Genomic DNA, 57671 nt, shown 5'->3' with positions numbered 1-57671 from the left:
TGATGGTCGTCAATCTCTCCGGCCGCGGCGACAAGGACGTCCCGCAGGTCGGCGACATCCTGAGGGGCAAGAGCAAGTGACCACGCGTATCGACACCCGTTTCGCCGAGCTGAAGAAAGCGGGCCGCTCGGCCTTCGTCACCTATGTGATGGCCGGCGATCCCGATCTCTCGACGTCGCTCGATATCGTCAAGGCGCTGCCCAAGGCAGGCGCCGACGTCATCGAACTCGGCATTCCCTTCACCGATCCGATGGCGGATGGTCCCTCGATTCAGGCTGCAGGTCTGCGCGCGCTCAAGAACGGCATGACCTTGAAGAAGACGCTGGAACTGGTGGGCGACTTCCGCAAGGACGACAACGTCACGCCGCTGGTGCTGATGGGCTATTACAATCCGATCTACATTTACGGCGTCGACAAGTTTTTGGCCGATGCCAAGACGGCCGGCGTTGACGGCCTGATCATCGTCGATTTACCGCCGGAGGAAGACGACGAGCTCTGCATTCCCGCGCTGAAGGCGGGCCTGAACTTCATTCGCCTCGCGACCCCGACCACCGACGACAAGCGCCTGCCCGCGGTGCTCGCGAATACATCAGGCTTTGTCTACTACGTCTCTATCGCCGGCATCACCGGAGCCGCGGCGGCGGACGCGAATGCCGTCGGTGAAGCTGTCGCGCGCATCAAGCGGCATACCAAGCTGCCGATCTGCGTTGGTTTTGGCATCCGCACGCCAGAGGCGGCGCGCGCCATTGCCGAGAAGGCCGATGGTTCGGTGGTTGGCACCGCGCTGGTCGACGCGCTCAAGAACAGCCTCGACGCCGAGGGCCGGGCGACCGCCAAAACCGTTAACGCCGTAGCCGAGCTGACGGCGGCCCTGGCCCAGGGTGTCAAGGGCGCGAAAGCTGCGGCCGAATAGGCCATAATTCCGCTTCTGGGGCGGGCGAACACGGCGGCTTGCCGGGCAGAGGCCCGGCCGCCATATATCCTTCAGGCGGTCCCTCCGCGGGGCTCGCACATCGGAGCAAACCATGAACTGGCTTACCAATGTGGTCCGGCCGAAGATCCGCAACATGCTGCGGCGGGAGACGCCGGAGAATCTGTGGATCAAGTGCCCGGATTCCGGACAGCTCGTGTTCTACAAGGACGTCGAGGCCAACCAGTTCGTCATCCCCGGCTCGAACTACCACATGCGCATGGGCGCGGTGGCGCGTCTGAAGTCGATCTTCGACAACGAGACCTGGTACGACGTCGCGTTGCCCGACGTCACGCCCGATCCACTCAAGTTCCGTGACGAGAAAAAGTACGTCGACCGTATCAAGGATGCCCGTGCGCGCACCAATCTGAACGATGCGATCAAGGTCGGCTATGGCAAGCTCGAAGGCGCCGCCGTCGTCGTCGCCGTGCAGGATTTCGATTTCATGGGCGGCTCGCTCGGCATGGCCGCAGGCGAAGCGATCGTGCGCGGGCTGGAGCTCGCCGTCGAGAAGAAGTCGCCGTTCATCGTGTTCGCCGCATCGGGCGGCGCGCGCATGCAGGAAGGCATCCTGTCGCTGATGCAGATGCCGCGCACCACGGTCGCGGTGCAGATGCTGCGCGAAGCAAAACAGCCCTACATCGTCGTGCTGACCAACCCGACCACCGGCGGCGTCACAGCGTCCTACGCGATGCTGGGCGACGTCCAGATCGCCGAGCCCGGTGCGCTGATCGGCTTCGCCGGCGCGCGCGTGATCGAGCAGACCATCCGCGAGAAATTGCCGGAAGGCTTCCAGCGCGCCGAATATCTGAAGGATCACGGCATGGTCGACATGGTCGTGCACCGTCACGAACTGCGCCCGACCCTGGCGCGGCTCTGCCGCCTGCTGACCAGGGCGCCGGCGCAGGAAGGCGCATCGAAATCGGTGCAGCCGGTCGTCAGTCCGGCGCAGATCGTCTCGGCCGCCGAGACGGCGCCGGCCGCGCCGCACGCGTGAACGCGTCCTCTGACAGCGCAAAGCCGCCGCTCGGTGAATTGATCGGGCGGCTGTCGGCCCTGCATCAGAAGCGCATCGATCTCGGGCTGGAGCGGATGCACCGCCTGCTCGAGCGGCTCGACCACCCTGAACGCAAGCTACCGCCGGTGATCCACATCGCCGGCACCAACGGCAAGGGCTCGACGCTCGCTTATCTGCGCGCGACGCTGGAGGCCGCGGGCCTGCGGGTCCATGCCTACACCTCGCCCTATCTCGTCCGCATCAACGAATGTTTTCGTCTGGGCCGTGTCGGCGGCGGGGTGCTGGTCGGCGACGATGAATTGCGCGCGGTTCTGGAAGAGGTCGAGCGGGTCAATGCCGGCGAAGCCGCGACCGTGTTCGAGCTGAAGACCGCGGCTGCCTTCCATCTGTTCGCGCAGAACCCTGCCGATGTCGTGCTGCTTGAGGTCGGCCTCGGCGGTCGGCTCGATTCGACCAATGTGGTCGACACACCGGCAGCCTGCGTGATTACGCCCATCAGCATGGACCACATGGATTTCCTCGGCGATACGCTGACCTCCATCGCCGGCGAGAAGGCGGCGATCATCAAGCGCGGCGTGCCCGTGATTTGCGCCGAGCAGACGGGCGAGGCGATGGCCGTGATCGAGGCGCAGGCGAGGCACATGCGCGCGCCGCTGTTTGCCGCGGGCGAGAGCTGGCACGTCAATGTCGAGCACGGGCGTCTGGTCTATTCCGACGATCGCGGCCTGATGGATCTGGCGGCGCCGCGCCTGTTCGGCCGCCACCAGTTCGACAATGCCGGTCTTGCGATCGCGACGCTGCGCGCGATTCCGGCTTTCAAAGTCAACCAGGCGGCCTTCGAGGCGGGCATCGTCGGCGCCGAATGGCCGGCGCGGATGCAGCGCATCACCTCGGGCGAGCTGCTCGCGCTCGGACCGCAGGGCTCGGAGATCTGGCTCGACGGCGGCCACAATGCCGAAGGCGGGCGCGTCGCGGCGGCCGCGCTCGGCGATCTCGAAGAGCGGGTGTCGCGTCCGCTGGTCGTGATCGCGGGCATGATGGCCAACAAGGACGCGCAAGGTTTTCTCGCCAATTTCGCCGGCCTGACCCGTCACATCATCGCGGTGCCGATCCCCGACACCGAGAATGCGATGGCGGTCGACCGCCTCGCGGATGCCGCGCGCAGCCTCGGCATGCGCGTCGAGACCGCGCCCGGCATCGAAGCCGCGCTACGCGGCTTGGCGAAGCTCGCCTACGAGGTGCCACCGCGCATCCTGATCACCGGCTCGCTTTATCTTGCCGGCCACGTGCTGGGCATCAACGGCACGCCTCCTGCATAGAGGGGCGTAGCCCGGATGGAGCGAAGCGCAATCCGGGATCACGCCGCAAGCGATCAAGGCCCCGGATTACGCTTCGCTCCATCCGGGCTACAGGAATCTCAATGCGTTTCGCCGCGATCGCCGACGTTCACGGGAACCATCTCGCGCTGGAGGCGGTGCTTGCCGACATCCGCGCGCAGGGCATCGCCGACATCGTCAATCTCGGCGACATGCTGAGCGGCCCGCTCGATGCGCGCCGGACCATCGAGATCCTGATGCAGCTCGACGCCGTGCACGTGCTCGGCAATCACGACCGCTACCTGCTCGATCGCCCGCCGGAACAGATGGGATCGTGGGACCGTCCAGCCTACGAAGCGCTCAATGCCGCGCAACTCGACTGGCTGCGCGCGCAGCCGATGACGCGGGTGTTTCGCGAGCAGGTTTTCCTCTGTCATGCGACGCCCGATGACGATGAGGTCTATTGGCTCGATACCGTGCATCCCGACGGCACGGTGGCGCTCTCGCCGCTCGACCGCATCGAGCAGTTCGCGCAGGGCGTCACGCAAACGCTGATCCTTTGCGCGCACACCCATCTTGCCCGCGCGGTGCGGTTGCGCGACGGCCGGTTGATCGTCAATCCCGGCAGCGTCGGCAGCCCCGGCTATCGCGACGTGCATCCATTCCCGCATGTCGTCGAAGCCGGCACGCCGCACGCGCGCTATGCGATCCTTGAGCTCGTTGACGGTGTTTGGCAGGTGACGTTCCGGCACGTCGCATATGACCACGAGGCGATGGCCGTACTCGCGCGCCGCAATGGCCAGCCGGAGCTGGCGAATGCATTGGCGACGGGGTGGGTTGGATAGAGGCGCTTCGTCCCGGTTGCCTCGACTCCTCAATAAGCGCGCTTATGATGAGCGTACATATTAAGGAGGGCAGCGTGCGATGAACGACGACAATGTCTGGCGGGGCGAATACGCGGTCGAGACATCGGCAGCCCCGGAGACGGTCTGGAGCATCTTCCGCGATGTGCCGGGTTGGAAAACCTGGAACGCAGGTATCGAGCAGATCGACATTGACGGGCCATTTGCGGCAGGGACCTGGTTCACGATGAAGCCTCCCGGCGAGGAGGCGCTGCGCTCGCAGTTGATCGAGGTCCGCGAGAACGCGTGCTTCATCGACGAAACGCGAGTCGGCGATCTCGTCATTAAGGTCGCCCATCGCATCGAATCCCTTGGGGCAGGGCGCACACGGATCGTTTACGCCGTCGACGCGCGAGGGCCGCAGGCGTCCGAGATCGGTCCGGCTGTCGCGTCGGACTTTCCCGATGTTCTCGCCAGTCTCGCCAAACTCGCCGAAACGAGATCGGCATGATTGACGTCGAGCAAAAATAAAACGGCCGGCGTGTTGCCGGCCGTTGAAGAATTCTCAGTTACACGTGCCGCGGATCAAACCGCGGACGTGATCCACTGCTGAAGCTTCGCCTTCGGCGCGGCGCCGACCTGACGGGAGGCCATCTCGCCGCCCTTGAAGATCATCAGCGTCGGGATCGACATCACGCCATACTTGGACGCGGTCTTCGGGCTCTCGTCGACGTTGAGCTTGACGATCTTGACCTTGTCGCCCATCGCGCCGGCGATCTCGTCGAGGGCGGGTGCGATCATGCGGCAGGGGCCGCACCATTCGGCCCAGAAATCGACGACCACAGGGCCGTTCGCCTTGAGCACTTCGGCTTCGAAATCGGTATCGGAAACCTTGCCAACGGCCATTGGAGCACCTCGTACGGTTGAAAGAGAATCGGCGCGACGTGGAATCGCGCCCGGGATCATGGCGTCAACCTATGAACGGCTCCTTGCCGGGTCAAGGACGCTCACGCCGACATGAAGGGATGCCAGCGCCGCGTCCAGCGCGGGGGCTGAAATCTCCATATATTCAAGGGCCTCGGTCCAGAGCAGGACGGCCCGGATCGGCTTTTGGGGATAAAGCCGGGCCAGCACCGCCCGGTACAGCGCGAGCTGCCGGACATAGGCGGCGGGCGCCTCCGCGGCGCTTTTGGGCGCCGCCTGGTTGGTCTTGAAATCGACGATCAGAACCTCGTCCGGACGGACGACCAGCCGGTCAATCTGCCCCGACACCAGCGCTGGCGGCCGCCCCGGCCGGTCCACTCGGCCGACGATCGAGACCTCGGCACGGCTGCCGGCGGTAAACACCGGGGCAAAGCGCGGTTCGGCGATCAGGGCGAGAACCTTGTCGGCCAGCGCGGTCCGGTCGGCCTCCGTCCAGTCGGGCGCGTTGCGCGCCATGAAGCCAAGCGCGGCCTCGCGCCGGCGCTCGGGGGCGATGTCGGGGAGGGATTGCAGCAGCCGGTGCACCAGCGTGCCGCGCTGCAGCGCCACCGCGCGCGACTGCACCGATTCGCCTGGCCGCACGCTTCGGCCGTCCTCGGCCGACTGGCCGGAGGGGCGCACTGGATCGTCATCGACGCTCTCGTGCGGTAACGGCGTCCGCAGCCAGTCCGGCAATGCGATCGATTGGTCCACCGACATCGCAGGCGTGCCGAGCGCCCCGACATCCTCCGGCCGGGCGAATCGGGTCACCTTACCGAGCGGCGTCTCGATCGTCTGCTTGTCCAGGCCCGAGCCGGTGAGCCCGGTGTCGATGAGGTCATACCAGCTCAGCTTGCGGACCGTCTTCATGTTACCGGGCATGCAGCCGCCGACGATCAGCCGATCGGCCGCGCGCGTCATCGCGACATAGAGCAGGCGGCGATACTCGTCCTCGGTCTCCTCGATCATGGCCTTGCGTGCGTCGGCGACGGGCTTGGGATCGTCGGCCTTGCGCCCGGCCCAGACCACGACCTCGCCGCCATTGCCGCGCGGCACGTGGATCAGCCGGACCCGCTGCGAATCCGCGGGCGATGATGTCGTGTCGACCATGAACACGACGGAGGCTTCGAGGCCCTTGGCGCCGTGCACCGTCATCACCCGCACCTCGTCGCGCGAGATCTCCATGTCGCGCTTCACCTCGGTGTCGGCCGAGCGCAGCCAGGCCATGAAACCCTGCAGGGAGGCCGGTGCCTTGCGCTCGTAATTCAGCGCCAGCTCCAGGAACTCGTCGAGCGCGTCGTTGGCCTCATGGCCGAGCCGGCGCAGGATCCGCGCACGTCCGCCGTCGCCGCCGAGCAGCCAAGCGTAGAAGGCGAACGGAGTCTCGTCGCGCGACCGCGCCTCGCAGGCTTCAAGCCGCCGCAGTGCCGTGGCGAACGTCTCGCTTGTGGCGGCATGTTCGGCAAGCGCGCGGCGCAGCGACCCCTTGCGGCCCCAGGCGAGCTGAAACAGGTCGTCGTCATCGAGCCCGAACAGAGGGCTCTTCAGCGCAACCGCGAGCGCGAGATCGTCCTGCGGCAGCAGCAGCGCGTCCGCGAGATTCATCAGGTCGATGATCGCGATGTGCTCGGTCAGCTTCAGCCGGTCGGCGCCGGCGACCGGAACATTGGCGTGCTTCAGCGCCTGGATCACGGCGTCGAACGCATTGCCGCGCCGGCGCACCAGGATCAGCATGTCGCCGTAACGTAAGGGGCGGCGCTCGCCTTCGTGTCCCGTCAGCGTGCCGCTCTCGACCAGTTGCTTGATCTCGGTCTGGATGCGGCGGGCGAGCTTCACCTCGGGGCTGGTGGCGGCGACGCCATCGAACGGCGCGCGCCAGCCCTCGATCTCCTGCCTGTCATCGGGCTCGGCGAGATCCCACAGCTCGATCACGCTCGGGCCCGCATCGGCGAGCGCATTGTGCAGGGGATGGCCGATCTCTGCCGAATGGATGCTCTTGTAGATCTGGGGCTCGCGGAAGACGTGGTCGACCGAGTGCAGGATCGCCGCGCCCGAACGGAACGAATAGGTGAAGGCGACCGGATCGAACTTCAGCCCGGCGGCGGTGAACTTGCTGCGCAGCTCGCGCCGGCGCGCGTCGAATTCTCGGGGTTGGGCGCCCTGAAAGGAGAAGATCGACTGCTTCTCGTCGCCGACGGCAAAGACGGTGCGGTTCAACCCTTCGCGCGCGCCTTCGCCCGCGGTGAACTCGGAAATGATGTGCGCGACGATGTCCCACTGCCGCGGGCTCGTGTCCTGGGCTTCGTCGATCAGGACGTGATCGACGCCGCGGTCGAGCTTGTAATGCACCCAGCCTGAAGAGACGCGGTTCAGCATCGCCAGCGTCTTGTCGATGAGGTCGTCGTAGTCGAGCAGCCCGCGCTCCTGCTTCTCACGGCGGTAGTTTGCGGCGGCCGCGGTCGCGATGTGCAGCAGGGCCGCGGTGCGGTCACGCATGGTCACCGCGCGGCGCTTCTCGATCAATCCGCCGAGGCGCTGCCCCTCGTTCTCGAACAGGCGGGCGACGGATGGGTTGTGATCGCCAAACTTCTTCGTCAGCACCGCCTTGCGCGGCAGCTTTTCGTCGGTGAGGAAGACGCCGAGATAGGCATCGACCTGTGCGGCACCGGAGAAGACCTTCGCCTCGCGGAGGCGACTCGCCTGGTCGTTGTCGGACTTGCTGCCGTCTTCCAGCGCGAAGGCAATGTCGTCCCAACGCGACCGCGGCAGGAAGGGACCGTCGAGAATTTCCGTCTCGACGTCCTCGATCCGATCGCTCGCCTCCACGCCCAGCACCGCCGCCATCTGCTCAGCAGCTGCCCCGGCGTTGCCGGCCTCGTCGGTCCAGGCCATGAAATGATCGCGGCTGAGACAGGCTTCGCGCACGACCTCCTTGAAAGTGACGTCGGCCGCACTCGCCATCGCGGTGAGCAGCGCGCGGCCGGTGACGGTCTCCGGATCGCGCGCGGCTTCCAGCAGCACCTTCAGATTGGCGCGCTCCATCATGTCGGTCTGGTCGCGCTCGTCGATCACGGCGAAGCGCGCGGGAACATTGGCCTCGAACGGAAACTGCTGGAGCAGCCGGGTGCACAACGCGTGGATGGTCTGCACCTTCAATCCGCCCGGCGTCTCCAGCGCGCAGGCGAACAGCTTTCGTGCTTCGCGGCGCAGTTTTCGGTCCGGATGGGGAATGCCGACGTCGCGGATCGCTGCATCAAGCTCCGCATCGTCCAGCGTCACCCAATGGCCAAGCGTGGTGAAAACGCGTTCAGCCATGTTGGCGGCCGCCGCCTTGGTGAAGGTGATGCAGAGGATCTTTTCCGGCGGCACACCTGACAACAGCAGCCGGATCACGCGCTGCACCAGCACATGCGTTTTGCCTGAGCCAGCGTTGGCCGACACGAAGGCCGACGCGGTCGGGTCCGACGCGCGCCTCTGTGTGTCGCGCACAGCATTCGGGATGGGGCGTAGCGCTTTTACCATTCTTCGATCCCCAGGCCGCCGGCCGCCGACCATTCCTTGATGCGGGCGAGGTCGTCATAGGTGCCGTAGCGGTTGGTCCACATCGGCAGGTTCAGCGAGGTGTACGCCTGGTTCTCGTCCTCGAAGGCACGGATCAGCGCCTCCAGCTTGGCCCGTGCTTCGGCGGCGGCCGTGTCCGGCGGCTGCGGCTCGTCGCCTTGCCTATATTTGAGCTCGAGGATGCGCTCTTCACCGGGGGGATTGTTGCCGCTCAGGCGCACATAGACGAGCTGGCTGACGGACGAACCCGCGTCGATGTCAGGGAAGCCGCCCTCGCGCAGGATCGCCGCTTCCAGCGTGAGCTGCGGTGACAGGCCCATGCGGACCTGCTTGCCGGTCGGCGGCTGCCCGGTCTTGTAGTCGAGGATAGCATAGCTGCCGCCCTGGCGCCGCTCGATGCGGTCGGCGCGGGCGGAGAGCTGGAAGCTGCGCTCGTGGTCGAGCCGGATCGAAATCTCGCCACGCGTCTCCGCCGTGATGACCTCGATCACGTCGCGACGCGCCGTCTCCCATTCGCCAAACCAGCGCGCGATGCGCTGGAAACGCGGCCACCACAGCGCGCGCGCTTCGGGGCGCTCCATCAGCGGCTCAAAATACTTCTTACCGATCGCGTGCAGCACGCGGGCGGGATCGTCGGGCAGGCGCGCGGCGTAGCTTTCCGTGAACTCGCCGAGCGCATCGTGAATCGCCGAGCCGCGGTCGGCGGCCGACAGAGGCATGTCGACGGGGTCGAGCGCGTCGAGCCGCAAAATGTGCTTTGCGTAGATCGTGTAGGGATCACGCAGCCAGTCCTCGATCGCGGTGACCGACATCTTGAGCGGCCGCGTCGCGCGCGGCGGCCGCGGCTCGGGCTGCTTGACCGGCCTGACCTCGTCGGGCTGGTCCAGCGCGCCCGCAAACTGCACGTATTTTTCGCCCGCGCGGATGGCCGTCTTCCAGAACTCGCCGCCCGCGACCGCCTCTAACCGGTGCAGGAAGCGCGAGGCGACCGCTGGTGCGCCGCCGGCCTTCGCGGAATGGGTCAGGATCACCTCGCCGCCGCCGAGCAGTTGCGCGAAATCGTGTGCGGAGAGGCCGATACGGCGCTCCGGCAGATCGAGGCCAAGCTCGTGCCGCATCGGCCGGCTGAGCCAGGGATCGATGCGCGGCGCCGGCGGCCAGACGCCTTCGATCAAGCCGCCGATGATGATCCGGTCGGCCTGCATCAGGCGCGATTCCAGCGGGCCGTAGATCTGCAGCCGCGCGCCGGGTCTGTCCCGCCGCCGCACGGCCCGGTCGCTGAACGCGGTCTGGAAAACGTCGGCATAGTCAGACAGCGTCACCATCAACCCGCTGGTGGTGCCGCCGCGCAGGAGGTCGTCGAAGGCGGCTGCGAGCGCCAGGCCCTCGCGCTCCTCGAAAGCGAGCGGGATGCCCTGCTCGTCGCGCGACAGTTCGATCATGATCTCGCGATGCCGGTGCGCGAGCTCGGCGAAGTCGTACGGTTTCGATGACGCGAGACTCTCGATCGGCGCCAACGCTTGTCGCAGGGCATCGATCAGCGCCTGGATGCGATCGAGGTCCTCTGCCTTCAGACGCGCACGTGGCTCCGCGTGGTGGAGCGCAGAGACCTCCTTGCGCCACAGCTTTGCCAGCTCCTCGCGGAAACGATTGAATTCGCGCAGCAGGCCTGCGGTGCCCGCAGGCGGCCGCGTGCCGCGCAGGACTGCAAGCTCGAGGCCCTCGATTGCCGCCTTCCATGCGCCAGGCAGCCGGCCAAGCCGGCACAGCGGATGCTTCAGCATCGCCAATAGCGTCGGCGGCTCCAATCCCTTGGTCGCAGCCTCGGCCGCGAGGCGCGCAAAAACGCCGGCGGACGTTTCCATCAGCACGTCGCCGCCGGAATCGTCGAAGGCGAGATCCCATCGCGTCAGCGCGGCCATCACCCGCCGCGCCAGCGCGCGGTCCGGCGTCACCAGCGCCGCTGATTTGTCGAGATGGCGCGCCTCGCGCATCGCAATGGCGATCGCGAGGGCCTCCATTTCGGGATTGGGCGCCTCGACCACCGCGAGGTTTGACATGCCGCCGGCGATCTTCGCTGCGACATCCGGTTGCTTCAGCCGGTCGTGCCAGACTTCCGTCTTGGCAGATGGCCGCATCGATTCGGAGGCGAGCAGATCGCGGCCACCGTCCGCTGCCGGTTGAAGCAGCTCGACATCGCCGCGCTTGATGCCGAAGCGATCCAGCAGCGCGTGCATAGCATATTGCGGATGGTTCGACGCCGGATGCTCGGCGAACTTGCCGAGCGAATCGCGCACGCCGCCGATGCTGCGCCAGGCGTCGTCGTCGAGGTCGGTGTCGAGGCCGGGCAGCACCACGGCACCATGCGGCAGCGATGCGACCGCATGCAGGAATTTTGCGGTGGCCGGCATCGAGCCGGTCGAGCCCGCCGCGATCACGGGGCCATGGGGATGCGCGGTCAACCGCCTGGCTTCCGCCGCGATCAGGAGGTCGCGCCGCGCCGCGGGCTCGATCCGGTTGATCTCGGCGAGATGGCCGGGCCACGCGATGCGCGCGATCCGCAAAAATTCGAGCGAGTGCTGCCAGTAGCGGTCGAGCATGTCGGGCACGAGGCCGTCGAGCGCGCTCCAGTCGACGCCGCGCGTCACCATGTCGTCGATCAGGCGCGCGAGGTCGCCGGCCAGCGCCAGCGTCGAGGCGGGGCCGCCGACCACCAGCGGGGACAGCACCGGGCCCTTGGCCCAGGCGGCGACGAGCTGCGCCAGCGTCAGCCGCCGTTCCAGCTCGCCAAGCCGCGGCGGAATGTCGAGCGGCGCTGCGCCGGAGAACTGCTCGCCCTCGTCGGCGAAAGCGAGCTCGTCCTCGTCGATGTCGCCGAGCGCGACGATGCGGGGCAGGACCACCGCATCGGCGGCCATCTCGTCGAGAAAGATCTCGCGCACGACGCGCATGGCGCGCCTTGTCGGCAGGTACAGCGTGGCATCCGCAAGCCGCGCCGGTTCCTTGCGCGCCTCGAATCCGTCGACCAGCCGGCCGTCGAGCAGGCTCGAGACGACCGTGCGCAGGAACGGAACTGAGATGGGAACGCTGAAAACGCGCATGGGCTGCCTGATTCGGGAATCAGGCGCCAATATAGGGAGGCGGATTCAAATGGATATGGGTGGAGGGGAGATAGTCCCCGCTGTTCGCCTGACTAGGATCAGGTGTCGTAGGGTGGGCAAAGGCGCACTCGCGCCGTGCCCACCATGTATCCCCGATCTCTAAGCAGAGAGATGGTGGGCACGCTTCGCTTTGCCCACCCTACGGTACTCGCGTCCGGGACACGAGAGCAGCTTACGCCACGCTCTCCAGAAACGCCTCTTCCGCCGCATGCACGGCATCGGGCGTGCCGACATGCATCCAGACGCCGTCGAGGCGGAGGCCGAACAGCCGTTCCTGCTCGTTGGCGCGGTCGAACATCTTGGTCAGCGAGAACTCGCCCGTCGGCGCGTCGGCGAAGATCGAGGGCGACAGGATCGCCGCGCCGGCATAGACGAACGGAACGACCTCTTTTTCCTTGCGCTTGCGCAGGGCGCCGTCGGGCAGCATGCCGTAATCGCCACGGCCGCTATAGCCGATGCTGGTCGCGGTCGGCGCCATCAAGAGCAGGATGTCCATGCGCTCAGGGTCGAAGTTTTCCGCAAGCCGCGCCAGGTTCGAGCGCACGCCGTCGATCCACAGCGTGTCGGAATTGACATGGAAGAACGGCGCGTCGCCGAGCAGCGGCAGCGCCTTGACCACGCCACCGCCGGTGCCGAGCACCTGGTCGCGCTCGTCCGAGATGGTCACGCGCGGATGCTGGCGGGATGCGGTGTGGTTGATGATCTGGTCCGGCAGATAGTGCACATTGACGATCGCCTCGGTCACGCCGGCGTCGCCGAGCTTGTCGAGCACATGGTCCAGCAGCGGCTGGCCGGCCACCGGCACGAGCGGCTTCGGCATCTTCTCCGTCAACGGACGCATGCGCAGCCCGAACCCCGCAGCGAGCACCATGGCTTTGGTCGGTTTGACGGACATCGTGCGCTTTCTCAGACTCGTCTTTCCCGGAATCGAGAACTTTTGAAGTTCGCGTACGCAGCAATCCTAACACGGACCGCAATTGGCCGCACCGCGTCTTAACCGCCTTAACCACCTGCCGTGACGGTTGTACGACGGGTGTGGCCGTCACGCCCCAACGGATGTGGAACGCGCCTTCTTCTTCTTGTCGCCGAGCTTGAGAAAATTGACGCCGATCTGGTCGCCATTGACCCACGCCAGCTCACAGCGCCGGTACGCAAGTCCGGTAGACGACAGCAGGAGAAAAAATTCCTTCAGATGCAGGCCCTCGACCGAGCCGTCGATGGTCAGCTTGGCGCCGCTCTCGGAGACGTCCTCCATGGTGCACTCGCGCCGCCAGGTGCCGTCGATCCCCATCATCTGGGCCGGTATCCCGCGCTCGAAAACAACCCGGCTGTTGCCACGATGGTCCGTCTTGACCGCCATCTGCCCTTGCTCCAGCCCCGTCTTTGTCCGGCTGCCTGCGGGCGATGATACCGATGCGATGGCTAACAGGCGGTAAATCGGGCCGCGAATCAGGCTTGGGGCTGCTCTTGAGGCTGCTCTTCGGACGGCTCTTGGGACGCCCCCCGGGGCGGCGGGACGTTGGCGAGATACCAGTCGCGCAGGCGAGCCAGCGCGGGATGTGCCAGCGAGCGCTGGAGGTAGGTCCAGATCCGCGGCTGGTGGCGAAGATAATGCGGCTTACCGTCGCGGCGGTTGAGGCGGGCGAAGGTGCCGAGCAGGCGCGTGTTCCGCTGCGCCGACATGATGGCGTAGAGTTCGGCGAAGCCGGCCGGATCGAAGCTCGCATCGGCCGTGCGCCGCGCCTTGATGTAGCGCGACAGCAGTGTCAGCTCGAGGGTCTCAGGGACGTCGATACGCGCGTCCTGCAGCAGCGACACTACGTCATAGGAGTGCGGCCCGAGCACGGTGTCTTGGAAGTCGATCACGCCGACGCGCGCCATGCCAGTACGATCGGCGAGCCAGATCAGATTGGGCGAGTGGTAGTCGCGGATGATCCAGGTTCTTGGCGCGGCCAGCGGCTTCTTCAGCAGCTCGCGCCACATCGCGAAGAATTCCGCGCGCTTCTCGTCGCTCAGTGGCGCGTTGCGATCGGGCAGATACCATTCCGGCATCAACCCGATCTCGATCAGCAGCGCCTCGGTGTCGAAGGCAGGAATGGTGTAGGTCTGATCCGCCAGCCGCAGCGTCTCCGGCAATGTCTTGCCGTGCAGCACGGCCAGCACGTCGGTCGCAGCTTCGTAACGTTCGGCGATCGGGCGCGGCGGATCGCCTTCGATCACGCCGTCGCTGCCGAAATCCTCGGAGATCAGGAAGCCGTGGTCGAGATCGTAATGGTGGATCGCGGGCGCTGAGACTCCCGCCACGCGCAGGCCTTCGTCGACGGCAACGAACGGCTTGATGTTCTCGGCAAGATGCACTGCCGCGCTGTAGGATTTTCCGTTGTACATCGCAGCGCCGTCGGGCCGCTGCGGAAAGTTCATGAGGATGACGATCTCGTCGTTACGCTGCAGCCGCGCATAGGAGCGGGTCGAGGCATCGCCGGCCATGTGCTTGCGCGTTGCATCCATGTAGCCGGATGCCTCGAGGAATTCCCGTAGCGCCTTCAGCCGCGCGACTTGCGCGGCGGCCTTGCCGTAACCGGTGATGTCGGCGGCGCGCGCATTCGAGCCCAGCGCCGGCCGGTGCGTCAGCGCGATGTCGATGCGGTCTTGCGGCATCGCCGACGGTGCGCGCTCCGGCCATTCGATCAGGACGAGCGTGGCATCGGGAAGCGGCGACAGGCCGATCTCCTCGAGCTCGCTCTCGTCCTCGACGCGGTAGAGATCGGCATGCATCACCGGAAACGGCGGCAGCTCGTAACCCTGCACCAGCGTGAAGGTTGGGCTCGGAACTTCCAGCGTCTCGTCGCCGGCGAGATAGCGGATCATGGCTCGCGCAGCCGCAGTCTTGCCGGCGCCGAGATCGCCGGTGAGGGTGATGACGTCGCCGGGGCCGACCAGCAGCGCAAGGTCGGCCATCAATTGCGCAGTGGCCGTCTCGTTGACAAGCGCGACGGAGAATGTGGTCGGTTCAGTCATTCGGCGGCGTCGCGATGCGCCGCCTGGTCGGTCGGGAAGTCGCAGATCACGACCGTGCCCCTGCCCACGATCGAATCCACCCGCACCTTGCCGCCATGCAGCTCGACGAAGGAGCGCACCAGCGACAGGCCGAGCCCGGCGCCGCGGTGACGCGACCCCTGCGAGCGGCTTTCGAACCAGTTGAACACCTTGTCCTTCATGTCGGCAGGTATTCCAGGCCCGGAATCTGTCACAGTGAAGACCACGCTGCGTTCGGTGCGGCGTGCGCTGATGCCGACGGTGGAATCCTGTGGAGAAAACCCGACGGCGTTGGCGAGGAGGTTATAGAGCACCTGCACCACGCGCTTCTCGTCGCCGACGAAGCTGCCGATATCGGGCGCGATCTCGACCTTGAGACGGATGCGGTCGGTGGCGAGGCGGTCCTGGATGCCCTCGGCGGCGAGCTCGATGGCCTTGCTGACGTCGACCGGGCCGAGTTCCAGCTTCATGGCGCCGGCGTCGATCGTGGCGAGATCCAGGATGTTGTTGGTCAGCGCCAGCAGGGCGTTGGTCGATTTGGTGACGTAGTCGAGATATTCGGCCTGTTTCGGCGTCAGCGGCCCGGTCGAGGGATCGCTGAGGAAATGCGCGAAGCCGATGATGGTGGTGAGCGGCGAGCGCAGCTCGTAGGAGACGTGGTGGACGAAATCCACCTTCATCTGGTCGGCGGCCTCCAGCGCCTCGTTGCGCTCGCGCAGCGCACGCTCGACATTCTCGGTGTCGGTGATGTCCTGGAACGTCAGCATGGTCGCGCCGTCATGCAGCGGACGGATCATGCCGTCGAGCACGCTGCCGTCCTTGCGCTCCAGCTTCAGCGGCACGTCGGCGCGGCTCTCGATCGAGGTGACGGCCTCGCGGATCTGGCGCCAGACTTGCGGGTCGTCGAACAGCTGATGGCACCAGCCTTCGACCGTCTGGATGTGCGGCTCGTCGCGCATGGCGTCGCTCGACAGCTTCCACATCCGGACGAAGGCCGGGTTGAACAGCTGCGCCCTGCCGTTGCTGCCGAACACCGCGACGCCCTCGGCGAGGCTGTCCAGCGTCTCGCGCTGGACGCGAATCATGCCGTCGAAGCGGCGGGCGAGCTCGAGGCTTTCGGTGACGTCGTCGAACAGATAGGTGACGCCGCCTTCCGGATTCGGGGTGGTGACGACGGAGAGCGCGCGGCCATCGGGCAGGTACCAGGTGTCCTTGGCGGCCTCGACCGCGCGATAGGCCTCGTGCAGCTTGGCCTTCCAGGCGCGGAAGTCCGGCTGCTCCGGCAGCTTGCGCGCTGCGCGGAGCTGGTCGAGCACGCTGGAATCGTCGGGATTGGCGTCGAGGAAGATGCGGTCGAGGTCCCACAGCCGGCGGTAGGAATCGTTGTAGAAGGCGAGCCGGCGCTGGCCGTCGAACACGGCAACGCCCGAGGAGAGCTGGTCGAGCGTGCGCCGATGCGCCTCCGCCATCCGCACCAGCGCCGAGCTCAGCGCATCCGCCTCGCTGGCATCGATGGCGACGCCGACATTGCCGCTGCCGACATTGACCGCGCGGACGTCGTAGATGCGCCGCTCACCGCCGATCACGATCGGCAGCCGCGAGGTGAAACTGGCCGCGTCCTTCAGGCCCCGCTCCATCGCGGTCCGGTCGGCACTGTCGAGCAGCTCGAGCTTGCGCTGCTGGGCGTCGGTGACGCTGCTTGCCTCGGTCGCGCGCACATAGGCCGGATTGGCGTAGCTCAGCGCGCCGTTCTCGGCCTTGGCCCAGATCGGCCAGGGCGCGGCGGCGGCAAAGCCGCGCAGCATCTCGGTCTCGTCGGCGAGGGCCTTGTAACGCAAATTGGTCTCGGCCAGATCGCGCCGGAGTCCGGAGAGTTCGCGAATCCTGACAATGGCCTGGCCGCCGATGGCACGGCCGATGGCCTCCAGCGTGTGGCCGTGCGCGGTGGTCAGCGTCAGCTGGAACCCGTCGCCGCGATCACGCAGCGCATCGACCGCGTGATCCATTTGGAGCGCGGGCTCCGGCGGCAGCCATGTTCCGAACGCGAGGACGCGCTGGGGGGAGGAATCGCGCGGCAGCACCATGGAGATGTCGCCGGAAATCTGCGCGCGATTGTCGCCGGCCGGCCAGGAGATCAGGATCTGCGGCTCGGCGAACAGCAACGCGCCGAAGCGATCGGACTGGAGTTGCAGTTCCCCGATCCGCGCGCGCAGCCGCGCCTCGTTGTTCGCCGTGCGCACGCGCGTGCGCATCAACAGGATCGCGGCCACGACCGAGAAGCCGAGCAGCGCGAGCGCGGTGGCCAGCACCGCGAGTTCCTGCCGGTTGAAGTCCAGCATTATGGAAAGTGTGTCGACGAGGTCGGCAGCCTCAGCCGGCGCAGCCGGCAGCAGCGCCGCGAGAGCGCCTCCCAACAAGCCGTTGCGCGCCAACGATGTGCACGACAGCAGCGTCCGACGCATCGACACGATCACGCCTGACATAGTTGCCCCAGATCGCACGAATTTGCGCGCGGCGACCCCCGTCGCGCGCGAATCAAACGACAATACCCCCACCGTGACTCCAGCGGTAAGAGTCCAGATCGTGAACGCAAAGGCGGTCCCACAAAAATGCCGGGCGCGCGGTTCCAATCCACGTCGTTCTTCGGGATGATTCGGCTGGAGTTGCCGTGTGTTAGCGGCCGGTCGAGCCGAAGCCGCCGGCGCCGCGATTGGTCGCGGACAATGTCGCCACGGGAACCAGCGCTGCCTGCACCACCGGCGCGATCACCATCTGCGCGATGCGCTCGCCGCGCTTGACCACGAAGGGCGCCGCGCCGTGGTTGATCAGGATCACCTTGATCTCGCCGCGATAGTCCGCATCGATCGTGCCGGGCGAGTTCAACACGGTGACGCCGTGCTTGGCCGCAAGGCCCGAGCGCGGCCGCACCTGCGCCTCGTGGCCGGGCGGCAGCGCGATCGCGAGGCCCGTCGGCACCAGCGCATATTGGCCGGGGGCGAGCGTCATCGGCTCGCTGTCGGGAACTGCGGCCATCAGGTCGAGGCCGGCGGCTTCGGAGGTCTGATAGGCCGGCAGCGGAAGGCCTTCGGCGTGGGCCAGTTGCTGCAGTTCGACCGTGACTTTCGTGCTCAAGATGCCGGCTCCCGGGATTTGTCGGTCACGCTCTTGACGACATGCGCGACCAGCTCGATGGCGACCTGTTCCTTGGTCATCACCGGCCAGGAATCAACTGCGATCTCGCCGTCCTCCTCACCATTCTTGCGACTGATCAGATGCACGGTGTTGCGGTCGCCGCCCATCACGCCGGTGGCCGGCGAGACGTCGTTGGCGACGATCCAGTCGCAGCCCTTGCGGGCCAGCTTGGACTTGGCGTTGTCGATGAGGTGCTCGGTCTCGGCGGCAAAGCCGATCACCAGCGGCGGGCGCCGGTCGGTCAGCTTCGAGATCGTGGCGAGGATGTCGGGATTCTCGACCAGCTGAAGCGGCGGCATGCCGGCCGAGGTCTTCTTCAGCTTCTGCTCGCCCTCACTGGCAACCCGCCAGTCCGCGACCGCGGCCGCGAAGATCGCGATGTCGGCGGGAAGCGCCGCCTGCACCTGCTCCAGCATCTGCCGCGCCGATTCCACGCGCTTCACCGTCACGCCCGGGGGATCGCCGAGATCGACCGGGCCGCTGACCAAAATCACCTCGGCACCCGCAGCTTGCGCGGCGGCGGCGATGGCAAAGCCCTGCTTGCCGGAGGAGCGGTTGGCGATGTAGCGCACCGGGTCGATCGGCTCGTGGGTGGGACCTGCGGTGATCAGCACGCGCTTGCCGGCGAGCGGGCGCGGCACCGGCGGCCGCAGCAGGCGCTCGGCGGCGGTGGCGATCTCGATCGCCTCGGACATGCGGCCGATTCCGGCTTCGCCCGCCTCGGCCATCTCGCCTGAATTCGGGCCGATCAGCACCATGCCGTCACGCTGAAGCTGCGTGACGTTGCGGCGGGTCGCGGCATTGTTCCACATCAGCGGATTCATCGCCGGCGCCAGCAGCACCTTGCGGTTGGTTGCGAGCAGGATGGCGCTGGCGAGATCATCGGCGTGGCCATTGGCCATCTTCGCCAGGAGATCGGCGGTCGCGGGCGCGACGACGATCAGGTCGCACTCGCGCGCCAGGCGAATGTGCCCGGCGTCGAACTCGCTCTGCGGGTCGAACAGGTCGGTGTAGACGCGTTCATGCGACAGCGCGCTCACGGCCAGCGGCGTGACGAATTGCTGAGCCGCCTTGGTCAGGACGCAACGGACCTCGATCCGGCGCTCCTTGAGCCGGCGGATCAGGTCGAGCGACTTATAGGCCGCGATGCCACCGCCGATGATCAGGGTGACGCTGGCCTCGGGAAGGGCGCCGGTCCGTTGCGGCGTGGGGGCGGTAGATTGGGCCGGCGGCAGCGCAAACGGCGTCAGCGGCTCCTCGCGGCCCTCGATCAGCTCCCCGAGGATGACCCGGACCTCTTCCTCGACCGACCTGCGGTTCCTGGCCGAGCGCAGGCGCAAATAGGTTTTGACGCCCTCGTCGAGCTTGCGGATGGTCAGGCTTGCCATGACGCCCCTCCAGCACGGAATGATAGCGATGCTATCGTTTTCGTGATTGCAGTGCAATCACAGATTCCGAACGGCGATCAGGATTCCGATGAAGGTGGCGGCGATGATCCAGAGCGCCACGGTGCGCCAGCGATTCTTGCGGCCTTCGCTGCGGCCCATCGCGGCGATGCTCTCCGGCGACAGCCGGATGCCTTCCCGCGTCATGGTCTCGAGCTGCTCGAGCACCGCGACCGAGCGCTGCGCGATGTCGGGCAGGCGCATCAGCACGCGGGCGAGGTCGCTGCCGCCGGAGAGCGCGCCCTGCACGCGGCCGATCGGGCCGAGATTGCGCTCGATCCATTCGCGCACCACGGGGTCGGCGACCTTCCAGATGTCGAGCTTGGGATCGAAGGCGCGCGCCACGCCCTCGACCACCACCATGGTCTTCTGCAGCAGGATCAGCTCGGGCCGCGTCGTCATGTCGAACAGGCCGGTTACCTCGAGCAGCAGCGTCAGCAGCCGCGCCATCGAGATCTCTTCCGCCGTGCGGTTGTGAATGGGCTCACCGATGGCGCGGATCGCTTGCGCGAAATTCTCGACCGAGTGATGCGCCGGCACATAGCCCGCCTCGAAATGCACCTCGGCGACGCGGCGATAATCGCGCGTGATGAAGCCGAGCAGGATCTCGGCGAGGAAGCGCCGCTCCTTCATCCCGAGCCGGCCCATGATGCCGAAATCGACCGCGACCAGACGGCCGGCGTCATCGAGGAACAGATTGCCCGGATGCATGTCGGCGTGGAAGAAGCCGTCGCGGAGCGCGTGGCGCAGAAAACTCTGGATCACCTTGCGGCCGAGATCGGGCAGGTCGACCTGCGCCTCTGCAAGGCGCTTGTGATCGTTCAGCGCGATGCCGTCGATCCACTCCATCGTCAGCACGTTGTGCGTGGTGCGGTCCCAATCGACGGTTGGCACGCGAAAATCAGGATCGTCGCCCGTGTTCTCCGCCATCTCCGACATTGCAGCCGCTTCCAGCCGCAGGTCCATCTCCATCGCGACCGAGCGCGACATGGTGTTGATGACTTCGATCAGGCGCAAACGCCGCGCCTCGCTCGAATAGGTCTCGGCCTTGTGCGCGACGTAGAAGAAATCGGAGAGGTCGCGGCGGAATCGCGAGGCCACGTTCGGCCGCAGCACCTTCACCGCGACAGGCTTGCGGACACCGTCGCGCGACACCTCGCCGCGATGCACCTGCGCGATCGAGGCGGCGGCGACCGGCGGGCCGAGGCTCGTGAACACGTCCTTGAGCGCACGCTCCAGCGAGCTCGCGATCGCGGCTTCCGCTTCGGCTTGCGAAAACGGCGGCAAGCGATCCTGGAGGCTTTCCAGATCACGCGCCATGACGACGCCGACGACGTCGGGACGCGTGGCCAGAAACTGCCCGAGCTTGAGATAGGCTGGGCCCATCCGGGTCAGCGCGCGCGTCAGCCGTGGTCCGTGCTTTGGACCGCGCCGTTCGACGAGGCGCGCAAGCTTCAGCGCGAGTTGCCCTGGCGGCGGCACCAGGGTCGGATCGACGGAACCGAACACGCCCTCGCGCGCAAACACGAACGCGGCGCGGATCAGGCGCGAAATGTGGGTAATGGAAGAAATCACAAACGCCAGCCCGAATGCAGTGCGACGATGCCGCCGGACAATGTCTGCCAGCCGACGCGGGCGAAGCCGGCGTCGCGGATCATGTCGGCGAAGGCGTTGGGTTTCGGAAACTTGCGGATCGATTCGACGAGATACTGGTAGGACTCGGCGTCGCCCGTGACCATGCGGCCGAGCGGCGGGATCACCTTGAACGAGAACAGGTCATAGATCCGGTCGAGCCCGGGCATCTCGACGGTGGAGAATTCCAGGCACAGGAAGCGGCTGCCGGGCTTCAGCACGCGATAGGCCTCGCGCAGCGCCAGGTCGATCCGCGGCACATTGCGAATGCCGAAAGCGATCGTATATGCGTCAAAGCTGCGGTCGGCGAAGGCGAGCGCTTCGGCATTGCCCTCGACGAAATCGACCTGGGTCTCGAGATGCCGCTTCGCGGCGCGCTCGCGGCCCACGGCCAGCATCTCGGCGTTGATGTCGCAGACCGTGGCATGGAAGCCGGGACCTGCCGCCTTGGCAGCGCGGAACGAGATGTCGCCGGTGCCGCCGGCAACATCGAGCAGCGCGAACGGCCGGTCACCCCTCGGCGGGTTGAGCGCGTTGATCATGATGTCCTTCCAGACCCGGTGCAGGCCACCGGACATCAGGTCGTTCATCAAGTCATAGCGCGACGCCACGCTGTGAAACACATCGTTCACCAGCGTCTGCTTGTCCCCCAGGGGAACGTCCCTGAAGCCAAAATGCGTGGTTTCGCCCGGCCGATCCATTACTCTACTCCACTGGGCGGACCATAGCGCGGCCGCCGCAATGGCGCTATCACACCGCCCTCATAAGGTGAATGCCTGACCATGCCTGAATTGCCCGAAGTCGAGACCGTCCGCCGCGGCCTTCAGCCCGTCATGGAGGGTGCGAAAATCCTCGTCGCGGAGGCCCGCAGGCCGGATCTGCGCTTTCCGTTCCAGCCCGATTTCGTGGCCCGGCTCCAGGGGCAGGTCGTCACGGGGCTTGGCCGCCGTGCAAAATATCTCATGGCCGATCTCGCCTCCGGCGACGTGCTGCTGATGCATCTGGGCATGTCGGGCTCGTTCCGCGTCATCAAGCCGGACAACGAGGCCGCGCCGGGCGAGTTTCACTACCCACGGGCTAAGGACTCCACGCACGACCACGTGCTGTTTCGGATGTCCTCCGGCGCCGACATCGTGTTCAACGACCCGCGCCGCTTCGGTTACATGAAAGTCATCGCGCGCAACGCGCTTGAAGACGAGCCACTGCTGCGCGATCTCGGTCCCGAGCCGCTCGGCAACGAATTCGACGCCGCGATGCTGGCGCGGTCGTGCGAGGGCAAGACGACGAGCCTGAAAGCCGCGCTGCTCGACCAGCGCGTGGTCGCCGGGCTCGGCAACATCTATGTCTGCGAAGCGCTGCATCGCTCGCATCTGTCACCGCGCCGCATTGCTGCGACGCTCGCGACCAAGGGTCGCAAGGGTGTTGGCGGCGGCGAGCCGACCGATCACGCGAAGCGGTTGGTGAGTGCCATTCACACCGTGCTGAACGACGCGATCAAGGCCGGCGGCTCCAGCTTGCGCGACCATCGCCAGACCTCGGGCGAACTCGGCTATTTCCAGCACTCCTTCAAGGTCTATGACCGCGAGGGCGAGACCTGCAAGACGCCAGGGTGCGGCGGCACCGTGAAGCGATTCACCCAGAACGGGCGCTCCACCTTCTGGTGTCAGAAATGTCAGAAGTGAAGATCGGGCCTGCCGCCGATAGGCCGTGAGTCTCGGCGAAGGCGACGACCCCACCACGCCGTCATTGCGAGCGCAGCGAAGCAATCCGGCCGGGCTGGTGGCCGGATTGCTTCATCGCTTGGACTCTTCAACCGGATAAGTGAAGAGGCCGCCTGTCGTCCGAGCGATCGCCCCGCTCAGGACGCCAGTGTCGTGGTCTCGTCCGCCGCGTGTTTGGCGGCGACGCGCAGCATCCCGTCCGCGACCGAGATGACCTGGTCGATCAGGACATTGGTCGTGGCTTCGAGCTCGAGACGGGTCTCGATCCAGCGCCAGAGGCCGCGGATCTCGTCCGCCGACTTGCCGTTCGGCGCGAATTCGCTGACGGCGAGGCCGCTCGCGAGCGAGTCCTGGTGGTCGTTGCGCATCACAATCAGCGGGCGCGCGAGCACCTCGGCGAGATCGAGCGCGGCTTCCTCGGCGAGCGTGTTGGCGGCGTTGTCGATGCGCTGGCCGCGGATTGGCGCCTGGTTCAGCACGAAGCCGTAGGGCCGCTTCCAAGCGCGCGCGACGCTCAGCGTCGAGACGGTCGCCTCGATGTCGGCAACGCTCGGGCGAGCCGGAATCAGGCAGAGGTCGGAATGGCGGATCGCGGCGGTGGTCGCGGCGCTGAGGCCGGCCGCGGTGTCGACGATCGCGAGCTGCAAGCCGCTGTCGGCCAGCATCTTCAGGCGCGGCGCGATGTCGGCGGCGTGATAGATCGGCTCGACGACGAGATCGTCAGCGTGGCGGCGACGCAGCCAGTTGGACAGGGTACCCTGCGGGTCGGTTTCGATCAGGCGGACGGTGAAGCCGGCCTGCTTGGCCGCCAGCGCGAGGCCGATGGCAAGCGTGCTCTTGCCACTGCCACCCTTTTGGGTGGCCAGTACGATCGTGTGCATGGAAAGTTGAATCCTTTGGAATGCTTGGGTCTGTGGGGTAACGCCACGCGAACGTGCATCGCTTCTCGATGCTGAGCTCTACTCGCTCAGGACGTGCCCTGCCCGATCCAAAGGGGACCGCGGATGTCCGAATCAACGCTAACGATGATGGCAGAATCGGGAATGCCAGCTAATCCGTACCAATACTGGACCCGTCATCGCGCGTATGATGTGCTTGCCGCCGTGAATAAAAGGGGCAGGCGGCATGGGCGGAAACTGGCGCGACCGGACGGCAACGATCTTTGAATGCGAGAAGATGCCGGCGGTCTCGAGCCGCGGCATGGTGGTCAGCAACCATCCGCTGGCCTCCAGCGCCGGCGCCGAGATGCTGGCCGCGGGCGGCAACGCCATCGACGCCGCGATCGCGACCCTGTTCACGCTGACCGTGGTCGAGCCGATGATGGTCGGCATCATCGGCGGCGGCATGGCGCATATACGTCTGGCTGACGGCAGCCACCGTTTCATCGACGGGCAGAGCACTGTGCCCGCGGCGGTACGTGACACCAGCTATACCTCCGCGCCAGGCGCGGCGCATGACGTGTTCGACACCGTCGGCAACGAGAACCTCAACGGCCCGAAGGCGGTCGCCACGCCGGGCTCGCTGAAAGCCTGGTGCGAGACGCTGCGCCGCTTCGGCACCATGAGCCTCGCGGACGTCATGCAGCCCGCGATCAAGCATGCCGCGCGCGGCTATGCGGCGACGCCGTATTTGCACGAATGCATCAGCGAGAGCGCTGCCGAGATGCGCAAGGACAAGCCAATTGCGGCGATCTATTTGCCTGATGGCGAGCCGCTCAAGGTCGGCGAACGCGTGGTGCAGGCCGAATATGCCGAGACGCTCCGCACCATCGCCGACCACGGCGAGACCGCGCTCTACGAGGGGCCGCTTGGTGACATCCTCGTCGACTACATGGAGAAGGCCGGCGGCTTCATCCGCCGCAACGATCTGACCGGCTACAAGACCGTCGAACGGCAACCGATCCGCGCCGACTATCGCGGCTGGACCATCCTTGGCCCGCCGCCGCCCGCGGCCTCCGGCGTGCACATCGCGCAGATGCTGAACATTCTGGAGGGTTATGACATCGGAGGCCTCGGCTTCGGCACGCCGGAGACGATCCACTATCTCGCCGAAGTCCTGAAGATCGCCTTTGCCGATCGCGCCGCGGCCAGCGGCGATCCGGATTATGTCGGCGTCCCCGTGGAGCGGCTGACGTCGAAGGCCTATGCCGAGGAACGCCGCCGCGCCATCGATCCGGCGCGGGCCCAGGCCTGGGGCGCCGGCGTCTCGCAGCTCGAAGGCGCGCACACCACGCACATGACAGCGGCAGACGCGTTCGGCAACGTCGTCGCGACCACGCAGACCATCAACAATCTCTTTGGCGCCAAGATCATGATTCCGGGCCTGGGCGCCATCGCCAACAACTACATGAACCTGTTCGATCCGCGTCCCGGCCACGCGCTGTCGCTGGCGCCGGGCAAGCGCGTCACCACCTCGATGTCGCCGATGATGGCGCTGCGCGACGGCAAGCTGCGCTATGCGCTCGGCCTGCCCGGGGGAAAACGTATCTTCCCCAGCGCGATGCAGGCGCTGGTCAATCTGATCGACCACGGCATGAGCCTGCAGGAAGCGGTCGAGGCGCCGCGCATCTGGACCGAAGGTAACGCGCTCGAAGTCGAGCAGAAGGTGCCGGAGGCCGTGCGCGCGAAGCTTGCGGGCCTCGGCCACAAGGTGCAGCCCGTTGCGACGGTGGCGGGCGGCATGAATGGCATTGCCTTCCACGACGACGGCACCATGACCGGCGCCGCCTGCTGGCGCGCGGACGGCACGCCGGTCGGGATCTCTGGAGGGCTTGCGCGGAGCGGTGTCAGGTTCAGGTTGAGCTGACCGCGCATTCACAAGGACGGTGCGCTCGTACCTCTTGTGCAACTGACGTCGTCCAATCGCCGGCAGGTGTCGCGACCGCAAATCCAGCGGTTCGCGGTTTTCGAACCTCCGCGGTATTTTTCGGTGCGAGGCAGATGTCGCCTATGCGGCCCGATCCGCGCAGATGACGGCACAAGTTCGGCAATGTAGGGTGCGGAACACTGGCGGCAGGCTCGTCGATCAGCGTCTGAGTAAGGCTGTGCGTATGGGCGGCGATATAAGCGGCGACTTCCTGGCCGGCGGCGGCGAGATGGGCGCTTTGACGCGAGCGTTTGACTGGTCGAGCACATCCGTGGGCTCTCCGGACACTTGGCCCCAAAGTCTTCGAGTTACAGTGCGGCTCGTTCTCACCTCGCGGCACCCGATGTTCATTTGGTGGGGACCAGAACTCATCCAGTTCTACAACGATGCATACCGGGAGACGATGGGGCCGGAAAGGCACCCAAGCGCTTTGGGCGCGCGCGGCCGTGAGTGTTGGGCCGAGATCTGGGACATCATTGGTCCCCAGATCGAGTACGTCATGTCGGGCAAGGGGGCGACCTGGAATGAGGACCAGCTGGTACCGGTGACTCGTCACGGGCGCCGCGAGGACGTTTGGTGGACGTACAGCTTTGGTCCAATTGATCTTGAAGGCAAGGTGGGCGGCGTGCTTGTCGTCTGCAGGGATGTCACGTCCGAGCATATGGCAAGGGAAGCGCTGAACCTCATCAATGAGGAGCTGAAGCACCGCGTCAAGAACACGCTCGCAGTGTTGAGCGCGGTAGCTGCCCAGACATTTCGTGACCCGACGAGCAAAGCCGATCTCGAAAAGTACCAGGCACGGCTCGGCGCGTTTGGACGAGCGCAGGATCTGCTGACCGCATCAAATTGGGCGGCCGCGCCACTCCACGATGTGATCGGCACTGCTCTTGCACCTTATCGGACAGGCGAAGGCCGCTTCATCGTCTCGGGTCCTCCACTCGTCGTGAAATCTCGACAAGCGCTGGCTCTGTCATTGGCGCTCCACGAGCTCGCGACCAACGCTTCGAAGTACGGCGCTCTGACCGTAGCGGGAGGCTGCGTATCGATTACATGGTCAACCGAGGCTCAGGATGGCGAGTCAAAATTTGTCTTTGTCTGGCAGGAGATTGGCGGTCCGTCCGTATCGAAACCCGTCGGCACAGGCTTTGGCTCCAGGCTGATTTCCCGGGTGCTGAAGGACGATTTCAGCGGTTCCGTTGACGTTTCGTATGGCGCAGCCGGGCTTACATGCAGGCTGACCGCGCCCCTCGAAAATCTGGGACCTTCGCCAAAGAGCACGTGAGACCGTGTAGGAGCTGCGTGGCTCAACGGAGAGGGCATTGCGTTCCGCACCGCGTCCGGGACACGAGAGAAGTGTTATTCTCTCTCGCCTACTTCCGCACGCAGATCACGCGGACGACGGCCGCCTTCGCATCCGTCGACGTGCCGTTCGCCGTGACATCGTTCGCCTTCAGGAAATTACGCACCGCTTCTGCAGACACCATCACCGCCTGCGACGCCGGCACCGATGTCGCGGGCCCCGCGACCATCGCCGGCTTCAACAGCGCGACGCCGGCGAACTTGCCGTCGCCGTCGATGGCCGGGCTGCCCGAGAAGCCGACCGCCGGTGGAGGCGACAGCGCGGAATCGCTTGCTGTGACCGGCGCCAGCGCGCCCTTGAGGCTCGATACGCCCGCAGCTCCGCCCTGGCTCTGCGGATCGGCAATGCCGATGACATCGACGCTCGTCTTCGCTGTGCCACCGGTGAGGCTGAGCGGCTTCAGGCCGCGCGCGCCGTAGATGTGCAGGAGCGCGAGATCGTGCTCCTTGTCCTCGGCGAGACGGTCGGCGCTGCCATAGCCGGCAATCGTGATCGCGAGACAGCTATCGGTGACGAGGCGGTCGGTGACAATCGCACCATCGTCGCTGACGACGACGCCGGTGCCGTATTCGACGGTCTTGCGCGGCGGCGGCCCGGCCTGCGGGCCCGTCGGAAACGCATTGAACGCGCTCGACATCGCGATCACGACCGGCTCGACGGTGTTCTCGGTCGCCTGGTCGTAGAGGATCGTCATGGTGCGGACTTCGTCGCCCTTAAAGGTGCCTCGCACGTAGAATTTCTTGAGGCCCTGCAATCCCGACAGCACGAAGAAGTCGGGCTTCACCACGGTGTAGTCGACCTTGCGCCCCGACGGCTCCTTCTCCAGCTCGGCGAGTTTCGCCGTGGTCGGGTTCGCTTCCTTGCGGCGGCTCAGCAGCACCTGCACCGTGCCGGTCGGCGAAGTCCATTTCGAGCCGTTGGCGTCGGTCGCCTGCTGCGGCACCAATTTGCCGGGGATGCCGAGCCGGGCGCCGCTGGTCGGCTCCATCACGATTTTCCAGCCGACGCTCTCCTGCTTGCGCCGCGCGGTCTCGGCGAGCGCAGCGCGCTCCTGCGGATTGAGCACGCCGGTCGGCTTGCCACCCTTGGCCTTCTGATATTCCTTGATCGCCTCGACCATGCGCGCGCTGACGTCGCCGGTGATGGCGCCGTTATATTGGCCGACCCAGGCGAGGTCGGACTGGAGCGACAGCCGTTCCGCCTGCGCCATCGCATCGGCCGTCGCCGACGGCGTCTGCAGTGCGGGAGGCCGGATCGGCACGGTCTGGACCGGCTTCGGCTTGGTGCCGGGGATCTCTGGCGTCGTCATCTGGGCGCTAGCGCCTGTGGCAGCCGCGAACATCAGTGTTGCCGCAAGCATCGATCTCATGACAAATCCAGCCAGCCCATTGAACGTGCTACCATTGAAGCACATCTCGTTGGTCGCGAACAATGTTGGGGTGGTTCAGGCAAAGAGCTGAGCCACACACCCAGGTCCTCATCCTGAGGAGCGGTCGAAGGCCGCGTCTCGAAGGATGGCTGCAGGCGAGATCGAGGCCTTCATGGTTCGAGACGGCGCTTTGCGCCTCCTCACCATGAGGGTTTGAGAGAACGAAGGACGACGATGCTGAGCCCGGACGAACTGGAACGCTATGCCCGCCATATCGTGCTGCGCGATGTCGGCGGGCCGGGTCAGGCCGCGCTGAAGCGGGCCTCCGTGCTGGTGATCGGCGCCGGCGGGCTCGGCGCGCCCGCGCTGATGTATCTGGCGGCCGCCGGCGTCGGCACGCTCGGCGTGGTCGATGACGACGTGGTCTCGCTGTCAAACCTCCAGCGCCAGGTGATCCATACGACGCCCGATATCGGCCGGCACAAGGTCGAGAGCGCGGCCGAGCGGATCTCCGCGCTCAATCCGCATGTCCGCTTCGTCGGCCACGCCACCTGGCTCAATGCCGACAATGCGCTGAGCATGATCGGAGACTACGATCTCGTGCTCGACGGCTCCGACAATTTCTCGACGCGTTATCTGGTCTCGGACGCCTGCTTCTTCGCGAAGCGGCCGCTGATCACGGCGGCGCTCGGTACCTTCGACGGCTCGCTCACCACCATCCGCGCGCATGAGAAGAACGAGCAGGGCGTGTTCAATCCGACCTATCGCTGCCTGTTTCCGGAAGCGCCGCCGCCCGGCACGGTGCCTGCCTGCGCCGAGGCCGGCGTCATGGGCGCGCTTGCTGGCGTGATGGGCTCGATGATGGCGCTGGAGGCGATCCGCGAGATCGTCGGCTTCGGCGACGGCCTCGTCGGCCGCCTCCTGATGATCGACGCGCGCGCGATGCGCTTCGAGACGCTGCGCTACGCGCGCGATCCGGCCAATCCGCTCAACGGCGATGGGCCTGTGATCACCGATCTCAGCGCCCATCGCACCTGATCGCCGCCGCTACCGCGTGGCCGGCTTCTCGCTGTCGAGATGCGCCATCTGCTCGGCCGCGTAGCGCGTGCCGGAAGCGACGTCGGGCGGAAATGCTTTTGCAAGCGCCGCGAGATGAGCCGGCGTCAGCGTTACCTTCGCCGCGCCGAGCGCTTCGGTGAGACGGTTGCGCGTGCGTGCGCCGACCAGCGGCACGATCTCCTTGCCTTGAGCCGCCACCCAGGCGATTGCGACCTGCGCCGGCGTTGCGCCGATCTCTGCGGCGATCGCCCGCAGGGATTCCACCAGCGCGAGATTGGCGTCGAGATTTGCGCCCTGGAAGCGCGGCGTCATCAGCCGGTAATCCCTGCCGGTCTTGCCGGAGTCCTTCGACCAATGGCCGCTGATCAGGCCGCGCGCCAGCACGCCGTAAGCGGTGATGCCGATGCCGAGTTCGCGGCAGGTCTTGAGGATGCCGCGTTCGATGCCGCGCTCAATCAACGAATATTCGATCTGGAGATCGGCAATCGGATGCATGGCGTGCGCGCGGCGGATGGTGTCGGAGCCGACCTCGGACAGGCCGATATGCCTGATGTAGCCGGCCTTCACGAGATCGGCGAGGCCGCCGATGGTCTCTTCGATCGGGACGTTGGGATCGAGACGCGCGGGACGGTAGACGTCGATGTAGTCGGTGCCGAGGCGTTGGAGCGAATAGGCGAGGAAGTTTTTGGTCGCGGCCGGCCTTGTGTCCATGCCGGAGAATTCGCCGGCGGGACCGCGCAGCGCGCCGAACTTCACGCTGATCTGCACTTTTTCGCGCGACACATCCTTCAGGGCCTCGCGCACCAGCATTTCATTGTGGCCCATGGCGTAGAAATCGCCGGTGTCGAGCAGCGTGATGCCGGCATCGAGCGCCGCATGGACCGTGGCGATGCTTTCGCCGCGGTCGGCGGGGCCATAGACCTCCGACATGCCCATGCAGCCGAGACCAAGGGCGGAGACGGTCGGACCGGTTGAACCGAGTTTGCGCTGTTCCATGATGGCTCTCCTCAAAAGGCGGCAGGCTGATCGCGCCGCGTGACGAGGCCAGATATGCGCCTGACCGATTAGGCCGATAAGCTGGACAATCCAGAATAGCTTGTTCATCATAGCGAACAATGACCGAGCCCGATCTGCGTGATCTCGACGTCTTCGTGGCGGTTGCCCGCACCCGCAATTTCCGGCGTGCGGCGGTCGAAATTCGCGTGTCGGTGTCGAGCCTTAGCCAGCGGCTGCGGGATCTGGAGGAGCGCCTTGGCGTCCGCCTGATGAACCGCACCACCCGCAGCGTCGCGCTGACCGAGGCGGGCGAGCTGCTGTTGTCCCGCATCGCTCCGGCGCTGCGCGATGTCGGCGATGCCCTGGATCAGGTCCGCGGCTTGCGCGAGGTGGCCTCGGGCCGCCTGCGCATCAACGCGCCGCCGCCGGCGGTGGACCTCGTGCTGGCGCCGATGGTCGGGCCGTTTCTCGCGACCTACCCGCAGGTCGATCTCGACATCGTTTCCGAAAGCGGCTTCGTCGACATCGTCAGCGCGGGCTACGATGCCGGCGTGCGTTATGGCGAGCACCTCGCGCAGGACATGGTGGCGATCCCGCTGAGCGGTCCGCAGACCTATGTCGTCGTCGCATCGCCTGCGTACATCGCGCGCCGCGGCACGCCGAAGCATCCGAAGGATCTGCTCGACCATGACTGCATCCGCGCCCGCTACTCGAGCGGCGTCATGCATGATCTGGAGTTCGAGAAGGCTGGCCAGATCGTGAAGGTCGATCCGCCCGCAAAGCTGATCTCGACCAACATGGGCCTTGCCATGCGCGCTGCGCTCGACGGCGCCGGTATCTGGGCGACGCTCGATGGCTACGTCCATGACGCGGTGAGGTCCGGCGCGCTGGTCAGCTTGATGGAAGATTGGTGCGAGCCGTTTCCGGGCCCGTTCCTGTACTATCCGAGCCGGCGCCAGACGCCGCCCGCGCTACGCGCGTTCATCGATTTCGTCGCGGATTGGCGCAAGCGCGAAACGCGCGGCAAATAAACCTCAGAGCATGCTCGGCAGTACGCGGTCCGGCGGCTTGTGCGCGTCGAGGAAGGTGCGGATGTTGATGATCACCTTCTCGCCCATCTCGACGCGGCCCTCGATCGTGGCCGAGCCCATATGCGGCAGCAGCGTCACCTTGCCGGCCTTGGCGAGCCGCACCAGCTTTGGATTGACCGCGGGCTCGTGCTCGTAGACGTCGAGGCCCGCGCCGCCGATCTCGCCGCCCTCGATCAGCTTGATCAGCGTGTCCTCGTCGGTCACCTCGCCGCGCGCGGTGTTGACGATGTAGGCGTCCTTGCGGATCAGCTTCAGCCGCCGCGCCGACAGCAGATGATAGGTCGCCGGCGTGTGCGGACAGTTCACCGAGATGATGTCCATCCGCGCCAGCATCTGGTCGAGGCTTTCCCAATAGGTAGCCCCTAACTCTTCGGCGATCTTCGGGGCCACGGGGCGACGGTTGTGATAGTGGATCTGGAGGCCGAAGGCGCGGGCACGGCGCGCGACCGCCTGGCCGATGCGGCCCATGCCGATGATGCCGAGACGCTTGCCGCCGATGCGGTGGCCGAGCATCCAGGTCGGCGACCAGCCGGGCCAGGGCTTTCCTTCGGTCAGGATCGAGGCGCCTTCGATCATCCGGCGCGGCACCGCCAGGATCAGCGCCATGGTCATGTCGGCGGTGTCTTCGGTCAGAACTTTTGGTGTGTTGGTGACGGTGATGCCGCGGGCATGCGCGGCCTCGACGTCGATGTTGTCGACGCCGTTGCCGAAATTGGCGATCAGGCGGAGCTTGCAGTCGGGCTGGTTGACGATGTCGGCGGTGATGTGGTCGGTGACGGTCGGAACCAGCACGTCGGCGGTGCGCGCGGCCTCGGCGATCTGCTCGGCCGACATCGGTGTGTCCTCGAGATTGATCCGCGCGTCGAACAGCTCGCGCATCCGGGTCTCGATCGAGTCCGGCAGCTTGCGCGTCACCACCACGAGGGGCTTTTTCTTCACCGACATGTCATGCCCTCATGAGGCGCCGCAAGCCGCCTCTGTTACCAAAGGCCGGCCGTTGAGGCCTCATTAACCCGGTTGTTCGACACTGCCTTTGCCGTGTCGTCCCCGGCGCTTCCTTCAAGCTCTCCCGACATTTCCGGCTGGAAAATCGGGGCAAACTGGTTGTTCAAGTGTCCGTCCTCTCTAGCAGAAGGCCGGGCCAAGACAAGAACCACGGGTTAAGGCTTCGGGAACACTGGCGAGGGGCTTGCGCGGCAGGTTCGGAATTTAGGGTGAGGGCCCGGCGCGGCGGGGCCCTCGACAGGAGACGGGTTGATGGCGTTGGGGCGTTTTTGTTCGGTGATGGCGCTCGTTTGCACCTGGTTGAGCGCCTCGGTCAGCCCCTCCCATTCGGCGAAGGACAGCACCCCCCAGACCGCGAGCGGCCTGCCGGTGCCGCGTTATGTCAGCCTCAAATCGGACCACGTGAACGTCCGCGCCGGCCCGACCAAGGACAATGACGTCGCCTGGGTCTACACCCGCGCCGGCCTGCCGGTCGAAATCACCGCCGAGTTCGAGAACTGGCGCCGGGTGCGCGATTCCGAAGGCGCCGAGGGCTGGGTCTATCATTCGCTGCTGTCGGGCCGCCGCACCGCGGTCGTCACCATGAAACACAAGGACGAGCTCGCGCCGATCTACGACCGGGCCGATCCTGACAGCGCGGTTGCGGCCAAGCTCCAGGCCGGCGTCGTCACGCAGGTCAAGAAGTGCACTGCAAACTGGTGTCGCGTCACCGGCAACGGCTTTGACGGCTGGATCCAGCAGGAGCGCCTCTGGGGCGTCTATTCGGACGAGCAGGTCAACTGACGCCGTAGGCGTCATCCCGGGGCGATGCGCAAGCATCGAACCCGGGATCTCGAGATTCCGGGCCTGGTCCTTCGGACCATTCAGGAATGACCGTGCAAATAGCAATGGCCGGGACAAGCCCGGCCATGACGATCAACTCAACAATGTTGGATATTCAGCGCTTCTTGCGCAGGCGCACGACCATGTCGATGCGCGCGATCTCGTAACCCTCGGGCACCTCCGGCATCTTGGACAGTGCCAGATGCGGATCCTCGATATCGACCAGCTCGTGGCTGTTCTCGAGGTAATAATGGTGGTGGGTGGTGACGTTGGTGTCGAAATAGGTCTTGGTGCCGTCGACGCTGACCTGGCGCAGCAGGCCGGCATCGGTCAGCTGGTTCAGCGTGTTGTAGACGGTCGCGAGCGACACCGGCACCTTGGCCAGCGTCGCCTCCTCATAGAGCATTTCAGCCGTGAGGTGGCGAGCACCCTTGCCGAACAGGAGCCAGCCGAGCGCCATGCGCTGGCGCGTCGGACGAAGCCCCGCGGACTGGAGCATTTCGTTGACGTCGTGCCACGGGCAGCCGGTCAACGCCGGCTGGCGGCCGGACAGGAGGGCGGCGGAATGGACGTCGTCGTCGTGATGGGGCGCGGGATTCTCGCTCATTTCCAGATTTCGGGCACGCGTGGACACTGCATCTATATGCAATATATGGACAGATAGATGCAGATGCAAGTTTCTCGCAACTAGAGAGGTTCTAATGAGAAATGGAACCGGGCGAGCAGGTGGTCACTTTACCTTCATGAGATCGCTTTGCCACCCGAAATGCCTGTGTTAGAGAGCCCGCGGTTCCGCTTGGCCGATTATGGCGCAGCCGGGCATTGAGGCCCGGCCCGCAGTCCATCCTGGCTCGTGGCAGTCGCGCCTGATGACGGGAATTGGCGCGGCTTTCCGAACGAAACGGGGCCCATTTTCGCCAGAAACGCCGCTCAATCGGGATTTGAACAGAGGCTTCCGCATGCTGAACAGGCGCAACGGCTACGAATACGAAGATCTGCTGGCATGTGGCCGCGGCGAAATGTTCGGCCCGGGTAATGCCCAGCTGCCGCTGCCGCCGATGCTCATGTTCGACCGCATCGCGGAAATCAACGACAATGGCGGCGAGTTCGGCAAGGGAATGGTGCGGGCCGAGCTCGACGTGAAGCCCGACCTCTGGTTCTTCGGCTGCCACTTCAAGAACGACCCGGTCATGCCCGGCTGCCTCGGCCTCGATGCGCTGTGGCAGATGGTCGGCTTTTATTTGGGCTGGAGCGGCGGTGAAGGGCGTGGCCGCGCGCTTGGCCTGAACGAGCTGAAGTTCAGCGGCCAGGTGCTGCCCGAGGCCCGTAAGGTTGTGTACAACATCGATATCAAGCGCGTGATGCGTTCAAAGCTGGTGCTCGGCATCGCCGACGGATGGCTTTCGGTCGATGACCAGATTATCTATCGCGCGAAGGATCTGAAGGTCGGCCTGTTCAAGCAGGGCGTGAGCCTGGGCTGAGCGCATCACCAAGAAAGACAATGATTTAGGCGAGGCTGTCATGAGGCGGGTTGTGGTCACCGGGATGGGTATCGTCTCGTCCATCGGAAACAACACCCAGGAAGTGCTTGCGAGCCTTCACGAGGCGAAGTCAGGCATTACGCGGGCTGAAAAATATGCCGAACTCGGCTTCCGTTCGCAGGTGCAAGGTGCGCCGACGATCGATCCCGCGACGGTTGTCGACCGGCGTGCGATGCGCTTCCTCGGCCAGGGCGCGGGGTGGAATCACATCGCGATGGAGCAGGCGATCCAGGACTCCGGTCTGTCGCCCGAAGAAATCTCCAACATCCGCACCGGCATCATCATGGGTTCCGGCGGCCCGTCGGCCCGCACTATCGTCGAATCCGCCGACATCACCCGCACCAAGGGGCCGAAGCGCGTCGGACCGTTTGCCGTGCCGAAGGCGATGTCGTCCACGGCCTCCGCGACGCTCGCGACGTGGTTCAAGATCAAGGGCGTGAACTATTCGATCTCCTCGGCCTGCGCGACGTCGAACCATTGCGTCGGCAACGCCTATGAGACGATCCAGATCGGCAAGCAGGACATCATTTTCGCCGGCGGCTGCGAGGAGCTGGACTGGTCCCTCTCGGTGCTGTTCGACGCCATGGGCGCGATGTCGTCGAAGTACAACGATACGCCCGCCACCGCCTCGCGTCCCTATGACGTCAACCGCGACGGCTTCGTGATTGCCGGCGGCGCCGGCGTGCTGGTGCTGGAAGAGCTCGAACATGCCAAGGCGCGCGGCGCGCGCATTTACGGCGAGATCGTCGGCTACGGCGCGACGTCGGACGGTTACGATATGGTCGCGCCCTCCGGTGAAGGCGCCGAGCGCTGCATGCGCATGGCGATGTCGACGGTGAAGACCAAGGTCGACTACATCAATCCGCACGCGACCTCGACGCCAGCAGGCGATCCGCCGGAGATCGACGCGCTCCGCAGGGTGTTCGGTGCCGGCGAGAAGTGCCCGCCGATCTCGGCGACCAAGGCGCTGACCGGCCATTCGCTCGGTGCGACCGGTGTGCAGGAGGCGATCTACTCGCTGCTCATGATGAACAACGGCTTCATCTGCGAGAGCGCTCACATCCAGGAGCTCGATCCCGTGTTCGCCGACATGCCGATCGTGCGCAAGCGCATCGACAACGTCAAGATCGGCACCGTGCTGTCGAACTCCTTCGGCTTCGGCGGCACCAACGCCACGCTGGTGTTCAGCCGGCTGGATGTGTGAGCCCAGCACTCTGTCATGCTCCGCGAAAGCGGGGCATCCAGTACGCCGCGGCATCTCGGCCTATAACTGCTGTCTCTGGAATACTGGATCGCCCGCCTGCGCGGGCGATGACGTCGGAATGATGGGAGCCGCTGGGCAATGGAAGGACTGATGAAAGGCAAGCGCGGTCTGATCATGGGCATCGCCAATGATCATTCGATCGCCTGGGGCATGGCGAAGGCGCTGCATGCCCACGGTGCCGAGCTTGCCTTCACCTTCCAGGGCGAGGCACTGGGCAAGCGCGTCAAGCCGTTGGCGGAGCAGCTCGGCGTGGAATTGGTGCTGCCTTGCGACGTCGAGGACATTGCCAGCGTTGATGCGACCTTCGCCGTGCTGCGCGAGAAATGGGGCAAGCTCGATTTCGTCATCCACGCCATCGGCTTTGCCGACAAGAACGAGCTGAAGGGCCGCTACGCCGACACCAGCCGCGAGAACTTTTCGCGCACCATGGTGATCTCCTGCTTCTCGTTCACGGAGGTGGCAAAGCGTGCCGCCGAGCTGATGACGGAGGGCGGCAGCATGATCACGCTGACCTTCGGCGCCTCGGAGCGCGCGATGCCGAACTACAACGTGATGGGCGTCGCCAAGGCGGCGCTGGAGGCCTCCGTGCGCTACCTCGCCTCCGATTTCGGACCGCGCGGCATCCGCGTCAACGCCATCTCCGCAGGCCCCATCCGTACGCTCGCCGGCTCGGGCATCGGCGAGGCGCGTGCGATGTTCGGCTTCATGCAAAAACATTCGCCGCTCCGCCGCGGCGTCACGCTCGACGAGCTCGGCGGCTCGGCGCTGTATCTGTTGTCGGATCTCTCCGGCGGCGTGACCGGCGAGATCCACTATGTCGATTCCGGCTACAACATCGTCCTGATGCCAAGGCCGGACGATCTGAAGGCGTCAGAGTGATTTCGTAGGGTGGGCAAAGGCGCAGAGCGCCGTGCCCACCATCTCTCCATGACCGCAGAAAGACGTGGTGGGCACGCTCCGCTTTGCCCACCCTACGAGAGTTGGTTTATCCCGCGGCGATCTGCTCTGCACGCTGGAACGCCGGCCGCGCCATGCAGCGCGCGAGATAGGCATCGAACGCCGGGCGGGACGGCACCATCTTGAACAGGCGCACCGCAAAATTCAGGCCGGAGCCGACCGTGATGTCGGCGGCGGAAAATTCCTCGCCGAGGATCCACGGTCCCTTCGCGAGCGCAGCTTCCAGCACGTCGAACACCTGCGTGGCGCTGCCCCAGGCCGCCGTCGAGGTCGGGATCTCGATCTTGGTGAAGATCTGGATGATGGCAGGCTCGATGCAGCCAGGCGAAAAGAACAGCCATTGCAAATAGCGCGCACGACGCGGATCGGTTACCGCGGGCGCGAGCTTCGCTTCGGGATAGCGGTCGGCGATGTAGGCGCAGATCGCGGCGGCCTCGCCGAGCGCGGCATCGCCGTCGGCGAGCGCCGGCACCTTGCCCATCGGATTGACCTTGAGGAAATCCGGCGCCTTCTGCGCGCCGGTCGAGATGTCGGTCAGCACGCGCTCATAGGGCAGGCCGCTCTCTTCCATCAGCCAGAGCGTCGTGAACGAGCGCGAGCGGGGTGACCAATAGAGCTTGATCATGGCGAGAACTTTCCATTGGCGTAACGGCGGGCGAGGGCAGATTCATTGCGTGTTTGCGCCCGATGCGCAACGCACTATGCCTAGATGGATGCGCCGTTCTGCGAGCGATATCTTGGTCAACGTGACGGCGACGGACGTTGCAGCAGGGCCGGCAGCGTCTTGTCGAGACTCTTCGTCAGCATCGTGCGTACCCCGTCGCGCAGCACCGGGTTGTTGACTGCGTCCGCCGGCTTCTCCGGAAACATCGCGCGATCCAGCTCGCTTGACGGACCGCCGAGCGGATTGTGCAGCAAGCGCTCTACATACGTGTCCTCGGTCATCAAGGCGGGTGCCTCCTTGATCAACGCGAAGGTGGTACCGTCATAGACCCGGATGTACATCATCGCGAAGAGATGGACTGGCCCACCGTAAGGGTATTGTGAGATACCGATGCCGGATTCCCGATGCGTTCCGTGATTCCGGTGGACGACGATGTAGCGCTCACACCGCAGTTTGGGCGCGAGGAAGCGAACGAAGTTTCCGATGTCGGTCGCTGCGCTGTAAAAAAACGGATGCTGCTTTTCGCGACCACCGGACTTGAGCTCTTCGACGGTGTAGGGGATTCTCTTCACGGAACTGCCGGCCGCAGCGGCGCGAACGCGCGAGACGACGAGGTCGTCGAGTGCCCACGCCGCAATCGAGACCCGCGCACGTTTGTCCATGAACGTGAAAGGCCCAAACTTCTCGACCACGAATAGGTCACCGCCGACCGGTATCACGCCGATTTGGCACGGGCCGCTTTCAACCGGTCCGCTTGGCTTGACGCCTGCCGGTTTCCTGATCGCGGGCTTGACCACTTCCGGCTTTGGCGCCGGTTGCACCTGCCCGCCTGTCGGCGACAGCAGCGCGTATGATACCAATGCGCCGGCAAGCAGATTCATCGTCGTACGCCAACGCGCCTTATTGCGCGAAATACGGCGGCAAGATCTTGTCCAGCCGTTTGGTCAGAAAGTCGCGGGTGGTGTCGCGCAGGGCGGTGTTGTTGGCGGAGTCCGCGGCCGTCTCCGGAAACATGGACTTGTCCACCTTCTGCAAAAGCTCGTTCGAAACGAAGTTGTCAGCCATATGCTTCATGACACCTTCGAACGTTACGGCGGGGCCTTTCATGATTTCGAAGGTGCGGCCGTCGACCCACGTCACGCCGATATAGGAGAAGACATATGCATATGAGATGAGACCGACACCCCGGCTGAAGATGCCGACGCCGCTGAGCGACTGATTGGTCCCGTCAAGCTGTCCTTCGCTGCGCATGACGACGAGATAGCGTTCGCAACCAGCAGTGGCGCGACCTGCCGGATCAGGTTCGACTGCTCCTCGCGCTGATTGCGAAACAGGCCGGATTTGGGGTGGTAGCAGGAATCGAGTGCACCCTTGGCATAAGTGATCCGTCGCACCGGCGTGTTGCCTGCTGCGGCCCGCACCCGCGCAAAGACAAGATCGTCAAGGCCCCAGGATACCGGGACTTCGGCATAGTCGTTGCCGAACACGGTCAAACCGATCTTCTGGACGACGAAGATGTCCCCGGTCCCCGCAATCACGCCGGCGCCGCAAGGACCGGCAGTCGCCGACTCCGCAGGCTTCGGCGTCGCCTTCGCCGTCGCTTTCTTGGCTGTCGGCTTTGCCGATGGTGCGGTCTGAGCGGCGGGAGCGGTGGTTGCGGGAGGGGTTTGCGCTGCTGCCGAAGTCAGGAAGGACAGCAGGATGAGCACCGGGGCAGCAAGTCGAAACATGGATTCCAAGGATCAGAGGCGGGAGGTCATCGGACGCGCCACACTAGGGTGGGATCGCGACAACCGCAAGCTGCACCCGGAGGTCGCCGTCTATTCGGTGGGCCGCTACCGCTTCCACCGATAATACTTCATCACGAACCCATTCGACGGCTCGATCTCTTCCTTCTCGAACACAAAGCCTTCGCGTTCGTACCAGCGCCAGGCTTTTTCGTTCTCGCGCACGCAGCGCAGGTGCATCTCGTCGGGCATTTCCGTGCGGGTGAAGGCGAGCAATTGCCGTCCGAGCGATTGCCCCTGGTAGGCGGGCCCGACGAAAAGCATGTCGAGATAGAGTTTTGGCAGATGCAGCGCCAGCATGGCGGCGATCGTGCCGTTGTCGTCGGCGACGAACAGGCTCCAGCCGTTCTCGATCTCGCGCCTGATGCGTGCGCGCAGATTTGCCAGCAGGAACTCGCTCGCCTCGGCGAGGCCGGTCGAGGCCCAGCTTTCCATCCAGACGCGGCCGATCTCGTCATATTCGTCGGTGCGCGCGGGACGGATGACGGGATCAGACATTGGTGCTCTCAGTTCGATCTGCCGCCTTGCGCCGGGGCTCGCTTGAATGATCCCGGCTATTCAGGAAAATTCCCGCCTACCCACGTTGGCCGCGCGTGGCTTGCCGCGGGCGCGCCTTGCCGGCCGACAGGCACACCACCTCGGAGATCTGCAGCAGCTGCCGCGCCAGCGGGCTGGTCTTGCGCCAGACCATGCCGATGGTGCGCGAGGGCTCGGGATCGCGGAAGCGCGACAGCGAGACCGAGGCCGATCGCGTCTCCACCGACACCGCCATTTCCGGGATCAAGGTGACGCCGATTCCGGCGCTGACCATCTGGACCAGCGTCGACAGCGAATTCGCATCCAGCATCTCGCGCGGCGGCGCCGATTGCATGTTGCAGAACGACAGCGCCTGATCGCGGAAGCAGTGCCCTTCTTCAAGCAGCAGCAGCCGCATCTCGCGCATCATCTCGCGCGATGGCACCGGTGTGCCTTCGTCGGAGCCCGGCCGCACCAGCAGGAATTTTTCGTCGAACAGCGCGACTTCGGTGAGCGAAGGCTCGGACACCGGCAGTGCGACGATGGCCGTGTCGAGCCGGCCTTCGACCAGTTCCTGGATCAGCCGCGGCGTCATCGTCTCGCGCACGCGGATGTCGAGCTCCGGATGCATGCGCGTGAGATTCTTGGTGATCTTCGGCAGCAGATAGGGCGCGATCGTCGGGATCATGCCGATCCGCAGCCGGCCCGCAAACCGGTCCTGCGAGGCGCGCGCGAAATCGCCAAGCTCATCGACCGAGCGCAGGATGTCGCGGACGCGCGGTGCGAGCTCCTCGCCGAACCGGGTCAGCGCCACCTGCCGGGCGCTGCGCTCCAGCAGCAGGCCGCCAAGCGCCTCCTCCAGTTCCTTGATCTGCATCGACAGGGCCGGCTGGGAGATCGAGCTTGCCTCCGCCGCGCGGCCGAAATGGCCGTGACGCGCCAGCGCGTCGAAATATCTGAGCTGGCGCATCGTCACGTTGGCCATCAGAAAATCCTATCGCAGCGATCATTAAAGTCAACTTCCCCTGATCGAATGCGAAGCCTAGAGTAATTCTACCTGGTCAAAGGCGCGAGTTCGACGCCACCAGAGGAGGTATTCATGGATGACACTTCGAAGTGCCCGTTTTCGGGCGGAAAACCCACGCGCGTGAACCGCGACTGGTGGCCGACCCAGCTCAGCATCGAGATGCTGCACAAGAATTCGACCCTGTCCGACCCGATGGGCAAGGAGTTCGACTATGCCAAGGAGTTCAAGTCGCTCGACCTGAATGCCGTCATCAAGGACCTGACGGCTCTGATGACGGACTCGCAGGAATGGTGGCCTGCCGATTTCGGCCACTATGGCGGCCTCATGATCCGCATGGCCTGGCACAGCGCGGGCACCTATCGCACCACGGACGGCCGCGGTGGCGCCGGTGCCGGTCAGCAGCGTTTCGCACCGCTGAACAGCTGGCCTGACAACGCCAATCTCGACAAGGCGCGCCGTCTGCTCTGGCCGATCAAGCAGAAATACGGCCGCAAGATCTCCTGGGGCGATCTGATGGTGCTCGCCGGCAACGTCGCGCTGGAATCGATGGGCTTCAAGACCTTCGGCTTCGCCGGCGGCCGCGCCGACGTGTGGGAGCCGGAAGAGCTCTATTGGGGTCCTGAAGGCACGTGGCTGGGCGACGAGCGCTACAGCGGCGAACGCCAGCTCGCCGAGCCGCTCGGCGCGGTGCAGATGGGCCTGATCTACGTCAATCCGGAAGGCCCGAACGGCAAGCCTGACCCGGTCGCCGCGGCCAAGGACATCCGCGAGACGTTCGCCCGCATGGCGATGAACGACGAGGAAACCGTCGCGCTGATCGCCGGCGGCCACACCTTCGGCAAGACCCACGGCGCGGGCGATCCGTCGCTGGTCGGTCCGGAGCCGGAAGCGGGCGCGCTCGAGGATCAGGGCCTCGGCTGGAAGAGCAAGTACGCTTCCGGCCTGGCGGGCGATTCCATCACCAGCGGTATCGAGGTGACATGGACGACGACGCCGACGAAGTGGAGCAACAACTTCTTCGAGAACCTGTTCAAGTACGAATGGGAGCTGACGAAGAGCCCGGGCGGTGCGAATCAGTGGACGGCTAAGGGTGCCGACGCGATCATTCCTGATGCCTTCGACAAGTCGAAGAAGCACCGGCCGACGATGCTGACGACCGACCTCTCGCTGCGTCTCGATCCGGCCTACGAGAAGATCTCGCGTCGCTTCTTCGAAAACCCGGATCAGTTCGCGGACGCCTTTGCCCGCGCCTGGTTCAAGCTCACCCACCGCGATATGGGTCCGATCCAGCGCTATCTCGGCCCGCTGGTGCCGAAGGAAACGCTGATCTGGCAGGATCCGATTCCGAAGGTGAACCACGAGCTGGTCGGCGACCAGGACATCGCTGCGCTGAAGACCAAGATACTGGCTTCGGGCCTCTCGGTCTCCGAGCTGGTCTCGACCGCCTGGGCGTCGGCTTCGACGTTCCGCGGCTCCGACAAGCGCGGCGGCGCCAACGGCGCGCGCATCCGTCTGGCCCCGCAGAAGGATTGGGAGGTGAACCAGCCGGCTCAGCTCTCCAAGGTTCTCGGCAAGCTCGAAGCGATCCAGAAGGACTTCAACGCATCGGCAGGTGCGAAGAAGGTCTCGCTCGCCGACCTCATCGTCCTCGGCGGTTCTGCCGCGGTCGAGAAGGCCGCGAAGGATGCCGGCGTTGACGTGAAGCTTGGCTTCACGCCGGGCCGCATGGATGCTTCGCAGGAGCAGACCGACGCGGAATCCTTCGCCCCGCTGGAGCCGCGGGCCGATGGCTTCCGCAACTACGTCGGCAAGAAGCATCAGTTCCTGCAGCAGGAGGAAGCTCTTGTCGATCGCGCGCAGCTGCTGAAGCTGTCCGGTCCCGAGCTGACCGCGCTCGTCGGCGGTCTGCGTGTGCTCGGCGCCAATGCGGGCGGTTCGAAGCACGGCGTCTTGACCTCGAAGGTCGGAACGCTGAGCAACGACTTCTTCATCAACCTGCTCGACATGAGCGCGCAGTGGACGCCGGCGGCTGACGGCACCTACGAGGCCCGCGACCGCAAGACCAACGCGGTGAAGTGGACCGGCACGCGCGCCGACCTGATCTTCGGTGCGCACTCGCAGCTCCGCGCCTTCGCCGAGGTCTATGCCTCGTCGGACGCCAAGCAGCAGTTCGTGCAGGACTTCGCCAAGGCCTGGACCAAGGTGATGAACCTCGACCGGTACGACCTCGCGGCCTGATCCCCGGGCTTAAGCAAGCGACAAACAAAAAGGGCGGCCGCGAGGCCGCCCTTCGTGTTTCTGATGTGCGGATCGATTACTCGCCGGCGGCTTCGCGCGGGGTCTTCTCGCCGTCGCCGCCCTTGCCTTCGAGGTCTTCGCCGGTGGTCTGGTCGACCACCTTCATCGACAGCCGGGTCTTGCCGCGGTCGTCGAAGCCGAGCAGCTTGACCTTGACCTTGTCGCCTTCCTTGACGACGTCGGAGGTCTTCTGCACGCGCGCCGAAGCGAGCTGGCTGATGTGGACGAGGCCGTCCTTGGAACCGAAGAAGTTCACGAAGGCGCCGAACTCCATCACCTTGACGACGGTGCCGTCATAGATCTGGCCGACTTCCGGATCGGAGGCGATCGACTTGATCCACTTGATCGCGGCCTTCATCGCCTCGCCATCGGAGGAGGCGACCTTCACGGTGCCGTCGTCCTCGATGTTGACTTTGGCGCCGGTCTTCTCGACGATCTCGCGGATCACCTTGCCGCCGGTGCCGATCACTTCGCGGATCTTGTCGGTGGCGATCTTGAAGGTCTCGATGCGCGGCGCGTACTCGCCGAGCTCGGCGCGGGCGTTGGTGAGCGCCTTGGCCATTTCACCGAGGATGTGGATACGGCCATCCTTGGCCTGACCGAGCGCCACCTTCATGATCTCTTCGGTGATGCCCTCGATCTTGATGTCCATCTGGAGCGAGGTGATGCCTTGCTCGGTACCGGCGACCTTGAAGTCCATGTCGCCGAGATGGTCCTCGTCACCGAGGATGTCCGAGAGCACCGCGAAGCGCTTGTCCTCGAGGATCAGGCCCATCGCGATACCCGCGGTCGGCCGCTTCAACGGCACGCCGGCATCCATCAGCGCCAGCGAAGCGCCGCAGACCGAAGCCATCGAGGACGAGCCGTTCGACTCGGTGATCTCCGACACCACGCGCGTGGTGTAGGGGAACTCGTGATGCGGCGGCAGCACCGGGTGGATCGCGCGCCAGGCCAGCTTGCCGTGGCCGATCTCGCGGCGCTTGGTGCCGCCGAGGCGACCGGTCTCACCGACCGAATAGGGAGGGAAGTTGTAGTGCAGCAGGAACGTCTCTTTGTACGTTCCGGACAGCGCGTCGATATACTGCTCGTCCTCGCCGGTGCCGAGCGTGGTCACGACCAGCGCCTGGGTTTCGCCGCGGGTGAACAGCGCCGAGCCGTGGGCGCGGGGCAGCACGCCGACTTCGGCGATGATGTTGCGCACGGTCTTGCTATCGCGGCCGTCGATGCGCTTGCCGGTGTCGAGAATGTTCCAGCGAACGATCTTGGCTTCCAGCTCCTTGAACACGCCGGAGACGCGCAGCTTGTCGTATTTCGGCTCCTGCCCTTCGGGGAAGTAATGGGCGATCACCTTTTCCTTGACCTTGCCGACCGCGGCGTAGCGATCCTGCTTGACCGGAATGGCGTAGGCGGCGCGCAGCTCCTGCTCGACGAGGCCGAGCATTTCCTTCTCGAGCGCCGAATTGTCGATCACCGTGACTTCGCGCGGTTCCTTGGCGGCCTTCTCGGCGAGCTCGATGATGGCGTTAATCACCGGCTGGAAGTGGCGGTGACCGAACATCACGGCGCCGAGCATGATGTCCTCGTTGAGCTCCTTGGCTTCCGATTCCACCATCAGCACGGCGTCGGCCGTGCCGGCGACGACGAGGTCGAGCTGGGTGTCGACCATCTCGTCGAGCGTCGGGTTGAGAATGAACTCGTCATTGGCGAAGCCGACGCGCGCTGCGCCGATCGGGCCCTTGAAGGGCGCGCCGGACAGGGTCAGCGCAGCCGATGAGGCCACCAGCGCCACGATATCGGGATCGTTCTCCATGTCGTGCGACAGCACGGTGACGATCACCTGGGTCTCGTTGCGCCAGCCGTCGACGAACAGCGGACGGATCGGACGGTCGATCAGGCGGGAGACCAGCGTCTCCTTCTCGGTCGGACGACCCTCGCGCTTGAAATAGCCGCCGGGAATGCGGCCGGCTGCGTAGGTCTTCTCCTGGTAGTCGACCGTCAGCGGCAGGAAGTCGACGCCTTCGCGCGGCGCCTTCGCCGCGACGACGGTGGCGAGCACCACGGTCTCGCCATAGGTGGCGACGACGGCACCGTCGGCCTGACGCGCGATCTTGCCGGTTTCAAGCTTGAGAGGGCGTCCACCCCAGTCGATCTCGACTGAATGCTTATTGAACATAGATGTCTTCTTTCATGGGTTCTCGAAAGAAGGACGGCCCGAAAAACAAAAACCATGCGCAAGATTGCGGGACGTTGATCGAAGCGGGCGATCAGCGTCCTGCGATCCTGCCATGGTTTTCGGATTTCGGATGGCGTCCATCCTTTCGGGTCATACGGGCGCCTTGCCCGTTGTGCCCAGCCGCCGGATTGCTGCTGGACTGTCAGTCGGCACGAACGCGAACACCGGATTGCGGTCCTCGCCCATCGTGCCCGGGTGCTAGCCGTCAACGGCTCGCACCCGACGCGCACGCAGCCTCGATCAAAAACCTTTAAACAAACGCTTTCGCTCGAAACCGCGCACGAAAACGCGCGCCAGTGGCGCGCGCAGGAACACTTAACGACGAATGTTGTGCTTCTCGAGCAGCGCCTTGTAACGCGCCTCGTCCCTCTTCTTGAGGTAGTCGAGCAGCGAGCGGCGGGTCGAAACCAGCTTCAAGAGGCCGCGACGCGAATGGTTGTCCTTCACGTGGGTCTTGAAATGGTTGGTGAGGTTGTTGATGCGTTCCGACAGGATCGCGACCTGAACCTCCGGCGAGCCGGTGTCGCCGGCCTTGTTGGCATTCGTCTTGATGACTTCCGCTTTGCGTTCTGCGGCAATCGACATCGTCAATTTCTCTCGTTGCGACCGGTGCTGGCAGTCAGACCGGTCAGGTTGAACACACGCTTGGGGATGATTTCGCCGTTGCCGACTTCAGCAAGCGCCAATAGACGGCCTGCCACCGTGACATAGACTGTGCCGCTACTAGTGGGCGCATCCCGTCCGCGCAATAAAACGGCCTGGCCCCGATGGAGCCTTGCCGCATCAGCCCGAGTGACGGCCAGTGCCGGGATGTCGTCCAGCGCGGTCTCAACGGGCATAAGCGCGTCGGCGAGGCTGCCCTCGCCGGACGCGGCTCTATCGCATAAAGCCTCCAACTGATCCAGCGGAATCATGTCGTTCTCGTCAAATGGGCCGACCAGGGTCCGCCGCAGCGCGCAGATGTGGCCGTAAGTGCCGAGAATCCGGCCCATATCGCGGGCCAGCGCCCGGACATAGGTGCCCTTGCCGCACTCCGCCTCGAACACTGCCCGGTCGCTATCCGGTTGATCCACAAGGGTTAAATGATGAATTTCGACGGGACGGGGGGCCAGTTCCACAACCTCGCCGTCGCGGGCGAGGTCGTAGGCGCGCTCGCCCTGGACCTTGATCGCGGAATAGCGCGGCGGGATCTGCTCGATCACCCCGGTGAAGCGGGGCAGCAGGGCCAGGATGGCCTCCTGGGTCGGGCGCTGGTCGGAGGTCGCGGTGACCCGGCCCTCGATATCATCGGTGTCGCGCTCCTCGCCCCAGCACACGGTGAACTGGTAGCGCTTGCGGCCGTCCATCACGAAGGGAACGGTCTTGGTGGCCTCGCCGAGCGCAATCGGCAGGCCGCCGGAGGCGAGCGGGTCGAGCGTGCCGGCGTGTCCCGCGCGCTTGGCGTTGAACAGGCGCTTGAGCACGGCGACGGCTTGCGTCGAGGTCATGCCGATCGGCTTGTCGAGCACGACCCAGCCATGGACGTCGCGGCGGTCGCGGCGCGGCTGGTTGCCCTTCTGCTTGTTGGCGCGGGGATCGTTGTTGACGCGGCGCGGCTCCTGATGCGGCTGCGAATCGCCGCCGAGATCCGCAAAATTATTTTTCTGCACGTCGCGCTGATCGGTCTCTTCGCCGCCGATCGTGCCGTGAGCCGGGTCCATCGTCATCGCTCTTCTTCCCGATCCGAATCCGGATCCTGTTCCAGGTCCTTCTGCACCGCAGGTGTTCGCAAAAGCTTCTCGATCCGTTCCGCTTCGTCGAATCGTTCGTCGACGCGGAAACGAAGGTCAGGTGCAAATTTCAGGTTAACGCGCCGCGCGACTTCGCCGCGCAGGAATTTCTTGTTGCGCTCGAGCGCAGCGATGATGACCTCGGTGTCGCGGCCACCGAGCGGCATCACGTAAACCGTTGCGAGCTTCAGGTCGGGCGACATCCGAACCTCCGGCACGGTGATGATGTGACCTTCGAGGTCCACATCATGCACATTGCCTTGCGCCAGAATCTCGGCCATCGCGTGGCGAACCTGCTCGCCGACACGCAACTGGCGTTGCGAGCCGCCCGGCGCGGAACTTTTCTTCTGATGGTGGCGGGGCATGGTTGAAAATCACCTCGTCGTGCCCGCGTTTGGGACACGAGCATTGTCATTTGTCCTGTTGAAACGAATGCGGCGCGGATGGCCGGAATAAATCCGGCCATCGCACTCCCGCAATTTCAGCTCAAAAAGATCCGGGCGCTTCGGTAAGATTTGGACTTACAGGGAGCGCTGGATCGTCTCCACGCGATAACACTCGATCACGTCACCGGCACGCATGTCGTGGTAGTTCTCGAAGGCCATGCCGCACTCCTGACCGGACTGGACTTCCTTCACTTCGTCCTTGAAGCGCTTCAGCGTCGACAGCTTGCCTTCGTGCACGACGACGTTGTCGCGGATCAGGCGCACATTGGCGCCGCGTTCCACGGTGCCGTCGGTGACGCGGCAGCCGGCAACCTTGCCGACCTTGGAGATGTTGAAGATCTCCAGGATCGCGGCATTGCCCAGCATGGTTTCACGCAGGGTCGGCGCGAGCAGGCCGCTCATCGCCTTCTTCACGTCGTCCACGAGGTCGTAGATGATGTTGTAGTAGCGGATCTCGATGCCGTTGCGCTTGGCGGCCGCAGCCGCCTCCTTGTTGGCACGAACCGAGAAGCCGATGATCGCGGCGTTGAAGCCTTCCGCGAGCGTCACGTCCGATTCCGAGATGCCGCCGACGCCGGCATGCAGGATGCGGGCTGCGACTTCATCGGTGCCGAGCTTCTCCAGCGAGCCGAGGATCGCTTCCAGCGAGCCTTGCACGTCGGCCTTGATGATCAGCGGGAATTCCTTGCGGCCCGCCGTCTTCAATTGCGACATCATCTGCTCGAGCGAGCCGCGCATGCCGGAGATCGAGGCAGCCGCGTTCTCGCGCTTCTGGTGCGCGCGATAGCTGGTGACCTGGCGGGCGCGGGCTTCGTTCTCGACCACCGCGAGACGATCGCCGGCCTCCGGCGGACCGTTGAAGCCGAGCACCTCGACCGGAACCGAAGGACCGGCCTCATGCACCGTCTCGCCCTGATCCGAGATCAGCGCGCGGACGCGGCCCATCTCGGCGCCGGCGACAATGATGTCACCGACACGAAGCGTGCCGCGCTGGACCAGCACGGTCGCGACCGGGCCACGGCCGCGATCGAGCTTGGCTTCGATCACGGTGCCTTCGGCCGGACGCTCCGAATTGGTCTTCAGGTCGAGGATGTCGGCCTGGAGCGCGATCATCTCGAGCAGCTTGTCGAGATTGGTCTTGTTCTTGGCTGACACTTCGACGTCGACGACTTCGCCGCCGAAGGATTCGACCTGCACCTCGTGCTGGAGCAGCTCGGTGCGCACGCGCTCGGGCTTCGCATCGGGCTTGTCGATCTTGTTGATGGCAACGATGATCGGGACCCGCGCCGCCTTGGCGTGGTTGATGGCTTCGATCGTCTGCGGCATGACGCCGTCATCGGCAGCAACCACCAGCACGACGATGTCGGTCACCTTGGCGCCGCGGGCGCGCATCGCGGTGAACGCGGCGTGGCCGGGCGTGTCGATGAAGGTGATCTTCTTGCCGCTTTCGGGCGACAGCACCTGATAGGCGCCGATATGCTGGGTGATGCCGCCGGCTTCGCCGGAGACGACGTTGGCATGGCGGAGCGCGTCGAGCAGCGAGGTCTTGCCGTGGTCGACGTGACCCATCACGGTCACGACGGGCGAACGCGTCTCGGTGTCGGTGGAATCGTCGGTGGCGTCGAACAGGCCTTCTTCAACGTCGGACGCGGCAACGCGCTTGACGGTGTGACCAAGCTCTTCGGCGATCAGCTGCGCAGTGTCGGCGTCGATCACGTCGGTGATCTTGTGAATCGCGCCCTGCTTCATCAGCATGCGGATGATTTCCACCGCGCGCTCGGCCATGCGGTTGGCGAGCTCCTGGATGGTGATCGCTTCCGGAATGACCACCTCGCGGATGAGCTTTTCCTTCGGCTCGTTCGCGGCATGGCCCTTCAGGCGCTGAGTGCGGCGGCGGAACGAGGCGATCGAGCGCTCGCGCACGTCGTCGGCATTGAATGCGGTCACGACCGTCAGGCGACCGCGCTCCTTCTGCGGGCCGGGTTTGTGGGTGGGCTTGGGGGCTACCACAGGACGCGCGGCGCCGCCGGGACCGCGACGGATCTGGCGCGGACCATCGTCCTCGTCCGGTCCGGCTGCGACCGCGGGAGCGCGACCCAACGGGCCGCCTCCCGGCCTCGCGGTGGTCGTTCCAGGGCGCGCGGTGGTTGTTCCCGGGCGTGCCGTGGTCGTGGTGGTGCCGGGGCGTGCTGCGGGCGCGCCAGGACGTGGCGTGGGAGCGGCCGGGGCGGCAGTTGCAGGGCGCGCGGCTGACGCCGGCTGTTCGCCTTCGCCAAAACGCTTCTTGGCCTCGGTTTCGGCCTTGCGCTTGGCTTCCTCTTCGTGGCGGTGGCGCTCATCCTCGGCCTTGCGGCGGGCCTCGGCGGCTTCGCGCTCGACGCGTTCGGCGGCTTCGCGGACAGCGCGGCGCTGGGCTTCGTCTTCGGCCTGGCGGCGCTCTTCGACTTCGCGCACCTTGGCGTCGGCCAGCGCGCTGGCGCGGGCGGAACGTTCGTCCTCGGTCAGCGTGCGCAGCACCACGCCGGAGCCGGCGTTGCGCGGCGGAGCCGGGCGTGCCGGAGCGGGAGCAGGCGCGGCCGGTGCCGGCTTTGCAACAACCGCGGGAGCTTGCGGTTCGGGGCTGCCGTCGACGCGGCGCTTGCCGCGCTTCTCGACCACGACCTGCTTGCTGCGGCCATGGCTGAAGCTCTGACGCACAGTGCCCGTTTCGACGCGCGGCTTGAGCGATAGCGTCTTGCTCGGAACGCTCAGCTTCTTGTCGTCAGGGGTCTTGGTATCAACCATTCAGCAGTCCTAATCCTGATCTTTGTTAACGTTGTGCGTTGCCGCACCGTCCTATCGGGTCGTCGTTGTCTCTCAGAAATCCTGGCCGGGCTTTTCGGCAGTCTTGTCATCGTCCGCCATCCGGTATCGGACCAGCATCTGGCTACGTGACAGGAATGACTTGCTCGCCGGGCCCGCGAGCAGGGCAGCATGTATCACATTTGACCGGGTAAGTGCCAAATCCAATTCTATCGATTTCAACGCAGTGACGACGGGAATCTGCGGCTTGGCGCCGCGATTCCCGTCATTTTGACGTGCCAGCATGTCCAATTTGCGGATTCCGTCCGCGGCCCCGTCGCTGGCATGGATCAGGACCTCGGCCGTGCCTTCCCGCAGGGCGCTTTCGACCTTGCCGAAGCCGGCCACAATCTGGCCCGCCTTGGCGGCAATCCCAAGGGCTTCCGTCACACTCCGAACCAGGAGCGCCTCGATGTCGGCGGGAAGCGTCTGGGGAGTGCGCAGCTCGCGCTTGAAGGCTTTGCTAAATTGGTGACGCCGCACGGCTTCCGCAACCACCTCGCGCGAGGCGGTGACCCACATGCCGCGTCCGGGCAGCTTGCGCTTGAGATCGGGAACTATGTCGCCTTGCGGCGAAATGACGAAGCGGATCAGCTCGTCGATCGGCCGGACCTCGCGACTGACCGCGCACATCCGCATGGTCGCGGACCTTTCGGTCCGCGGTCCATGGTCGAGATCGTGGTCAGTATCTGCGAGCATCCGGGCGACATTCTCCTTCGTCCTTAAGCCGGCTGATCTTCGGTCGCCTCGGCCTCTTCGGCGGGCTTCGCGAGATCGGCTTCGGTGATCCAGCCGGCTTTGACGCGGGCCTGCATGATCATGGCTTCGGCATCGTCACGGGAGATCTCGATACCGTCGAGCGCACCAGGGAATTTGGTCTGCTCGCCGCCTTCCTTGCGCTCGGTCCAGCCGACCAGATCGTCAGTGGCGCAGCCGGCGAGGTCTTCGACGGTCTTGATGTCGTTCTCGCCGAACTTGACCAGCATCTTGGAGGTGACGCCCGGCACGTCCTTGACGGCGTCCTCGACACCGAGCTCCTTGCGCTTGGCCTCGATCTCGGCCTCCTGCTGCTCGAGATATTCGCGGGCACGGTTCTGGAGCTCTTGCGCGGTCTCCTCGTCGAAGCCTTCGATGCCGGCGAGTTCCTTGAGGTCCACCATCGCGAGTTCCTCGACCGAGGTGAAGCCTTCGGACGCCAGCAGCTGGCCGACCACCTCGTCGACATTGAGCGATTCCATGAAGACGCGGGTGGAGTTCTCGAAGTCGGCCTGGCGGCGCTCCGATTCCTCCTGCTCGGTCAGGATGTCGATGTCCCAGCCGGTGAGCTGCGAGGCCAGACGCACGTTCTGGCCGCGGCGGCCGATCGCCAGCGAGAGCTGGTTGTTGGTGTCGGGCACGACGACCTCGATGCGCTCGCGGTCTTCGTCGATGACGACCTTGGAGACTTCGGCCGGCGCCAGCGCGTTGACCACGAAGGTCGCGATGTCGGGCGACCACGGAATGATGTCGATCTTCTCGCCCTGCAGCTCGTTCACCACCGCCTGCACGCGCGAGCCGCGCATACCGACGCAAGCGCCGACCGGATCGACCGAGGAATCGCGGGAAATCACGCCGATTTTCGCGCGCGAGCCGGGATCGCGGGCCACCGCCTTGATCTCGACGATGCCGTCATAGATCTCAGGCACTTCCTGCGCGAACAGCTTCGCCATGAACTGCGGATGGGTGCGGGAGAGGAAGATCTGCGGGCCGCGGGTCTCGCGGCGGACGTCGAAGATGTAGGCGCGGACGCGGTCGCCGTTGCGGAACACTTCGCGCGGCAGCATCTCGTCGCGGCGGATGATGGCTTCACCGCGGCCGAGGTCGACGATCACGCTGCCATATTCGACGCGCTTGACGACGCCGTTGACGATGTCGCCGATGCGGTCCTTGAATTCCTGATATTGCCGGTCGCGCTCGGCCTCGCGCACCTTCTGCACGATCACCTGCTTGGCCGATTGCGCGGCGATGCGGCCATATTCCAGCGGCGGCAGCGTATCGGCGATGGTGTCACCGACCTGGGCGCCGGGATTGGCGCGCTGCGCATCCACCAGCGAGATCTGGTTGGAATGATTTTCGACCTTCTCGACCACCAGCATGTGGCGCGACAGCCGCAGCTCGCCCTTCTTCGGGTCGATCTCGGCATGAACGTCAGTCTCGCTGCCGTAACGTGCCCGTGCCGCCTTGGCGATGGCGTCTTCCATTGCCGCGATGACGATGCCGCGGTCGATCGATTTCTCGCGCGCGACGGCATCGGCGATCTGGAGCAATTCAAGTCGATTGGCGCTGACTGCCATGGCTAGTCTCCTTCGTCAGGCTCGATCTCGCCCCGCCGCGCGCGTTCGGCGGCCAGGCGGTGCTTCTTCGTATTGGTCGGTGCCGGCTTCTTTTTTTGCGGCTTGGTGTTCTTGGTGATCTTCGCACTGATTTCCGCGTGCGGTGCAGCCGGCGGCTCGATGCCGAGATCGCGGCGCATCTGGCGCTCCTCGGCCTTGCCGCGGCGCATGGATTCCGCGATCAGCTCGTCGGTCAGCACCAAGCGTGCCTCACCGATGTCTTCCATCGTCAGGAGAACGTCGGGATTATCGTTCGCCTTGACGTCGTCGCGATGCAGGTGCACGCGGTCGCCTTCGACGGCACCAAGCATGCCACGGAACCGCTTCCGCCCCTCATGGGCGACCGCCATGTCGATCTTCACCAGATAGCCGGAATAGCGCTCGAAATCCGAGCGGCGCACCAGCGGACGGTCGATCCCCGGCGAGGAGATTTCCAGCCGATAAGCGCGGTCGATGGGGTCCGCGACGTCGAGCACGGGCGACAGCGCCCGCGAGATCGCTTCGCAATCCTCGAGCTGCATCGAGCCGTCCGGCCGCTCGGCCATGATCTGCACGGTGCAGCCGGCCTCGCCGGAGATGCGGATCCGCACCAGGCGGTAGCCCATGCCCTCGAGCACCGGACCTGCGACCGCAGACACACGTGCCGCCACGCCCGGCTCGACCACGAGCCTCGGCTCGGCCAGCAACTCGGCATCCGTGGAACCAGTGTTCGGTTCGGTCATATCAGGGGTCAAGGCGCTCGATGGTTAAGGCTTGGTTAAGGACTTGAACAGGTTAGGATCTGCAGAGCCTGTTTCGGAACTCTTTATCCCGGCAGCTCGCCGGGCCGCATATCTTCAACCAAGCCGCGTTCAGGTAATAAAAAAGAGCGGGTCCTTTCGGGCCCACTCTCACTACGCGGATCGTATGAGAAGATGAATTGGCGCTGATATAGCCCTTTCCGTCCTCCCGGACAAGGCCCATCGCGGGAAAGACGAGGCTTTTTGCGCCCGGCCTGTGGCCCCCCCCCCGCGCAACGCTTCCTTCATCTAGCAGGCCTAAATTCCCTGATTGTGGGGCGGCTTGGACCAAGGGCGCACCCGCGGCGTGCCCTGTACGAGTTGCGTTTTCATGACCGCTGCCACGTCGCTCATTCCCGGACTGGACGAGATCGTCAAACGCGGCGACCCCCGGCGTCGCGGTGAGATCGCGCGCGCCATCGCCCAACTGTTCTTCCAGGACGCCGAGAAGCTCCGTCCCGATCTCGTCGATCTCTTCGACAATCTGCTGATCGATCTCGTTCCGCATGCCGAGCTTGCCTCGCGCGTCGACCTCGCCGAGCGCTTCTCGCGCCTGAACAATGCGCCGCCGCATCTGGTGAGCCAGCTCGCGCGCGAAAACGAGATCATGGTGGCGGGCCCTGTGCTGCGCCGCTCGCCGGTGCTCGACGACGCCGCTCTCGTCGAGATCGCGCGGCTGAAGGGTCAGGGCCATCTGCTGGCGATGACCGAGCGCCCCGCACTGTCGGCCGCCATCACCGACGTGCTGGTCGAGCGCGGCGATCGCGACGTGGTGCGTCGCGCCGCGGGCAATGCCGGCGCGGAGTTCTCGCAAGGCAGCTATTCCGAGCTGATCAAGCGTGCGTCGCAGGACGGCGTGCTGACGCTCAAGATCGGCCAGCGCAACGATCTCTCGGGCGAGCACCTGAAACAGCTGCTCGACGGCACGCTCGACGTCATCCGCCGCCGCCTCTCGAGCGTGGTCAATCCCGTGCGCCAGGTCGAGATCAAGCGCGCCATGGCGGCGATCGAGGAGGCCGCGCTGCCGCCGGGGCCGCGCCGCGATTTCTCGGCGGCACAGCGCACGGTGCTGACCTTGCATCGCGAGGGTCATCTCGGCGAGAGCGCGCTGCTCGGCTTCGCCAAGGCGCTCAAATATGAGGAATCGATCGCCTCGCTCGCGGCGATGTCCGGTGTCCGCCTCTCGATCCTCGATCGCCTGGTCGCGGGCGACCGCTACGATCCGATTCTGATTCTGGGGCGCGTGCTCAATCTCGGCTGGCCCACGGTGCGCGCGCTGATCCTGATGTGGTACGGCCCGCATCGCACGCCGGCTGATGCCGATCTCGAGCAGGCGCGCGTGAACTTCACGCGCCTGATGCCGTCAACGGCCGAGCGCGTCGTGAAATTCTGGCGCAACCGCCAGACGATCTAATCAAAGTACGGATCTTCGTCGTCATGGCCGGGCTTGTCCCGGCCATCCACGTTCTTGCTGCCCACAGGAGGAAAGTACGTGGATGCCCGGGACAAGCCCGGGCATGACGATTATCGATGGATCGCGCGAAGAATCTATGCGCGCCTGAACCGCAGATATGTGGTCTTGCGCCCTTCGCGCGTGGCCTTCCGGCCGTAGCGCGTCATGGTGTAGCCGTCCCATGGCCGACGGAAATCGTCGGCGCATTGGGCGAGCCACTGAAAATCCGTCGACCGCGACAGATGCATCAGCGTCCACGCGCAGTAATCGTCGATATCGCAGACGAAACGGAATTCGCCGCCCGCCTTCAGCACGCGTGCCATCGCGGCGATGGTGCGGTCCTGGACGAAGCGCCGCTTCCAGTGCCGCCGCTTCGGCCAGGGATCGGGATGGATCAGGTCGATCCGCGACAGCGATGCCTGCGGCAGCCAGGCCAGGAGCTCGGCGGCATCGCCCGCGAACAGGCGGATGTTGCCGATGTTGGCGGCCTCGATCTGCGCGAGGATCTTTGCCATGCCGTTGACATAGGGCTCGCAGCCGATGAAGCCGGTCGTGGCGAAGTTCTGGGCCTCGGCCGCAAGATGCTCGCCGCCGCCGAAGCCGATCTCGAGCCGGACATCGTCGGCCGCGGGATCGAAGATCTCGTTGGCATTCGCCGGCTTCTCGCCCTCGATGTCGAGTGAAAGATGCGGCAGTAGATGATCGATCAGCTCGGCCTGGTGCTGCCTGAGCTTGTGGCCCTTGCGGCGCCCAAAGAAGGCGCGTTCGCTGTCATCGCGATCGGGATCTGATTTTCGTTCGCTCATCGCAGCGTCTGGTACAGGCGATGGAGCAGCCGCGCGCGGGGTTCGAGCGACGAGAGGTAGATCTGCTCATAATGGGTGTGTGCGCCCTTGCCGTCGACGCCGAGTCCATCGAGCGTTGCGGTGTGGGCGGCGGTGAAATTGCCATCCGAGCCGCCGCCGGTGTGGGTGTCGATCAGCTCGAAGCCGATCTCGGTGGCAAGCGACTTCGCATGCTCGTACAGCGAGGCGCCTGCATTGCTCTTCTCGTAGGGCGGACGGTTGAGTCCGCCCGTGACCTTGACCGTGACGCCATCCGTCTTCGACGTCAGCCCGAGGATCTTGCCGACGAACTCCTCCGCGTCGGCAAAGCTCGGCACGCGCAGGTCGACTTCGGCATAGGCCTCCTCCGGCGTGACGTTGGGACGCGTGCCGCCGCGTGCCACGCCGACATTCACCGTGACGCCGCGTGCCAGATCGTTCATCGCTTCCAGCGCCAGGATGACGTTGGCAAGCTCGCGGATCGCGCTGCGGCCATCCTGGGGCCGCGTGCCGGCATGTGCGGGCACACCCTTGATGAATACTTCGAATCGTCCGACGCCCTTGCGCCCGGTGACGATCTTGCCGCCGTCGCGCGCGGGCTCCGTCACCAGCACGTATTTGGCCTTGCGCCCTTCCGCCTCGATCAGCGCGCGCGAGGTCGGGCTGCCGATCTCCTCGTCGGAGGTGAACAAATGGGTGATGCCGAGCGGCGAGCGATCGCCGGCGGCGCAGAGCGCGCGAAAGGCGTGATGGGCGATATAGGCGCCGCCCTTCATGTCGTAGATGCCGGGACCGAACGCGCTGTCGCCCTCGACCTTGAACGGCAGGCGCTCGATGAATCCCATGGGATGAACGGTATCGAGGTGGCTCAGCACCAAAATGCCCGGCCGGTCCTGGCCCCAGGTCGAGCGTGCAGCGAGATGATCGCCGCAGCCATCGACGCCGGCGACGCGCTCGAGCGTAACCGGCAGATCGCGGTATTGCTCCGCGACCACGGAGATCAGCTTGTTGACCTGTTCAGGTGTGTCCGTCGGCGTCTCGATCTCCACCCAGCGGCGGATGCCATCGAGAATAGTTTGTGAATCGAACCAATTGGACTTGGTCATGAACGCATCTGTGCCTTTGAACCGCATCATCGAAGAGGGCGCGCACCAAAAACGCGCCCGCAAATGACGACATAGGCCAGATTTGACGCAGTCTCAAATCGGATTGAGCCGTCGCGTCAGCGTTTGTCGGGACCTTCGCGGGCGGCGATCTGCTCGACGAGATCGACGATCGAGCGGCGCATCTTCGAATCAGTGATTCGGGTGAACGCCTTGGTCAGAGCGAGACCTTCGGAGGTCGCGAGGAAGTCCGACACATACGACGGCGAGGCGCCTTCGGCGAAGCCGTCCGGGCCAGCTACGCCGCTCGGTCCGCCCTCGAACAGGAACGACACCGGCACCTGCAGAATCTCGGCGATCTGCTGGATGCGGC

At 65.3% G+C, this 57671-nt stretch carries 50 protein-coding genes (2 of these 50 cut by a window edge); 17 read left to right on the top strand and 33 right to left on the bottom strand.

The features are described from left to right. The 6 genes from trpB to AB7531_RS00465 all read left to right on the top strand — a co-directional run. A protein-coding gene (gene trpB / locus AB7531_RS00490) for a tryptophan synthase subunit beta (protein WP_063980170.1) crosses the window boundary here: on the top strand, positions 1-80 show its end. 1138 nt of this gene lie to the left of the window's left edge; the window shows 80 of its 1218 coding nt (coding positions 1139-1218); the start codon falls outside the window, past its left edge; it ends in the stop codon at positions 78-80. Further along, entirely contained in the window at positions 77-913 is an 837-nt protein-coding gene (gene trpA / locus AB7531_RS00485; protein ID WP_063980169.1) for a tryptophan synthase subunit alpha, read from the top strand. The genes trpB and trpA overlap by 4 nt, the downstream gene beginning before the upstream one ends. 112 nt (positions 914-1025) lie before the next feature. After that, positions 1026-1967 carry an acetyl-CoA carboxylase, carboxyltransferase subunit beta gene (accD, locus tag AB7531_RS00480; RefSeq protein ID WP_063980168.1) on the top strand — a complete coding sequence of 314 codons (942 nt, stop codon included), beginning with the start codon at positions 1026-1028 and terminating at the stop codon, positions 1965-1967. Beyond that, complete coding sequence (locus tag AB7531_RS00475; protein ID WP_063980167.1) at positions 1964-3307, top strand: bifunctional folylpolyglutamate synthase/dihydrofolate synthase; 1344 nt, start codon at positions 1964-1966, stop codon at positions 3305-3307. The genes accD and AB7531_RS00475 overlap by 4 nt, the downstream gene beginning before the upstream one ends. Before the next feature lie 101 nt (positions 3308-3408). Continuing rightward, positions 3409-4149 (top strand): metallophosphoesterase family protein, encoded by a 741-nt coding sequence (locus tag AB7531_RS00470; protein WP_063980166.1) that lies wholly within the window; start codon positions 3409-3411, stop codon positions 4147-4149. A gap of 79 nt (positions 4150-4228) precedes the next feature. Then, positions 4229-4657, top strand: a complete 429-nt coding sequence (locus AB7531_RS00465; RefSeq protein ID WP_063980165.1) for an SRPBCC family protein — start codon at positions 4229-4231, stop codon at positions 4655-4657. Positions 4658-4731: 74 nt separating this feature from the next. Here AB7531_RS00465 and trxA read toward each other — a convergent pair whose 3' ends face one another. From trxA to ubiE, 11 genes are all read right to left on the bottom strand, one after another. Continuing rightward, on the bottom strand, positions 4732-5052 hold the full coding sequence (gene trxA, locus AB7531_RS00460) for a thioredoxin (RefSeq protein WP_007598398.1): 321 nt from the start codon (positions 5050-5052) through the stop codon (positions 4732-4734). A 69-nt stretch (positions 5053-5121) separates the two neighbouring features. Then, on the bottom strand, positions 5122-8631 hold the full coding sequence (addA, locus tag AB7531_RS00455; protein WP_231143735.1) for a double-strand break repair helicase AddA: 3510 nt from the start codon (positions 8629-8631) through the stop codon (positions 5122-5124). Beyond that, complete coding sequence (addB, locus tag AB7531_RS00450) at positions 8625-11771, bottom strand: double-strand break repair protein AddB (RefSeq protein WP_063980163.1); 3147 nt, start codon at positions 11769-11771, stop codon at positions 8625-8627. The genes addA and addB overlap by 7 nt, the downstream gene beginning before the upstream one ends. 232 nt (positions 11772-12003) lie before the next feature. Then, positions 12004-12726, bottom strand: a complete 723-nt coding sequence (locus AB7531_RS00445) for a nucleotidyltransferase family protein (protein ID WP_063980162.1) — start codon at positions 12724-12726, stop codon at positions 12004-12006. A gap of 147 nt (positions 12727-12873) precedes the next feature. Then, positions 12874-13191 carry a PilZ domain-containing protein gene (locus tag AB7531_RS00440; protein ID WP_014490931.1) on the bottom strand — a complete coding sequence of 106 codons (318 nt, stop codon included), beginning with the start codon at positions 13189-13191 and terminating at the stop codon, positions 12874-12876. Positions 13192-13280: 89 nt separating this feature from the next. Continuing rightward, positions 13281-14849 carry a tRNA (adenosine(37)-N6)-threonylcarbamoyltransferase complex ATPase subunit type 1 TsaE gene (tsaE, locus tag AB7531_RS00435; RefSeq protein ID WP_063980161.1) on the bottom strand — a complete coding sequence of 523 codons (1569 nt, stop codon included), beginning with the start codon at positions 14847-14849 and terminating at the stop codon, positions 13281-13283. Then, positions 14846-17350, bottom strand: a complete 2505-nt coding sequence (locus AB7531_RS00430) for a sensor histidine kinase (RefSeq protein ID WP_063980160.1) — start codon at positions 17348-17350, stop codon at positions 14846-14848. The genes tsaE and AB7531_RS00430 overlap by 4 nt, the downstream gene beginning before the upstream one ends. Positions 17351-17540: 190 nt before the next feature. Next, positions 17541-17999: a dUTP diphosphatase gene (dut, locus tag AB7531_RS00425; RefSeq protein WP_063980159.1), complete on the bottom strand. Its 459-nt coding sequence runs from the start codon at positions 17997-17999 to the stop codon at positions 17541-17543. After that, positions 17996-19447 (bottom strand): bifunctional phosphopantothenoylcysteine decarboxylase/phosphopantothenate--cysteine ligase CoaBC, encoded by a 1452-nt coding sequence (coaBC, locus tag AB7531_RS00420; protein ID WP_063980158.1) that lies wholly within the window; start codon positions 19445-19447, stop codon positions 17996-17998. The genes dut and coaBC overlap by 4 nt, the downstream gene beginning before the upstream one ends. Positions 19448-19504: 57 nt before the next feature. Then, positions 19505-21079 (bottom strand): 2-polyprenylphenol 6-hydroxylase, encoded by a 1575-nt coding sequence (gene ubiB / locus AB7531_RS00415; RefSeq protein WP_063980157.1) that lies wholly within the window; start codon positions 21077-21079, stop codon positions 19505-19507. Further along, entirely contained in the window at positions 21076-21837 is a 762-nt protein-coding gene (gene ubiE, locus AB7531_RS00410; RefSeq protein WP_014490941.1) for a bifunctional demethylmenaquinone methyltransferase/2-methoxy-6-polyprenyl-1,4-benzoquinol methylase UbiE, read from the bottom strand. The genes ubiB and ubiE overlap by 4 nt, the downstream gene beginning before the upstream one ends. An 81-nt stretch (positions 21838-21918) precedes the next feature. On the opposite strand from ubiE, the gene mutM reads away from it, so the two are divergent. Then, positions 21919-22818 (top strand): bifunctional DNA-formamidopyrimidine glycosylase/DNA-(apurinic or apyrimidinic site) lyase, encoded by a 900-nt coding sequence (gene mutM, locus AB7531_RS00405; RefSeq protein ID WP_063980156.1) that lies wholly within the window; start codon positions 21919-21921, stop codon positions 22816-22818. 176 nt (positions 22819-22994) lie between these two features. Here the strand turns inward: mutM and AB7531_RS00400 are convergent, their stop codons facing one another. Further along, the gene (locus AB7531_RS00400; protein WP_063980155.1) at positions 22995-23738 is read right to left on the bottom strand and encodes a ParA family protein; all 744 of its coding nucleotides are present in this window, start codon (positions 23736-23738) and stop codon (positions 22995-22997) included. A 244-nt stretch (positions 23739-23982) separates the two neighbouring features. Here AB7531_RS00400 and ggt point away from each other — a divergent pair, with 244 nt between their 5' ends. Further along, on the top strand, positions 23983-25662 hold the full coding sequence (ggt, locus tag AB7531_RS00395) for a gamma-glutamyltransferase (RefSeq protein WP_063980154.1): 1680 nt from the start codon (positions 23983-23985) through the stop codon (positions 25660-25662). A gap of 244 nt (positions 25663-25906) precedes the next feature. Further along, positions 25907-27004 carry a sensor histidine kinase gene (locus tag AB7531_RS00390; protein ID WP_063980153.1) on the top strand — a complete coding sequence of 366 codons (1098 nt, stop codon included), beginning with the start codon at positions 25907-25909 and terminating at the stop codon, positions 27002-27004. Between the two features lie 88 nt (positions 27005-27092). Here the strand turns inward: AB7531_RS00390 and AB7531_RS00385 are convergent, their stop codons facing one another. Further along, positions 27093-28451 carry a serine protease gene (locus AB7531_RS00385; protein WP_063985959.1) on the bottom strand — a complete coding sequence of 453 codons (1359 nt, stop codon included), beginning with the start codon at positions 28449-28451 and terminating at the stop codon, positions 27093-27095. A gap of 234 nt (positions 28452-28685) precedes the next feature. Between AB7531_RS00385 and AB7531_RS00380 the strand changes: the two genes are divergently transcribed. Then, a complete protein-coding gene (locus AB7531_RS00380) occupies positions 28686-29489 on the top strand; it encodes a HesA/MoeB/ThiF family protein (protein ID WP_039155124.1) in 804 nt (267 codons plus the stop codon). Positions 29490-29498: 9 nt separating this feature from the next. Here AB7531_RS00380 and AB7531_RS00375 read toward each other — a convergent pair whose 3' ends face one another. Next, a complete protein-coding gene (locus AB7531_RS00375) occupies positions 29499-30506 on the bottom strand; it encodes an aldo/keto reductase (protein ID WP_063980152.1) in 1008 nt (335 codons plus the stop codon). A 119-nt stretch (positions 30507-30625) separates the two neighbouring features. Between AB7531_RS00375 and AB7531_RS00370 the strand changes: the two genes are divergently transcribed. After that, a complete protein-coding gene (locus AB7531_RS00370) occupies positions 30626-31537 on the top strand; it encodes a LysR family transcriptional regulator (protein ID WP_063980151.1) in 912 nt (303 codons plus the stop codon). Positions 31538-31540: 3 nt separating this feature from the next. On the opposite strand, the gene AB7531_RS00365 is transcribed toward AB7531_RS00370, so the two are convergent. Beyond that, the gene (locus AB7531_RS00365; RefSeq protein WP_028149823.1) at positions 31541-32542 is read right to left on the bottom strand and encodes a 2-hydroxyacid dehydrogenase; all 1002 of its coding nucleotides are present in this window, start codon (positions 32540-32542) and stop codon (positions 31541-31543) included. Positions 32543-32854: 312 nt separating this feature from the next. Here AB7531_RS00365 and AB7531_RS00360 point away from each other — a divergent pair, with 312 nt between their 5' ends. Next, positions 32855-33385, top strand: a complete 531-nt coding sequence (locus tag AB7531_RS00360; RefSeq protein WP_039155120.1) for an SH3 domain-containing protein — start codon at positions 32855-32857, stop codon at positions 33383-33385. Between the two features lie 154 nt (positions 33386-33539). On the opposite strand, the gene irrA is transcribed toward AB7531_RS00360, so the two are convergent. Further along, entirely contained in the window at positions 33540-34031 is a 492-nt protein-coding gene (gene irrA / locus AB7531_RS00355) for an iron response transcriptional regulator IrrA (protein ID WP_063980150.1), read from the bottom strand. A gap of 352 nt (positions 34032-34383) precedes the next feature. On the opposite strand from irrA, the gene fabA reads away from it, so the two are divergent. The 3 genes from fabA (at position 34384) to fabI (ending at position 37108) form a co-directional block, all read left to right on the top strand. Then, complete coding sequence (gene fabA, locus AB7531_RS00350; RefSeq protein WP_063980149.1) at positions 34384-34905, top strand: bifunctional 3-hydroxydecanoyl-ACP dehydratase/trans-2-decenoyl-ACP isomerase; 522 nt, start codon at positions 34384-34386, stop codon at positions 34903-34905. Positions 34906-34945: 40 nt separating this feature from the next. Next, entirely contained in the window at positions 34946-36169 is a 1224-nt protein-coding gene (gene fabB / locus AB7531_RS00345; protein ID WP_063980148.1) for a beta-ketoacyl-ACP synthase I, read from the top strand. A 138-nt stretch (positions 36170-36307) separates the two neighbouring features. After that, complete coding sequence (gene fabI / locus AB7531_RS00340; RefSeq protein WP_231143732.1) at positions 36308-37108, top strand: enoyl-ACP reductase FabI; 801 nt, start codon at positions 36308-36310, stop codon at positions 37106-37108. A gap of 106 nt (positions 37109-37214) precedes the next feature. Here the strand turns inward: fabI and AB7531_RS00335 are convergent, their stop codons facing one another. From AB7531_RS00335 to AB7531_RS00310, 6 genes are all read right to left on the bottom strand, one after another. Then, positions 37215-37811, bottom strand: a complete 597-nt coding sequence (locus AB7531_RS00335; protein WP_063980146.1) for a glutathione S-transferase family protein — start codon at positions 37809-37811, stop codon at positions 37215-37217. 116 nt (positions 37812-37927) lie between these two features. After that, positions 37928-38731, bottom strand: a complete 804-nt coding sequence (locus tag AB7531_RS00330; RefSeq protein ID WP_063980145.1) for a hypothetical protein — start codon at positions 38729-38731, stop codon at positions 37928-37930. A gap of 19 nt (positions 38732-38750) precedes the next feature. Further along, complete coding sequence (locus tag AB7531_RS00325) at positions 38751-38990, bottom strand: hypothetical protein (protein ID WP_245328512.1); 240 nt, start codon at positions 38988-38990, stop codon at positions 38751-38753. After that, positions 38987-39559, bottom strand: coding sequence for a hypothetical protein (locus AB7531_RS00320; RefSeq protein WP_441279817.1), 573 nt, complete (start codon positions 39557-39559; stop codon positions 38987-38989). Before AB7531_RS00320 ends, AB7531_RS00325 begins: the two co-directional genes overlap by 4 nt. A 126-nt stretch (positions 39560-39685) precedes the next feature. Beyond that, the gene (locus AB7531_RS00315) at positions 39686-40135 is read right to left on the bottom strand and encodes an N-acetyltransferase family protein (RefSeq protein ID WP_441279816.1); all 450 of its coding nucleotides are present in this window, start codon (positions 40133-40135) and stop codon (positions 39686-39688) included. A 76-nt stretch (positions 40136-40211) separates the two neighbouring features. Further along, positions 40212-41138 carry a hydrogen peroxide-inducible genes activator gene (locus tag AB7531_RS00310; RefSeq protein ID WP_028150571.1) on the bottom strand — a complete coding sequence of 309 codons (927 nt, stop codon included), beginning with the start codon at positions 41136-41138 and terminating at the stop codon, positions 40212-40214. A gap of 114 nt (positions 41139-41252) precedes the next feature. Between AB7531_RS00310 and katG the strand changes: the two genes are divergently transcribed. Continuing rightward, positions 41253-43418 carry a catalase/peroxidase HPI gene (gene katG, locus AB7531_RS00305; RefSeq protein ID WP_231143730.1) on the top strand — a complete coding sequence of 722 codons (2166 nt, stop codon included), beginning with the start codon at positions 41253-41255 and terminating at the stop codon, positions 43416-43418. Between the two features lie 76 nt (positions 43419-43494). Here katG and pnp read toward each other — a convergent pair whose 3' ends face one another. The 8 genes from pnp to rimP all read right to left on the bottom strand — a co-directional run bounded on the left by pnp (position 43495) and on the right by rimP (position 53861). Continuing rightward, positions 43495-45651 (bottom strand): polyribonucleotide nucleotidyltransferase, encoded by a 2157-nt coding sequence (pnp, locus tag AB7531_RS00300; RefSeq protein ID WP_231143729.1) that lies wholly within the window; start codon positions 45649-45651, stop codon positions 43495-43497. A 375-nt stretch (positions 45652-46026) separates the two neighbouring features. Beyond that, positions 46027-46296, bottom strand: a complete 270-nt coding sequence (gene rpsO, locus AB7531_RS00295; RefSeq protein WP_008131787.1) for a 30S ribosomal protein S15 — start codon at positions 46294-46296, stop codon at positions 46027-46029. A gap of 2 nt (positions 46297-46298) precedes the next feature. Beyond that, positions 46299-47417, bottom strand: a complete 1119-nt coding sequence (gene truB, locus AB7531_RS00290; protein ID WP_063980141.1) for a tRNA pseudouridine(55) synthase TruB — start codon at positions 47415-47417, stop codon at positions 46299-46301. Beyond that, complete coding sequence (gene rbfA, locus AB7531_RS00285; protein WP_063980140.1) at positions 47414-47845, bottom strand: 30S ribosome-binding factor RbfA; 432 nt, start codon at positions 47843-47845, stop codon at positions 47414-47416. Before rbfA ends, truB begins: the two co-directional genes overlap by 4 nt. Before the next feature lie 156 nt (positions 47846-48001). Then, positions 48002-50710 carry a translation initiation factor IF-2 gene (infB, locus tag AB7531_RS00280; protein WP_063980139.1) on the bottom strand — a complete coding sequence of 903 codons (2709 nt, stop codon included), beginning with the start codon at positions 50708-50710 and terminating at the stop codon, positions 48002-48004. 72 nt (positions 50711-50782) lie between these two features. After that, positions 50783-51466 carry an RNA-binding protein gene (locus AB7531_RS00275; protein WP_063980138.1) on the bottom strand — a complete coding sequence of 228 codons (684 nt, stop codon included), beginning with the start codon at positions 51464-51466 and terminating at the stop codon, positions 50783-50785. A gap of 23 nt (positions 51467-51489) precedes the next feature. Then, positions 51490-53100 carry a transcription termination factor NusA gene (gene nusA / locus AB7531_RS00270; protein WP_028150578.1) on the bottom strand — a complete coding sequence of 537 codons (1611 nt, stop codon included), beginning with the start codon at positions 53098-53100 and terminating at the stop codon, positions 51490-51492. Between the two features lie 2 nt (positions 53101-53102). Beyond that, complete coding sequence (rimP, locus tag AB7531_RS00265; RefSeq protein WP_063980137.1) at positions 53103-53861, bottom strand: ribosome maturation factor RimP; 759 nt, start codon at positions 53859-53861, stop codon at positions 53103-53105. 388 nt (positions 53862-54249) lie between these two features. Here rimP and AB7531_RS00260 point away from each other — a divergent pair, with 388 nt between their 5' ends. Then, a complete protein-coding gene (locus AB7531_RS00260) occupies positions 54250-55332 on the top strand; it encodes a DUF2336 domain-containing protein (protein WP_063980136.1) in 1083 nt (360 codons plus the stop codon). Positions 55333-55466: 134 nt separating this feature from the next. On the opposite strand, the gene trmB is transcribed toward AB7531_RS00260, so the two are convergent. From trmB to AB7531_RS00245, 3 genes are all read right to left on the bottom strand, one after another. Beyond that, positions 55467-56177, bottom strand: a complete 711-nt coding sequence (gene trmB, locus AB7531_RS00255; protein WP_063980135.1) for a tRNA (guanosine(46)-N7)-methyltransferase TrmB — start codon at positions 56175-56177, stop codon at positions 55467-55469. Next, positions 56174-57331, bottom strand: coding sequence for a M20 family metallopeptidase (locus AB7531_RS00250; protein ID WP_063980134.1), 1158 nt, complete (start codon positions 57329-57331; stop codon positions 56174-56176). Before AB7531_RS00250 ends, trmB begins: the two co-directional genes overlap by 4 nt. An 86-nt stretch (positions 57332-57417) precedes the next feature. Beyond that, positions 57418-57671 carry the 3' portion of a helix-turn-helix domain-containing protein gene (locus tag AB7531_RS00245; protein ID WP_008131807.1) on the bottom strand. 160 nt of this gene lie beyond the right edge of the window, so 254 of the gene's 414 nt are visible here — the last part of the coding sequence; the start codon falls outside the window, past its right edge — the gene reads right to left on this strand; the stop codon is at positions 57418-57420.

Source organism: Bradyrhizobium sp. 63_E2_N1_3 (assembly GCF_052076005.1).
Classification (GTDB): domain Bacteria; phylum Pseudomonadota; class Alphaproteobacteria; order Rhizobiales; family Xanthobacteraceae; genus Bradyrhizobium; species Bradyrhizobium barranii.
This window is presented reverse-complemented; position numbering and strand designations above follow the sequence as displayed.

What these genes read in the sequence shown, in the direction of transcription:
- accD (WP_063980168.1), top strand. Translation starts at nt 1,026, where the DNA reads ATGAACTGGCTTACCAATGTGGTCCGGCCGAAGATCCGCAACATGCTG.
- AB7531_RS00470 (WP_063980166.1), top strand. Translation starts at nt 3,409, where the DNA reads ATGCGTTTCGCCGCGATCGCCGACGTTCACGGGAACCATCTCGCGCTG.
- AB7531_RS00465 (WP_063980165.1), top strand. Translation starts at nt 4,229, where the DNA reads ATGAACGACGACAATGTCTGGCGGGGCGAATACGCGGTCGAGACATCG.
- trxA (WP_007598398.1), bottom strand. Translation starts at nt 5,052, where the DNA reads ATGGCCGTTGGCAAGGTTTCCGATACCGATTTCGAAGCCGAAGTGCTC.
- addA (WP_231143735.1), bottom strand. Translation starts at nt 8,631, where the DNA reads ATGGTAAAAGCGCTACGCCCCATCCCGAATGCTGTGCGCGACACACAG.
- addB (WP_063980163.1), bottom strand. Translation starts at nt 11,771, where the DNA reads ATGCGCGTTTTCAGCGTTCCCATCTCAGTTCCGTTCCTGCGCACGGTC.
- AB7531_RS00445 (WP_063980162.1), bottom strand. Translation starts at nt 12,726, where the DNA reads ATGTCCGTCAAACCGACCAAAGCCATGGTGCTCGCTGCGGGGTTCGGG.
- AB7531_RS00440 (WP_014490931.1), bottom strand. Translation starts at nt 13,191, where the DNA reads ATGGCGGTCAAGACGGACCATCGTGGCAACAGCCGGGTTGTTTTCGAG.
- tsaE (WP_063980161.1), bottom strand. Translation starts at nt 14,849, where the DNA reads ATGACTGAACCGACCACATTCTCCGTCGCGCTTGTCAACGAGACGGCC.
- AB7531_RS00430 (WP_063980160.1), bottom strand. Translation starts at nt 17,350, where the DNA reads ATGTCAGGCGTGATCGTGTCGATGCGTCGGACGCTGCTGTCGTGCACA.
- coaBC (WP_063980158.1), bottom strand. Translation starts at nt 19,447, where the DNA reads ATGGCAAGCCTGACCATCCGCAAGCTCGACGAGGGCGTCAAAACCTAT.
- ubiE (WP_014490941.1), bottom strand. Translation starts at nt 21,837, where the DNA reads ATGGATCGGCCGGGCGAAACCACGCATTTTGGCTTCAGGGACGTTCCC.
- mutM (WP_063980156.1), top strand. Translation starts at nt 21,919, where the DNA reads ATGCCTGAATTGCCCGAAGTCGAGACCGTCCGCCGCGGCCTTCAGCCC.
- AB7531_RS00400 (WP_063980155.1), bottom strand. Translation starts at nt 23,738, where the DNA reads ATGCACACGATCGTACTGGCCACCCAAAAGGGTGGCAGTGGCAAGAGC.
- ggt (WP_063980154.1), top strand. Translation starts at nt 23,983, where the DNA reads ATGGGCGGAAACTGGCGCGACCGGACGGCAACGATCTTTGAATGCGAG.
- AB7531_RS00390 (WP_063980153.1), top strand. Translation starts at nt 25,907, where the DNA reads ATGGGCGGCGATATAAGCGGCGACTTCCTGGCCGGCGGCGGCGAGATG.
- AB7531_RS00385 (WP_063985959.1), bottom strand. Translation starts at nt 28,451, where the DNA reads ATGAGATCGATGCTTGCGGCAACACTGATGTTCGCGGCTGCCACAGGC.
- AB7531_RS00380 (WP_039155124.1), top strand. Translation starts at nt 28,686, where the DNA reads ATGCTGAGCCCGGACGAACTGGAACGCTATGCCCGCCATATCGTGCTG.
- AB7531_RS00375 (WP_063980152.1), bottom strand. Translation starts at nt 30,506, where the DNA reads ATGGAACAGCGCAAACTCGGTTCAACCGGTCCGACCGTCTCCGCCCTT.
- AB7531_RS00370 (WP_063980151.1), top strand. Translation starts at nt 30,626, where the DNA reads ATGACCGAGCCCGATCTGCGTGATCTCGACGTCTTCGTGGCGGTTGCC.
- AB7531_RS00365 (WP_028149823.1), bottom strand. Translation starts at nt 32,542, where the DNA reads ATGTCGGTGAAGAAAAAGCCCCTCGTGGTGGTGACGCGCAAGCTGCCG.
- AB7531_RS00360 (WP_039155120.1), top strand. Translation starts at nt 32,855, where the DNA reads ATGGCGTTGGGGCGTTTTTGTTCGGTGATGGCGCTCGTTTGCACCTGG.
- irrA (WP_063980150.1), bottom strand. Translation starts at nt 34,031, where the DNA reads ATGAGCGAGAATCCCGCGCCCCATCACGACGACGACGTCCATTCCGCC.
- fabA (WP_063980149.1), top strand. Translation starts at nt 34,384, where the DNA reads ATGCTGAACAGGCGCAACGGCTACGAATACGAAGATCTGCTGGCATGT.
- fabB (WP_063980148.1), top strand. Translation starts at nt 34,946, where the DNA reads ATGAGGCGGGTTGTGGTCACCGGGATGGGTATCGTCTCGTCCATCGGA.
- fabI (WP_231143732.1), top strand. Translation starts at nt 36,308, where the DNA reads ATGGAAGGACTGATGAAAGGCAAGCGCGGTCTGATCATGGGCATCGCC.
- AB7531_RS00335 (WP_063980146.1), bottom strand. Translation starts at nt 37,811, where the DNA reads ATGATCAAGCTCTATTGGTCACCCCGCTCGCGCTCGTTCACGACGCTC.
- AB7531_RS00330 (WP_063980145.1), bottom strand. Translation starts at nt 38,731, where the DNA reads ATGAATCTGCTTGCCGGCGCATTGGTATCATACGCGCTGCTGTCGCCG.
- AB7531_RS00315 (WP_441279816.1), bottom strand. Translation starts at nt 40,135, where the DNA reads ATGTCTGATCCCGTCATCCGTCCCGCGCGCACCGACGAATATGACGAG.
- AB7531_RS00310 (WP_028150571.1), bottom strand. Translation starts at nt 41,138, where the DNA reads ATGGCCAACGTGACGATGCGCCAGCTCAGATATTTCGACGCGCTGGCG.
- katG (WP_231143730.1), top strand. Translation starts at nt 41,253, where the DNA reads ATGGATGACACTTCGAAGTGCCCGTTTTCGGGCGGAAAACCCACGCGC.
- pnp (WP_231143729.1), bottom strand. Translation starts at nt 45,651, where the DNA reads ATGTTCAATAAGCATTCAGTCGAGATCGACTGGGGTGGACGCCCTCTC.
- rpsO (WP_008131787.1), bottom strand. Translation starts at nt 46,296, where the DNA reads ATGTCGATTGCCGCAGAACGCAAAGCGGAAGTCATCAAGACGAATGCC.
- truB (WP_063980141.1), bottom strand. Translation starts at nt 47,417, where the DNA reads ATGACGATGGACCCGGCTCACGGCACGATCGGCGGCGAAGAGACCGAT.
- rbfA (WP_063980140.1), bottom strand. Translation starts at nt 47,845, where the DNA reads ATGCCCCGCCACCATCAGAAGAAAAGTTCCGCGCCGGGCGGCTCGCAA.
- infB (WP_063980139.1), bottom strand. Translation starts at nt 50,710, where the DNA reads ATGGTTGATACCAAGACCCCTGACGACAAGAAGCTGAGCGTTCCGAGC.
- AB7531_RS00275 (WP_063980138.1), bottom strand. Translation starts at nt 51,466, where the DNA reads ATGCTCGCAGATACTGACCACGATCTCGACCATGGACCGCGGACCGAA.
- nusA (WP_028150578.1), bottom strand. Translation starts at nt 53,100, where the DNA reads ATGGCAGTCAGCGCCAATCGACTTGAATTGCTCCAGATCGCCGATGCC.
- rimP (WP_063980137.1), bottom strand. Translation starts at nt 53,861, where the DNA reads ATGACCGAACCGAACACTGGTTCCACGGATGCCGAGTTGCTGGCCGAG.
- AB7531_RS00260 (WP_063980136.1), top strand. Translation starts at nt 54,250, where the DNA reads ATGACCGCTGCCACGTCGCTCATTCCCGGACTGGACGAGATCGTCAAA.
- trmB (WP_063980135.1), bottom strand. Translation starts at nt 56,177, where the DNA reads ATGAGCGAACGAAAATCAGATCCCGATCGCGATGACAGCGAACGCGCC.
- AB7531_RS00250 (WP_063980134.1), bottom strand. Translation starts at nt 57,331, where the DNA reads ATGATGCGGTTCAAAGGCACAGATGCGTTCATGACCAAGTCCAATTGG.